This is a genomic window from Streptomyces sp. NPDC046876 (assembly GCF_040645035.1).
Taxonomy (GTDB): Bacteria; Actinomycetota; Actinomycetes; order Streptomycetales; family Streptomycetaceae; genus Streptomyces.
On the sequence record NZ_JBEYXK010000016.1, the window covers coordinates 1 to 55,086 of the forward strand.

Here is a 55,086-nt window from a genome sequence, read left to right on the forward strand (position 1 = left end):
GAAGGCCATCGCGCAGCGACGCGACCGCAGGGAGCGCCCTTGACGCGCCGGCCCGCACCGAAAGGACAATGGGCGGCCGGGACGCCCCCGGACACCCACCGACCCCGCCCCACCGTGACCCCGTCCCCCGGCCCCCGTCCAGCCCTTGAGCCCCGCCCCGGTGTCGTTCCTGCCAGGATGGCCCGATGCCCTCTTCCCTCCCGTCCCACTGGTTGCGCGGTGTTGCCGTGAATCCGGCTGCGCCGGCCGATGTGCTCCTGCGGCTGCTCGATCCCGCTGCGGGTGAGGCCCGTACGGTGCTGTGCCGGGACCGGGATCTTCCCGCCGAGGTGGTCGATGCCATCGTCGCGCACCCCGACTGGAAGGTCCGCCGGGTGTTCGCCCACAACCGGCGTGTCGATCCGGCGCGGCTCCGTCCCCTGGTCCACGATCCCTCGGCCATGGTGCGCGCCTGGCTCGCGGGCGGCCCCCGTCCGCACGCGCGCAAGGCCCGGCCGCTGCCGGACGACATGGTCGAGGCCCTGCTGACCGCCCAGGACGAGGACGGCCACGACGGGATGTTGACGGCAGCCGAGATCGGCTGGGAGGTCTTCTCCTCCCGGCAGATAGCCCCCTCGTTCAGCCGCCGATGGCCCCTGCACGAGAACCCCGCCCTACGGAAGCTCGGAACGGGTTCCTGGCGTGAGCTCGCCCCCGAGCAGCGCGCAGCGCTGCTCGCCGACCCCGACCCGGCAGTGCGCGAGGCGGCACACAGACAGAACCGGACGCTCGACCCCGCGGCCATGGAGGCCGAGCTGCCGGAGCGGGACTGCCACCACAGAGCGGTCCTGCTCACCAACTACGCCGTGTCCCGCACCGTGGTCGAGGCGTGCTTCGCCGACGGGCGGAACCTGTACGGGCTGGCCTGCAACCGCCACACGCCCGCCGATGCCGTCGCGCGACTCGCCCGTAACGCCGCCCCCGAGGTGCGGGAGCGGGTGGCGGCCCGGGCCGACCTCGATGCGGCCCTGCTGGCGGAGCTGGCCGAGGACCCGGACGAGCGGGTGCGGCTCCGCGCCCGGGTGCAACCGCTGCCGCGGACATGGGCGCAGTGCGGTGCCGTCGACGCAGTCGTGCCCCACGGCGACGACTGCGACTGCGACTGCCCGATCTTCGAGCCGTACGAAGGGGTGGACCCCGACTGGTACGCGGCCTGCGCGCGCTCCGAGGAGGTGGTCCTGCGCAAGGTGGCTGCCGGCCATCCCCACCTCCCCGTGGATCTCGTCCGCCTCCTGGCCGGGGACCCCGACCCCGCCGTCCGCCACCGGCTCGCCGTTCACCACCCCCTTGCGCCGCCCGAGTTGCTGCTGGACGCCTTCCTCGCCCGCCCCGGCCAGCGGCCGTACCTGCTGACGCTGCCCGCCCTCCCCCGTACCGGCCTCGCCCGCTTGCTGGACCACGTCGACGCCGACGTCCGGGCGCTGGCCGCCGCCGACCCCACCCTCCCCGAGCCCCCCGTACGGCTCCTCGCCGACCCGGAGGAGCAGGTGCGCCGGGCGGCCGCGGCCAACCCGGTGTTCCCCGCCGGGGCGCTCGACGCGCTGCTGGACGACCCGCGCACCGCCGAGGGCGCGGCGGCCAATCCGAATCTGCCGGCCGCCCGCCTCCACCGGCTGCTGGACCTCAGTGGGCTTCCCGGTCTGCCCGGCGGATCGCGGCGATCGTCGGGACCGGGGCGTTCGTGAGGAAGTCCAGGACGAGGGCGTTGACGAGGGCGGGCTTCTCCTTGGTGAGGAAGTGCGAGGTGCCCGGGACGACGGCGAGCTCGGCGTTCGGGAGGGCGTCGTACATCTCCACCACGTGCTGCATGGTGACCAGGTCGTCGTCGGAGAACATGACCAGCGAGCGGTGCGTGACGGCGGCCAGGTCCGCGGCCTTGAGGTTGGGCTCCTTGGCGGCCATCTCGCCGATCTTCGCGGCGACGACCTTGAAGTGGTCGATGCCGTCCGGGGAGACCTCGCCGTAGGCGGAGCCCAGGAACTGGAAGAGCTGCTCGACGTCCCATTCCATGTCGGGCATGGCCTCGCCCTCCTTGCTGAAGCCGCCACTGATCATGACGAGGCGCTTGACCAGCTCCGGGCGCTGCATAGCCACCAGCATGGCGACGACCGCGCCGTCGCTGTGCCCGACGAGGTCCGCCGGCTCGCCCACGACCGTCTCGAGGAAGGCGATGGTGTCGTCGGCCATCAGCCGGTACGTGATGGGGCCGGGTACGTCCGGGGTGTGGCCGTGGCCGCGACGCTCGGGGGTGTAGACGCGGAAGTGCTCGGCGAGGGGGGCCAGGTTCGGTTCGAAGAACCGGGCGTCGACCAGGCCGCCGTGCATGAGGACGAGCGGCTCGCCCGCGCCGTGCTCCTCGTACCAGGTCTTCACGTCGCCCAGCTGGATGTAGGTGCCCATCGTCTTCCCTCTCCCTCTCCCTGACCCCCGCCCTCCTGGGCGTGTCGTGAAGGTAGACCGGGGCGGGGGGCCCCCAATAATACGCCCCCCCCCCCGAGGGGGGGGCGGCCGGGGCCGCGGGCGGGGTGGTTCTTTCGGGCGGCGCGGGGCCCCGCCCCTCTCCGCCCCCGCCCCCCCCCCGCTTCGGGCAGGCCGACGGTCCCGGTGGCCGGATCACGACTGTTCATCCGGCTCCCGGTATGGCCAGGATGTGTCGGTCATTCGGCTTTCGCACGATGTCGGTCCGGGGGGACACATGGGAACGAGCACGATGCGTACCGGCCTTGCCGCGGCGGCGAGCGTGCTCGCCGCGCTCGCGGCGGCCGCTCCCGTGCAGGCGGCTCCGGGGGGATCCGCCGCGCGGTGCGAGCCGGCCGTCCGGGTGCTGGAGCGGCTGCCCGTGCTCTCGGAGGATCCGTACCCGAGCCCGTACGTGCGCCGCACCCAGGTCAATGCCATCGCCGAGGGGTCGGACGTGGCCGTCGGGATGTCGACGCTGAAGCCCGCGTACTGGATCGGGACCAAGGTGTTCCAGCCGCCGCTTCCGGCCGGCTCCGGTTCGGGCACGATCAAGGACGTCAACCGGCACGGCCTGATGGTCGGCCGGGTGAGCACTCCCGACGGCACGATCGGCTTCAGCTACCGGCACGGCGACCCCGCCATCACCGTCCTGCCCGGCGGGGGCCTGCCGAACAGCGTCAACGACCAGGGCGTCATCGTCGGCGACGTCTGGGTCCCGGAGCAGAACCGGACCGTCGCCATGGAGTGGTACGAGGGCCGGCTCCTGCGCGAACTGTCGGCGCCGCCCGGGTACAAGCTCTACGGCGCGTCCCACATCAACAACGCGGGCGAGGTCACCGGCCCCGCGGCGTCGCTCGCGGCCGCGAACGGGACTCCGGCGCTGTTCTGGCCGGCCGACCGCAGTGTCCCCGCCCGGCCGCTGGCGACCGTCGACGGCACCGAGGGGACGTACAGGGCCGGTGGGCTCGACGACCACGGGCGGATCGTCGGGTACAAGTGGGTGGGTGAGGGGCCGGACCACCACCAGGTGTCCGTCGTCTGGAAGGGCCCCGACACCCCTCCCGCGTACCCGCCCCTGACCCGCGGGGCCGTCAGCGGCACCCTCGACGGCATCAGCCCGCGCACCGGCGTCGCGGTCGGCATGGCCGCCTACCCGCCGGAGCCGGCGCCGGGCCCGTACGCGCTGGCGCAGTACTGGACCGGGCACGGCCCGATGCGCGTCCTGCCGGGGCTGACGCCGACCGGCTACAGCGTGGCGTTCACCGCGACCGACGACGACCGCGTCGGCGGGACCGCCCTGGACGCCGGGAACCGGCCCCAGCCGGTGATCTGGACCTGCGCCTCCCAGCAGGCGTTCGTACGGCGGTAGTGGCTCTGCCGAGTCCCCGCTCCGGCGTCGCCGCGATCACCGCGTGGCAGTGGAGTCCGGTCTCGGCCTCCAGCTCGGCGGGCAGGTCCGGAGCCGGCTCGGCCCGCAGAGGTGGTCGCCGTGGGAGTACGGCGAGTGGTGCGGGTCATGCCGGGACTGCACGAGGCGCTGCCGACAGAGTCTGGACAGGATCGACAACTCGCCGGTAACTTAGTATGAGCAAGCGCTTAGACATAAGCGGCGGACCGCCGCGACGAAGGGAGCCGGCCGTGCGCCGTACGGTGTTCAACGAGGACCACGAGGCCTTCCGGGAGACCATCCGCGCCTTCATAGAGGCCGAGGTCGTCCCCGTCTACGACGAGTGGTTCGCGGCCGGCCAGGCCCCGCGCGAGTTCTACCACAAGCTCGGTGAGCTGGGGATCTTCGGCATCAACGTGCCCGAGGAGTTCGGCGGCGCCGGCCTGGACACGCACAAGTTCGAGGCCGTCCTGTACGAGGAGACCTCCCGCGCGGGCGTCAACTTCGGCGGCTCCGGCGTGCACGTCCTGCTCGCCCTCCCCTACATCAAGATGCTCGCCACCGACGAGCAGAAGAAGCGCTACCTCCCGAACTTCGTCTCCGGCGAGGAGATGTGGGCCCTGGCGATGACCGAGCCGGGCACCGGCTCCGACGTCGCGGGCATGAAGACCACCGCCAAGCTCTCCGAGGACGGCACGCACTACGTCCTCAACGGCGCCAAGACCTTCATCACCGGCGGCGTCCACGCCGACCGCGTCATCGTCTGCGCCCGCACCTCCGCCCCGAGCGAGCAGGACCGCCGCTTCGGCATCTCCCTCTTCGCCGTGGACACCAAGTCCGAGGGCTACTCGATCGGCCGCAAGCTCGACAAGCTGGGCCTGCGCACCTCCGACACCGCCGAGCTGGCGTTCGTCGACGTGAAGGTCCCGGTCGAGGACCTGCTCGGCGAGGAGAACAAGGGCTTCTACTACCTCGGCGCCAACCTGCCCTCCGAGCGCTGGGGCATCGCCTTCGGCGCGTACGCGCAGGCCAAGGCCGCCGTCCGCTTCGCGCAGCAGTACGTGACCGAGCGCACCGTCTTCGGCAAGCCGGTCGCGCACTTCCAGAACACCAAGTTCGAGCTGGCCGCCTGCCAGGCCGAGGTGGACGCCGCCGAGGCCGTCGCCGACCGCGCGCTGGAGGCCCTGGACGCGGGCGAGCTGACCCCGGCCGAGGCCGCGTCCGCGAAGCTGTTCTGCACCGAGGTCGCGCACCGCGTCATCGACCGCTGCCTGCAGCTGCACGGCGGCTACGGCTACATGAACGAGTACCCGATCGCCCGCCTGTACGCCGACAACCGCGTCAACCGCATCTACGGCGGTACCAGCGAGGTCATGAAGTCGATCATCGCCAAGGCGATGGGTCTGTAAGTACCGTTGAACGAGGTACTCACCGATCTCCTCGATCTGCTCGACCTGGAGCAGATCGAGGAGAACATCTTCCGCGGCACCAGCCGTACCTCCCTGGTGCCGCGCGTGTTCGGCGGACAGGTCGCGGCCCAGGCGCTGGTCGCGGCCGGCCGGACCGTGCCCGGGGACCGCACGGCGCACTCGCTGCACTCGTACTTCCTGCGCACGGGTGACCCGGGCGCGCCCATCATCTACACCGTCGACCGCATCCGCGACGGGCGCTCCTTCACCACCCGCCGGGTGGTCGCCGTCCAGCACGGCCAGCCGATCTTCCACCTTTCGGCTTCGTTCCAGGTGGCCGAGGAGGGGCTCGACCACCAGGTCGCCATGCCCGCGGCCCCGGACCCGGAGACCCTGCCGACCGCCGCCGAGGCGCTGCCGGCCTACCGGGACCTCTTCCGCGACCCGGGGACGGTGGAGCGGCTGCTGGAGGCGCGTGGCGCGGTGGACCTGCGGTACGCGACCACGCCGCCGTGGGGCACGATCGGCGAGCCGGTCGAGCCGCGCTCGCAGGTGTGGTTCCGCACCGCCGGGAAGCTGGAGAGCGACGACGCGCTCCTGCACACCTGCCTGGCCACGTACGTCTCGGACATGACGCTGCTGGACTCGGTGCTGCTCGCGCACGGCCGGGGCGGCTGGGCGGTGGGCGACGTGGTCGGTGCCTCACTGGACCACGCGATGTGGTTCCACCGGCCCTTCCGGGCCGACGAGTGGCTCCTGTACGACCAGGACTCCCCCACCTCCCACGGTGGCCGGGGCCTCGGGCAGGCCCGCATCTGGACCCAGGACGGCCGCCTGGCCGTCACGGTGATCCAGGAGGGCGTGGTCCGCGTCCCGCGCGCCTGAACGGCGCAGCGCCCCGCTCTCGCGCCGGGCGCAGCGCTCCGCCCTCGCGCCGTCCTCAGACCTTCGGGCGGGACTTGAGCTTGGCCCAGACGGCTTCCAGGGCGGCGATGTCGCCGTCGTCCAGGAGGTCGTCGAAGACCTCGGCGAGGACCTCGCGGCGGGTGGCGTCGGCCTCGGCGAAGGCGCGGCGGCCCGCGTCCGTCAGGGCGATGCAGACCGAGCGGGCGTCGGTCGGGGAGGGTATCCGCTCCACGAGGCCGCGGGCCTGGAGCGAGTCGGCGACGCGCGAGACCTGGCTGCGGCTGAGCAGCGTCATCGCGCCGAGGTCGGAGGCGGCGACGGGCTCCTTCTGGGCGCTCAGCCACAGCATCACCTCGAACCACGACAGCGGGAGGTCGTGGCGGCGCGCGAGGGCCTGGTCGACTCGGGCGCTGAGCGTGGACCCCGCCCAGACGAGGCCGTAGAAGGCGTGGTCGCGGGGGGTGAGGTGGCCCAGGGTGAGGTTGCTCTTCGCCATGTGATCAGAGTACCGATTGCGTGCACGCACACACAACGATAATGTGTGTGTGCACGCACAGATGCGCTTTCCTCTTCCCGGAGTCCTCTCATGACCGGCAGCACCAGCACCCCCAAGACCGTCCTCATCACCGGCACCTCCACCGGCATCGGCCTGGCCGCGGCCGTGGCGGCCGCGCAGGCCGGGTGGCACACCGTCGCGACCATGCGGGACACCTCCCGCGCGGCTGACCTGCTCGCCGCCGCCCACGAGGCGGGGGTCGCCGACCGGGTCCAGGTCGAGCGGATGGACGTCACCGACGCCGAGTCGGTCGCCTCCTGCGTCGAGCAGGTCGTCGCCGAGCACGGCCGCCTGGACGCGGTGGTCAACAACGCGGGGGCCGGCTTCGCGGGCACCCTCGAGCAGCAGGACGGCATGACGGCCGTACGCGCCTCGATGGAGGTCAACTACTTCGGCGTGGTCGAGGTGACCCGGGCGGCCCTGCCGCACCTGCGGGCCTCCGGCGGCCGGCTGATCACTGTGACCAGCGTCGGCGGCGTCGTCGGCCAGCCCTTCAACGAGGCGTACTGCGCGGCCAAGTTCGCCGTCGAGGGCTTCATGGAGTCCCTGGCCCCGGTCGCCGCCACCGTCGGGGTGCAGGTGGCCCTGGTCGAACCGGGCGCGGTCGCCAGCGAGTTCGTCGCCAACCAGCAGGACGAGATCGCACGGCTGACGGCCGACGCCGGACCGTACGCGCCCGCGCTCAAGGCCTACATCGAGCGGACGGTCTCCTCGTACGGGACCGCCCAGACCTCCGCGGAGGCCGCCGCCCCGCTGGTCGAACTGCTGGACGTGGAGCGGATGCCGCTGCGGATCCAGACCTCGGACTGGGCCCGCACGTTCGTCGCGACGAAGCTCACCGACCTCGACGGCTCGGCGGTACAGACGCTGACCTCCGCCTGGCTGGCCTAGGCCTGGCCGGCAGGCCTCGGCCTCGGGGCCTACACCAGACCGGGCTGCCCGGACTCGCCGAAACGGTGGACCGAGCGCCGCAGGAGGTCGAGGAACTCGGGGAGACCGTGCGCGATCCGGTCGAACCCGCCTTCGTCGGAGGCACTCCGGGAACGCCAGACGGCACCGTCCGCGCCGACCGCGTACTGGATCCCGCCCCCGTCGGAGCCGATGAGCACGGCGGGGGCGGCTGCGCCCGCCTCGGGCAGATCGATGCGTTCGCCGAGCGCCCGGTCGCCGGAGTGCAGGAAGTAGGCGTTGCCGACATCGCTCATGCTCACGGCGCCGATCTCGCCGTAGTACGCGGCGAGGTCGGCGAAGGCCGGGGACTCCTCGGCCAGCCGCCCGGCAGCGGCCCGGTCGGCCGCCTCCGGCGGGTGGATCGCGTTCTCCCCCGGGCCGTAGCCGTACTTCTCCCGGAAGCCGCAGGTCAGGGCAGAGAGGGCCGCCGAGACCTCCTCGCGCCAGGCGGCGAGGGAGGCGGCCGTGAGCGGGGCGGCGGCGTACGGATCGGGCATGGCCCCATCCTCACATCCCGCCACGCCGCCGGGCCGGGCCCGGGCCGGCCCCCGTCAGGCCTGCCTCAGGCCTCCGTCAGGCCCGCCGCGGAGAGCAGGTAGGCGACCATCGGGTCGTAGAAGCGCGGGTCGCGGACGTGGTCGTCCAGGGGGACCGCCACCTGCAGGGTGCCCTCGGCCTCGGCGAGGAACAGGGCCGGGTCGTTGCAGTCCGCGTAGCCCACTGCGTCCAGGCCGCGCTGCGCCGCGCAGCCCGCCCAGCCGTGGTCGGCGACGACCAGGTCCGGCTGCGGGCGGCCGGCCGCGGCGAGGGCGTCCAGGATCGCCGCCATCGGGGCCGGGGAGTGCGTGTGCCACAGGGTGGCGCCCCGCTCCAGCACCGCGACGTCGGCGAACTGCCATACGGAGGCCTCGTCGGCCGTCAGCCCGGCCGGGATCACCACGATCTCGCAGCCCGCGGCGCGCAGGGCCGCGGCCGTGGCCCGGTGGACGTCGAGCAGGCCGCCCGGGTGGCCGGTGGCCAGCAGCACGCTCTGGCGGTCGAGGGCGGCCTTGTGCAGCCGGGCCGCCATGCGGTCCAGGGCGGCCACGGTGAGTTCCGGGTCGATGGTGTCCTGGCCCTGCCGGTGTTCCGCGTCGTCGACGACCCCGCAGCGCTCCGCCATCACGGCGAGCACGTCCTGCTCGTCGCTCCAGCGGTCGCCCAGCTCCAGGCCGAGCCAGTAGTGCCGGTCGCCGTTGGCGAGCTTGCGGTAGTGGGAGAGGTTGTTCTCGCGCGGGGTGGCGACCTGTCCCGCGATCCGGGTGCGCACCAGGTGGTCGATGAGCTCGGCGCGGCTGGGTACGGGCGTCTCTATCGGCTTCGGCATGCGGCCCATTCTGCCGTCGCGTTGCCGGAGGCGGCGGTTCCATCCCAGCCGCCGGACACGTGGCGTCACGGGGACAGCGCCCCGAACGCGCCGTGGGCGAGCCGCCGCAGCAGCGATTCCGTCGCCTCGCGTCCGAGGGCGCCCAGGTGCGGGGTGGAGTTCAGCAGTCCGAAGACGGCGTGGACGGCCACCCGGACCTCCGCCTCGCCGACCTCGGGGTGCAGTTCCCGCACGACTGCCACCCACAGCTCGACGTACTGCCGCTGCAGCTGCCGTACGAGCTTGCGGTCGGCCTCCCGCAGCCGGTCCAGCTCCCGGTCGTGCAGGGTGATCAGCGCGCGGTCGTCCAGGGCGAAGTCGATGTGTCCGTCGATCAGGGAGGCCAGGACGGCCGAGGCGTCGCCCGCGGCCTCCTCCACCCGGCGGCGCCCGCCGGTCAGCAGCCGCTCGCTGATCCCGACGAGCAGCTCGGCGAGCATGGCGTCCTTGCCCGCGAAGTGCCGGTACAGGCCGGGGCCGCTGATCCCCACCGCGGCGCCTATCTCGTCGACGCCGACGCCGTGGAAACCGCGCTCGGCGAAGAGGCGCGCGGCTTCACTGAGGATCTGCTCACGACGGGTCGGGGCGGCCGCTGAAGTGCTCATGGGAATCCATTCTAGACAGGGCCGTTAGCGGTCGTTAACCTAAGCGCCATAGACGTTAACGCTCATTAACCGCGTGGACCGAGCAAGGGAGCTCGACCGATGCAGCAGGCACCCGTGCTTCACAGCGCCGCGGACCCGGCGTCCGAAGCCTGGCGCACCAACGAGGCCGCCCACCGCGAGCTCGCCGAGGGCCTGCGCGCCCGCATGGAGGCGGCCCGCCTCGGCGGCGGCGAGAAGGCCCGCGCCCGGCACACGGCGCGCGGGAAGCTGCTGCCCCGGGACCGGGTCGACACCCTCCTCGACCCCGGATCGCCCTTCCTCGAGCTGGCCCCGCTGGCCGCCGAGGGCATGTACGGGGGCGCGGCCCCGGCGGCCGGGGTCATCGCCGGCATCGGCCGGGTCAGCGGCCGCGAGTGCGTGATCGTCGCGAACGACGCCACCGTCAAGGGCGGCACGTACTACCCGATGACCGTCAAGAAGCACCTGCGCGCCCAGGAAGTGGCGCTGGAGAACCGTCTCCCCTGCCTCTACCTGGTCGACTCCGGCGGCGCCTTCCTGCCGATGCAGGACGAGGTCTTCCCCGACCGCGAGCACTTCGGCCGCATCTTCTACAACCAGGCCCGCATGTCCGGCGCCGGCATCCCGCAGATCGCGGCCGTCCTCGGCTCCTGCACCGCCGGCGGCGCGTACGTGCCCGCCATGAGCGACGAGGCGGTCATCGTCCGCAACCAGGGCACGATCTTCCTCGGCGGCCCGCCGCTGGTGAAGGCCGCCACCGGCGAGGTCGTCACGGCCGAGGAGCTCGGCGGCGGCGAGGTGCACAGCCGCGTCTCCGGCGTGACCGACCACCTCGCGGAGGACGACGCGCACGCGCTGCGGATCGTACGGAACATCGTGGCCACCCTGCCCGAGCGCGGCCCCCTGCCCTGGGCAGTCGAGGCGGCCGAGGAGCCCAAGGTGGACCCGTACGGCCTGTACGGCGCCGTCCCGGTGGACTCCCGCACCCCCTACGACGCCCGCGAGATCATCGCCCGGATCGTCGACGGCTCCCGCTTCCAGGAGTTCAAGTCCGAGTTCGGCACCACGCTGGTCACCGGCTTCGCCCGGATCCACGGCCACCCGGTCGGCATCGTCGCCAACAACGGCATCCTGTTCGCCGAATCCGCCCAGAAGGGCGCCCACTTCATCGAGCTGTGCGACCAGCGCGGGATCCCGCTGCTGTTCCTGCAGAACATCTCCGGCTTCATGGTGGGCCGCGACTACGAGGCCGGCGGCATCGCCAAGCACGGCGCGAAGATGGTCACCGCCGTGGCCTGCACCCGCGTCCCGAAGCTGACGGTGGTCGTCGGCGGCTCGTACGGCGCGGGCAACTACTCGATGTGCGGCCGGGCGTACTCGCCGCGCTTCCTGTGGATGTGGCCCAACGCCAAGATCTCCGTGATGGGCGGCGAGCAGGCGGCGTCCGTCCTCGCCACCGTCAAGCGCGACCAGATCGAGGCCGCCGGCCAGGAATGGCCCCTGGAGGACGAGGAGGCCTTCAAGGCCCCGGTCCGCGCCCAGTACGAGGAACAGGGCAACGCCTACTACGCCACCGCGCGGCTGTGGGACGACGGGGTCATCGACCCCCTGGAGACCCGGCAGGTGCTGGGTCTGGCCCTGACCGCCTGCGCCAACGCCCCGCTGGGCGAGCCGGGCTTCGGCATCTTCCGTATGTGACCTGCGACCTGTGACGTGAGGACCCCCCAGATGTTCAGCACTGTCCTTGTGGCCAACCGGGGCGAGATCGCGGTCCGGGTCATCCGCACCCTGCGGGAGCTCGGAATCCGGTCCGTGGCCGTCTTCAGCGACGCCGACGCGGACGCCCGGCACGTACGGGAGGCCGACACGGCCGTCCGCATCGGCCCGGCTGCGGCCGCCGACAGCTACCTGTCCGTGGAGCGGCTGCTCGACGCGGCCCGCCGCACCGGCGCCGAGGCCGTCCACCCCGGCTACGGCTTCCTCGCCGAGAACGCCGCCTTCGCCGAGGCCTGCGCCGAGGCCGGGCTCGCCTTCATCGGCCCGCCCGCACGGGCGATCTCCCTGATGGGCGACAAGATCCGGGCCAAGGAGACCGTGAAGGCCGCGGGCGTGCCCGTGGTGCCCGGCTCCTCCGGCAGCGGGCTGTCCGACGCCGAGCTGGTCGAGGCCGCCGAGAAGATCGGCATGCCGGTGCTGCTGAAGCCCTCCGCGGGCGGCGGCGGCAAGGGCATGCGGCTGGTCCGCGACGCGGCCGTGCTGGCCGAGGAGATCGCGGCGGCCCGGCGCGAGGCGCGGTCCTCCTTCGGCGACGACACCCTGCTGGTGGAGCGCTGGGTGGACCGGCCGCGGCACATCGAGATCCAGGTGATGGCCGACGCCCACGGCAACGTGGTGCACCTGGGCGAGCGCGAGTGCTCCCTGCAGCGGCGCCACCAGAAGGTCATCGAGGAGGCGCCCTCGGTCCTGCTGACGCCCGAGATCCGGGCCGCGATGGGCGCGGCGGCGGTGGAGGCGGCGCGGGCCTGCGGGTACGTCGGCGCGGGCACCGTGGAGTTCATCGTCCCGGGCGGGGACCCGTCCTCGTACTACTTCATGGAGATGAACACCCGCCTGCAGGTGGAGCACCCGGTGACCGAGCTCGTCACGGGGCTCGACCTGGTGGAGCTGCAGCTGCGGGTCGCGGCGGGCGGCGAGCTCGGGCTCGCGCAGTCCGACGTGGTGCTGACCGGGCACGCGATCGAGGCCCGCATCTGCGCGGAGGACCCGGCGCGCGGGTTCCTGCCGTCGGGCGGCCGGGTCCTCGCCCTCTCCGAGCCGTCCTCGGGCAGCGTCCGTACGGACTCCGGGCTGGTGGCCGGGGTGGACGTGGGCTCGACGTACGACCCGATGCTGTCGAAGGTGATCGCGTACGGTCCGGACCGGGCCGCGGCCCTGCGGGTGCTGCGCGGGGCGCTGGCCGACACCGTGATCCTCGGTGTCCAGACGAACGCCGGGTTCCTGCGGAGGCTGCTGGCCCACCCGGACGTGGTCTCCGGGGAGCTGGACACGGGGCTGGTCGAGCGCGACCTGCCGTCCCTCCTGCCGGAGGGGGTCCCGGCGGAGGTGTACGCAGCGGCTGCGCTGCTGGAGGCGTCTCTCCCCCACCCCGCCCCTTCCCGAAACCGGGCTCTGCCCGGACCCGCACCCCAAACTCCGGCCGGGCCGGAGGGCGCCTGGACCGACCCCTTCTCCGCGGGTGACGGCTGGCGCCTCGGCGGCACCCCGGCCTGGACGGTCCACCACTTCCGCCTCCCTGGCCAGGAACCCGTCCAGGTCCGCACCCGCCGGCGAGGCGCGGAACAGGAACTCCTCTTCGACGCCGCACCCGACAGCGGCGGCGGGGCACATCAAGCCCCGCCGGCGATTGAGGCGCGGGGTCTGGGGCAGAGCCCCGGCGCACCGGCCCGCGGGCGGGTCGTCAGCCTCGGCGGCGACCGGCTCACCTTCGAGCTGGACGGCGTCACGCACCGGTTCGCCCACGCCGCCTCCCCGGAGGGAACCTGGCTGGGCCGCGACGGCGACAGCTGGCACGTGCAGCGGCACGACCCCGTCGCCGCAGCGCTCGGCGGCCGGGGCCACGCAGGGGCCGACACCCTCGCCGCCCCGATGCCCGGCACCGTCACCGTCGTCAAGGTCGCCGTCGGCGACAAGGTGGCCGCGGGCCAGAGCCTGCTCGTCGTCGAGGCGATGAAGATGGAGCACGTCATCTCCGCCCCGCACGCCGGCACCGTCACCGAGCTGGACGTCTCCCCGGGCACCACCGTCGCCATGGACCAGGTCCTGGCCGTGGTCGCCCCCGAGGCCGAAGAGGAGGAGGGCGCATGAACGGGCTGCCCATGGCCGTCCCGGAGGCGGGGCTGCCCGCGCGGGTGCGGATCCACGAGGTCGGCGCCCGCGACGGGCTGCAGAACGAGAAGTCGGCCGTGCCGACGGCGGTCAAGGCCGAGTTCATCCACCGGCTGGCCGCCGCCGGGCTGGGCACCGTCGAGGCGACCAGCTTCGTGCACCCCAAGTGGGTGCCCCAGCTCGCGGACGCCGAGGAGCTGTTCCCGCAGCTCGGCGACCTGGCCGCGGCCGGGGTGCAGCTGCCGGTGCTGGTGCCGAACGAGCGCGGGCTCGACCGGGCGCTGGCCCTCGGTGCCGACCGCATCGCCGTCTTCGGATCGGCCACCGAGACCTTCGCCTCCCGCAACCTCAACCGGACCGTCGCCGAGTCCCTCGCGATGTTCGAGCCGGTCGTGGCCCGGGCGAAGGAGGGCGGGGCGCACGTGCGCGGCTACCTGTCCATGTGCTTCGGCGACCCGTGGGAGGGGGCGGTCCCCGTCCACCAGGTCGTCCGCACCGCCAAGGCCCTGCTCGACCTCGGCTGCGACGAGCTCAGCCTCGGCGACACGATCGGCGTCGCCACGCCCGGCCACGTCCGGGCGCTGCTCGGCGAGCTGAACGAGGCCGGCGTGCCCACCGACCGGATCGGCGTGCACTTCCACGACACCTACGGGCAGGCCCTGGCGAACACCCTCGCCGCCCTCCAGCACGGCGTGACCACGGTCGACGCCTCCGCCGGCGGCCTCGGCGGCTGCCCGTACGCGAAGAGCGCCACCGGCAACCTCGCCACCGAAGACCTGGTGTGGATGCTCGACGGCCTCGGCATCGAGACCGGGGTCGATCTGGCCGCCCTCACCGCCACGAGCGTGTGGATGGCCGAGCAGCTGGGACGCCCCAGCCCCTCCCGTACCGTCCGCGCCCTCTCCCACAAGGAGTAATGAAGACATGTCCCTCGACCACCGGCTCACCCCCGAGCACGAGGAACTCCGCCGTACCGTCGAGGCGTTCGCGCACGACGTGGTCGCGCCGAAGATCGGCGACTTCTACGAGCGGCACGAGTTCCCGTACGAGATCGTCCGCGAGATGGGCCGTATGGGCCTGTTCGGGCTGCCGTTCCCCGAGGAGTACGGCGGCATGGGCGGCGACTACCTCGCCCTCGGCATCGCCCTGGAGGAGCTGGCCCGCGTCGACTCCTCGGTCGCGATCACCCTGGAGGCGGGCGTCTCCCTGGGCGCCATGCCCCTGTACCTGTTCGGCAGCGAGGAGCAGAAGCAGCAGTGGCTGCCGAAGCTCTGCTCGGGCGAGGTGCTGGGCGCCTTCGGCCTGACCGAGCCCGGCGCCGGCTCGGACGCGGGCGGCACCCGCACGACCGCCGTCAAGGACGGCGACTCGTGGGTCATCAACGGCTCGAAGTGCTTCATCACCAACTCCGGCACGGACATCACCGGCCTGGTCACCGTCACCGCCGTCACCGGCCGCAAGGCGGACGGCCGCCCGGAGATCTCCTCGATCATCGTGCCGTCCGGCACCCCCGGTTTCACGGTGGCCGCCCCCTACTCGAAGGTCGGCTGGAACGCCTCCGACACCCGCGAGCTGTCCTTCGACGACGTCCGCGTGCCGCTGGCCAACCTGGTCGGCGAGGAGGGCCGCGGCTACGCGCAGTTCCTGCGGATCCTGGACGAGGGCCGTATCGCCATCTCGGCGCTGGCGACCGGTCTGGCGCAGGGCTGCGTCGACGAGTCGGTGAAGTACGCCAAGGAGCGGCAGGCCTTCGGCCGTCCCATCGGCGAGAACCAGGCGATCCAGTTCAAGCTGGCCGACATGGAGATGCGCGCCCACATGGCCCGCGTCGCCTGGCGTGACGCCGCCTCCCGCCTGGTACACGGCGAGCCGTTCAAGAAGGAGGCGGCGATCGCGAAGCTGTACTCCTCCACGGTCGCGGTGGACAACGCGCGCGACGCCACGCAGATCCACGGCGGCTACGGGTTCATGAACGAGTACCCGGTCGCCCGCATGTGGCGCGACTCCAAGATCCTCGAGATCGGTGAGGGCACGAGCGAGGTGCAGCGCATGCTGATCGCCCGCGAGCTGGGTTTCGCCGGCTGAGGTGAGGGAACCGCCGATGTCCGGCGCGGGCCACGGACCCGCGCCGGACATCGGCATGTCCGCGTTCGGGAGCAGTCCCGTCGGCAGTCCCGTCGGCAGCCGCAGCGGTCGATCCGGGCCTTGCACCACCGACCTAGATCCGCTTAGGTTAGGCTTACCTTCTCACCCGGCGGCTTTGTCGTGGCCCCGGCATGCACGAAAGCGGACACCGACATGCCCAAGTCCCGTACCCTCCCCCTCTCCCGGCGCGGCCTCATCGCCGCCGGCGGCGCACTCGGCCTCGTCGCGGCGCTCACCGCGTGCGGCGGCTCGGCCAAGGACGGGGCGGGCGACAAGGACGGCGGCGCCGCGGCCTCGGGCGCCTGGACCTTCAAGGACGACCTGGGCAAGGAGATCAGCCTCAAGGCCAAGCCGAAGAACGTCGTCGCCTACACCGGCACCGCCGCCGCGCTCTACGACTACGGCGTCCAGGTCAAGGGCGTCTTCGGCCCGACCAAGACCGCCGACGGCAAGCCCGACGTGACGGCCGGTTCGATGGACATCTCCAAGGTCGAGATCCTCGGCAACGTCTACGACGAGTTCAACATCGAGAAGTACGCCTCCCTGGCGCCCGAGCTGCTCGTCACCAACACCTGGGACGGCACGTACTGGTACGTCCCCGAGGCCTCCAAGGACAAGATCCTGAAGCTGGCCCCGGCCGCCGCGGTCGGCGTCGGCGGCGACGTCTCCATGGACAAGGCCCTGGCGCGCACGGCCGATCTGGCCAAGGCCCTGGGCGCCGACCTGAACACCAAGAAGGCCACCGACGCCAAGGCCCGCTTCGAGGCCGCCGCCGCCAAGGTCCGCGAGGCCACCAAGGCCAACCCGGGCATCAAGGTCCTGGTCGGCTCCGGCTCGGACGCGAGCTTCTACGTCTCCACGCCCAAGACCTCGGCCGACCTGAAGTACTTCGAGTCCCTCGGCGTCGAGTTCGTCGCCCCGGAGAAGGACAAGCTCGACCAGGGCGGCTTCTTCGAGACCCTCAGCTGGGAGCAGGCCGGCAAGTACAAGGCCGACCTGGTCCTCCTCGACAACCGCACCGGCACGCTCCAGCCCGACGCCCTGAAGGCCAAGCCGACCTGGAACGAGCTCCCCGCGGTCAAGGCCGGCCAGGTCGCCCCGCGCGTGACCGAGCCGATCTACTCGTACGACAAGTGCGCCCAGGTCCTGGAGGACCTCGCCAAGGCGATCCAGAACGCCAAGAAGCTCGGCTGACCCGCGCCGACCGGCACCTGAACGCCGGGCCGGGCCGGCGGCCACCGCCCCGCCCCGGCCCGGCGTTCGCATGTCCCGACCGCCGCCCGGCCGCCCGCGCCCGGCGCCCACTCGCACCCCAGGGGGACCCTCCGCATGACCGCCACCGCGCCCGACGCCGAGTCCGCCGATGCCGCTGAGGCCACCGAGGCCGCGGCCCACTTCCGCTTCTTCGCGCCGGAGGTGGTCCGCACCCGCCGGCTCGGCCACTCGTTCCTGCGGGTCACCTTCGGCGGTGCGGGCCTCGCGGGCTTCCGCTCGGGGGGCTGGGACCAGAGCCTGTCGCTCTTCCTGCCGCCCGCCCACCGGGAGCACACGGCCCTGCCGTCCACGGACGAGGCCACCTGGTTCGGGGCGTGGCGGGGCATGCCGGACGACGAGCGGCCGGTGATGCGCTCGTACACCGTGCGCGAGCAGCGCACGGCACCCGACGGTGCGGTCGAGGTGGACATCGACTTCGTCCTGCACGGGGATTCCTCGCCGGCCTCCGCCTGGGCGGGGAGGGCGGTGACGGGCCGCCGGATCCTGGCCATCGGGCCGACCGTCGCGGAGAACAAGTCCGTACGCTTCCAGCCGCCGGCCGGCAGCACCGACGCGCTGGTGATGTACGCCGACGAGACCGCGCTGCCCGCGGCCGCGGCGATCCTGGAGCGGCTCGCCGCCGGCACGCCGGTGAAGGCCTTCTTCGAGGTCCCGCACGAGCGCGACCGGCTCGAACTCGCCACCTCCGCCGCTGCCGACATCACCTGGATCGTGCGCACGGACGGGCCGGGCCGGGCCGAGCGCGTGGTGGAGGCGGTGCGGGCCGCCGAACTGCCGACGGGGCAGGCCCCGTACGCCTGGCTGGCCGGCGAGGCGGGCACGGTCCGCGCCGTCCGGCGCCACCTGGTGCAGGAACGTTCCCTCGACCGGCGCGCGGTGCGTTTCACCGGCTACTGGCGCCTGGGCGCGAGCGAGGAGCAGCTGCTCGCCGAGGCGTACGCGGGACAGGCGCCCAGCGAGGAGCCGTCGGCGGAGCTGTAAGACGGCTCTGCAGGCTCCGGCTCTGCAGGACGCCAGCTCTGCAGGACTCCGGCTCTGCAGAACTCCAGTGCGGCACAAGCGTTTTCGCACCCGCCCCACGAGCAACTTCAAGAATCCTGCGATGGGCCCCGGCTTTCCCGGCCGGGGCCCATCGCCATTTGGATCACAAGTAAGGTTAGGCTAACCTAAGCCACATCTTCCCCGCCCCCCTCTCCCCGCCCGGAGGAACGTTGATGCGCTCGCATCTGCTGAATGAGACGACCGCGGAGCACTACCGGCGTTCCGTCACGGAGGGCGTGGAGCGCGTCGCCGCCAAACTGGCTTCCACCGAGCGCCCGCACACCGGGATATCCCTCGACGAACTCGCCCCGGTCATCGAGGGCATCGACCTGGACCGGCCGCTGGAGGACCCGGCCGCCGTCCTCGACGAGCTGGAGGAGGTCTACCTGCGCGACGCGGTGTACTTCCACCACCCGCGCTACCTGGGCCACCTCAACTGCCCGGTCGTCATCCCCGCCGTACTCGGCGAGGCCGTCCTCTCGGCCGTCAACTCCTCCCTGGACACGTGGGACCAGTCCATCGGCGGCACGCTCATCGAGCGCCGCCTGATCGACTGGACCGCGCAGCGCATCGGCCTCGGCCCGGCCGCGGACGGCGTCTTCACCTCCGGCGGCAGCCAGTCCAACTTCCACGCCCTGCTCCTGGCGCGCGACGAGGCCTGCCGGAAGGTCATGCAGGGCAGCGGGCGCGCCCTGACCAAGGCCGAGGTCCTGCCGCGCCTGCGCATCTTCGCCTCCGAGGCCGGCCACTTCAGCGTCAAGAAGTCGGCCGCCATGCTCGGGCTGGGCTACGAGGCCGTCATCGCGGTCCCCGTCGACCGCAACCGCCGCATGGACACCTCCGTCCTCGCCCTGGAGCTGGAGGAGTGCGCCGCGGAGGGCCTCGTGCCGATGGCCGTCGTCGCCACCGCCGGCACCACCGACTTCGGGTCCATCGACCCGCTCCCGGAGATCTCCCGCCTGGCCGCCGAGCACGGCACGTGGATGCACGTGGACGCCGCCTACGGCTGCGGACTGCTGGTCTCCCCCACCCGCCGGCACCTCCTCGACGGCATCGAGGCGGCCGACTCGGTCACGGTCGACTACCACAAGTCCTTCTTCCAGCCCGTGAGCTCCAGCGCAGTGCTGGTCCGCGACCGCGACACCCTCCGGCACGCCACGTACCACGCGGACTACCTCAATCCGCGCCGGATGGCCGAGGAGCGGATCCCCAACCAGGTCGACAAGTCCATCCAGACCACGCGCCGCTTCGACGCCCTCAAGCTCTGGATGACGCTGCGCACCATGGGCGCCGACGGGATCGGCTCGCTCTTCGACGAGGTCGTCGACCTCGCCGCCGCAGGCTGGGAGCTCATCGACGCCGACCCCCGCTTCGAGGTCGTCGTCCGCCCGCAGATCTCCACCCTGGTCTTCCGCTACGTGCCCCGCCCGGATGCCGGCGAAGTGCGCGCCGACCTGGTCGACGAGGCCAACCTGCACGCCCGCAAGGCGCTGTTCGCCTCCGGCGAGGCCGTCGTCGCAGGCACCAAGGTCGACGGGGACCAGTACCTGAAGTTCACCCTCCTCAACCCGCAGACCACCACGGCCGACATCGCGGCCGTGCTCGACCTCCTCGCGTCCCACGCCGAGCAGTACCTGGGAGAATCCCTTGCAGTCGTCTCGTGAGCCTCGTGACCCCCGCCGGACCCGTGATTTCATCGGTATCGGCCTCGGTCCCTTCAACCTGGGACTCGCCTGCCTGACCGCACCGATCGACGAGCTCGACGGCCTCTTCATCGAGTCGAAGCCGCACTTCGAGTGGCACGCCGGGATGTTCCTGGACGGCGCCCACCTGCAGACGCCGTTCATGTCGGACCTGGTCACCCTGGCCGACCCCACCTCGCCCTTCTCCTTCCTGAACTACCTGAAGGACCAGGACCGGCTGTACTCCTTCTACATCCGGGAGAACTTCTACCCGCTGCGGACCGAGTACAACGACTACTGCCGCTGGGCCGCCGACCGGCTCGACAACGTCCTGTACTCCACCTCCGTCACCGAGGTCGTGTACGACGCGGGCGCGGAGCTGTACGAGGTCCGCACGGACGGCGGAGAAACGTTCCGCTGCCGCCGCCTGGTGCTGGGCACCGGCACCTCGCCGCACATTCCGGACGCCTGCGCTCCCCTGGCCGGGGACTTCATCCACAACTCCGCCTACATGGCGCACAAGGCGGAGCTCCAGAAGAAGCAGTCGATCACCCTGGTCGGCTCCGGCCAGAGCGCCGCGGAGATCTACTACGACCTCCTCACGGAGATCGACACGTACGGCTACCGGCTCAACTGGGTGACCCGCTCGCCGCGCTTCTTCCCGCTCGAGTACACCAAGCTCACCCTGGAGATGACCTCCCCGGAGTACGTGGACTACTTCCACGCCCTCCCGGAGGACACCCGGTACCGCCTGGAGACGCAGCAGAAGAACCTGTACAAGGGCATCGACGGCGACCTGATCAACGCGATCTTCGACCTGCTCTACCAGAAGCGGGTCTCCATGCCCGGCCCCGTCCCCACCACTCTGCTCACCAACACCGCCCTGCACAGCGCCGCGTACGACACCACCACCGGCACGTACACGCTGGGGCTGCGCCAGGAGGAGCAGGAGCGCGACTTCGCCCTCGCCTCCGAGGGCCTGGTGCTGGCCACCGGCTACAAGTACGCGACCCCGGAATTCCTGAACCCGATCAGGGACCGGCTGAACTTCGACGGCCGCGGCCGCCTGGACGCCGGCCGCAACTACGCGGTCGACGTGACCGGCCGCGGGGTCTACCTCCAGAACGGCACGACCCACAACCACTCCCTCACCTCGCCCGACCTGGGCATGGCGGCGTACCGCAACGCGTACATCGTCGGGGAGCTGCTCGGCCGGGAGTACTACAAGGTCGAGAAGTCCATCGCGTTCCAGCAGTTCTCCGCCCCGGAAGGCACCCTGTAATGAGCACCACCGACACCCTCTACGCGCGCGAGGACGCCGTCCTCGGCGGCTTCGCGGTCCGCCCGATGGACCCGCTCGCCGATGCGGAGCTGCTGCACGCCTGGGTGACCCACCCCAAGGCGGCGTTCTGGATGATGCAGGACGCCTCTCTGCCCGACGTCGAGCGCGAGTACATGCGCATCGCGGCTGCCGAGCACCACGACGCGTTCATCGGCCTGCACGAGGGCCGGCCGGCCTTCCTGATGGAGCGCTACGACCCGAGCCGGCTGGAGCTCGTCGGCCTGTACGACGCCGAGCCCGGCGACGTCGGCATGCACTTCCTCGTCGCGCCCGGCGACACGCCGCTGCACGGCTTCACCCGCGCCGTCATCACCACGGTGATGGCCGCCCTGTTCGCCGACCCGGCGACCCGGCGCGTCGTGGTCGAGCCCGACGTGGCCAACACGGCGGTCCACGCCCTGAACGAGGCCGTCGGCTTCACTGTGCACGGCCCAGTGCAGAAGCCGGAGAAGCAGGCCCTGCTCAGCTTCTGCACCCGCGAGCAGTTCGAGGCGGCCACCGGCCTGGCCACGGGAGCGTCGATATGAGCCTCGCCGACGCGATCTCCCACCTCTCCCCCGAGCTGTGGGCCCGCGCGAACCGCGCGCTGGTCCGCAAGGCGCTGGCGGAGTTCTCCCACGAGCGCCTGCTCACCCCGGCACCGGTCGGCGACGGGTCCCCGCACGGCTCCTCGTACGCGGTGACCAGCGACGACGGCACGGTGGAGTACCGCTTCACGGCCGTCCGCCACGCCCTGGACCACTGGGTCGTCGACGAGGCCTCGATCAGCCGCGTCCTCGTCCGCGACGGCGCCGAGCTGCCGCTGGACGCCCTCGACTTCCACATCGAGATGCGCGAGGCCCTCGGCCTGAGCGCCGAGGTGCTGCCGGTCTACCTGGAGGAGATCTCCTCCACCCTGGCCGGCTCGGGCTTCAAGTACACGAAGCCCCAGGTCCCTTCCGCGGTCCTCGCGAAGTCCTCCTTCCAGGACATCGAGACGGGCATGACCGAGGGCCACCCCTGCTTCGTCGCCAACAACGGCCGCCTGGGCTTCGGCGTCCACGAGTACCTGTCGTACGCGCCGGAGGCGGCGAGCCCGGTGCACCTGGTGTGGGTGGCGGCCCGCAAGGACGTGTCCACCTTCACGGCGGGCGCCGGCCTGGAGCACGACGCCTTCATGCGCGCCGAGCTGGGGGCGCAGACCATCGCCGCCTTCGAGGCGAAGATGGCCTCGCTCGGCCTGGACCTCGCGGACTACCACCTGCTGCCGGTCCACCCCTGGCAGTGGTGGAACAAGACCACGGTCACCTTCGCGGCCGAAATCGCCAACCGCCGGCTGGTGCTGCTCGGCGAGGGCGCGGACGCGTACCTGGCGCAGCAGTCGATCCGCACCTTCTTCAACACCACCGCCCCGGAGAAGCACTACGTCAAGACTGCGATCTCGGTCCTGAACATGGGCTTCATGCGGGGCCTGTCCGCGGCGTACATGGAGGCCACCCCGGCGATCAACGACTGGCTGCACCGCCTGATCGAGAACGACGAGGTCCTGCAGTCGGTGGACTTCTCGATCATCCGGGAGCGGGCGGCGATCGGCTACCACCACCGCCAGTACGAGCGCGCCACGGACCGCTACTCGCCGTACCGCAAGATGCTGGCCGCACTGTGGCGCGAGTCGCCGGTGCCGTCGCTCAAGGGCGAGGAGCGCCTGGCCACGATGGCCTCGCTGCTCCACGTGGACGGCGAGGGCCGCTCCTTCGTCGGCGCGCTGATCGAGGAGTCGGGCCTGACGCCGGCGGAGTGGCTGCGGCACTACCTCCGGGCGTACCTGGTTCCCCTCCTGCACTGCTTCTACCAGTACGACCTCGCGTACATGCCGCACGGCGAGAACACGATCCTCGTCATCGAGGGCGGCGTGGTGAAGCGGGCGATCTTCAAGGACATCGCCGAGGAGATCGTGGTGATGGACCCGGACGCGGTCCTCCCGCCGGCGGTCGAGCGGATCCGGGCGGACATCCCGGAGGACATGAAGCTGCTGTCGATCTTCACGGACGTCTTCGACTGCTTCTTCCGCTTCCTCGGCTCGATCCTCGCCACCGAGGGCATCTGCGAGGAGGACACCTTCTGGCAGGCCGTGGCCGACTGCGCCCACGACTACCAGGACTCGATCCCGGCCCTCGCGGACCGCTTCGCCCGCTACGACCTCTTCGCGGACGAGTTCCAGCTGTCCTGCCTGAACCGGCTCCAGCTGCGCAACAACAAGCAGATGGTCGACCTCGCCGACCCGTCGGCAGCCCTCCAGCTGATCGGCACCCTCAAGAACCCCGTCGCGCCCTTCGCGCGGCGGTAGGCGGAGAGGGGCGGGCCGGCCGCGCGATACGGTCCCTCGCGCACCCGGCCCACCCCCACGCCGTCAGGCCTCCGCTTGCAGCGCGCGCTGGAAGTCGGTGACGATCCGCCGGTACCCGGTGTGCCGTGTCTCCCGTGCATGTCTCAGGGCCCACACGGCGGGCCCCTCACCGTCATCGGCCGGGCCGGAGCCGTGGTGGCAGGAGGTGCACTCCACTTCGTGGATCGCCCCGCTGCCGCTCCGGTCCACGGTGAGCAGCCAGTCCGAGGGGCTCACCACCCTCACGGCGCAGCCCCCTTCACACCCAGCTCGGCCCACACGCGTTTTCCGGGCCCGACCCGCTCCCCGACCGCCCACCGGTCGGCGAGCGCCGCCACCAGGTACAGGCCGCGGCCGCCATCGCCCTCCTCGTCGGGCACCCGCACGACGGGCCGCTCATGGCACGCATCGTGCACCTCGACCCGCACCCCGTTCGCGAGCCGCACAAACCGGGTCTCGATCTCCCGGTCGCGGGGCGCGACGGCATGCCGGACGGCGTTGGTGACGAGCTCGGAGGCGACGAGCAGTGCGTCCCCCTCCAGCTCGGTGAGCCCCCAGTCGGCCAGCGCCTTCCGCAGTGCGGCCCGCGCCGCCGGCACACACCGCGCCTCCCGCCGCCACCGCCGCACCACTTCTTCTTCCGGCTCACTCACCGGGCCACCGCCCGTCCGTGAATGACCCGGGGTCCCAAGTCCACCCCGTACGTGGCGAGCACGAGCACCTGCCGACGCCACCACTGCCGTAGCGGTGGCACCAGCCCCATAAAATGCAGCACGTTGACGCTCCTCGTAAGCGTTGACCACGCCCCCGGGCTGTTCGCGCAGTCGCGGGGGCCCTTGCATGCCGAGATCACGCACAGCGATGGCTCGCGTACGTCTTGCCATCCACCTTGGCGTCCGGCTTGGCAAGTGGCAAGCAGATCGCCCTCATTGGCAAAATTGCCAGTCGCGGATCAATCGTGTGGGTGACGTCGTGCGAGCATGTAGCCCTGCTGGTGTGAACAGAGGAGACTGGTCCCAGCATGGGAGAGGGGCAGCCGTGACAGCACCAACCGTGCGGCGTCGGCGACTTGGCTCCGAGCTGCGCCGACTGCGCGAGGGCGCCAAGCTCACCCTTGAGGAAGTCGAGGCGCGTTCAGGGTTGAGCGCCTCCAAGGTGTCCCGCATCGAGAGCGCCACACGGGGCGCCAAACCCGCCGATGTTGAGCAGCTGATGTCGACCTACGATCTCGACGACCCGGACGTCCGGTCGTTCCTGCTCACTCTGGCCAAGGACGGCAGCAAACGCGGTTGGTGGCAGAGCTACAACCTCAGTCCCCTGTACGCCGACCTGATCAGCCTGGAACACGACGCTTCGACGTTCAACACGTTCGAACCCATGCTGATCCCCGGGCTCTTGCAGACCGCCGGCTACGCGCGGGCCGTCATCACCGCGCTGAGCATGACCGCGACACCAGCAGAGGTGGCGCCTCTGGTCGAGGTACGGATGGCTCGGCAGTCCGTACTCACGCGCCCTCGACCCCTGAAGCTCCGGGCGATCATCCACGAAGCCGCGCTCACGACGCGCGCCCCCGGCCTTGGTGTCATGCGGGACCAGCTCCAGAGGCTCCTGGACGTCGCGGAGTACCCGCACGTGACAATTCAAGTGCTCCCCACCGATGCTGAGTTGCATCCTGGAGCTGCCGGAGGCTTCACCGTCCTCGGGTTCGGTCAGCCCGGGCTCGACGTGGTGCATGTGGAGCAGCTCGACCGGAGTCTCTACATCGAGGAACCGCAGGAAGTGTCCCGGTACGCCGAGGCCTTCGAAAGGGTGACTGCGTCGGCCTTGCCGTTCGATCAGTCCCTGTCTCTCATCGCCGCCAAGAAGGACGTCCAACCGTGAGCACGCAGACACCCACGTCATCGAGCGCGTCGCTCCGCTGGCGCAAGAGCAGCCACAGCGGGGCCAACAGCAACTGCGTCGAGGTGGCGGAGACCGCCGACGGCGGGCGGGCCGTGCGGGACAGCAAAAACACCGCGCGGGCCGGCTTCGCCTGCTCCGCGTCCGCCTGGGCCGCGTTCCTCCACGGCGTCGCGGACCACGGGCGCGACTAAGAACACCCGGCCAGAACGGGACTACTCCTCGCCCAGCAGGACGGCTTCGTCACCGGGCAGGACGGGGATGCCGGAAAGCCAGTCGGCGAGCTCCTGCCGGCGGAGGCTGCCCCAGTCGCGGATCTCCGTCCACTGGGTGAGCTCTCCGTAGGTGACGCACGTGGCCGGCGGGCCGGTCAGCCTCCCTTGTGGGTGAGGGAAGCAACGTCGGTGTCGAGGACGATGGGCTGCATCGCGGCGGCTCAGGCGACGTCGCGTCGGCGCTCGGCGTGGATGAAGGCGAGGAACTCGTCGAGTTCCTCCTCGGACTCGAACGTGTCCGCCTTCAGGTCGTCGGGCGATGCAATCGGCTGCGTGTTCTTCGCGGCCAGCAGCTCCTCGACCGAGAGCCTCGGCCGCGTCGGCGGTTGGACGGGATGCCTGGATTCCGCTGCGCCCATGGTGACACCTCCGCGCCCACGCCGGTCTCTGCGTACTACGGGCCATCGTAGGGCCGCCCATGTGCCGGGAAGCCGGCTACGTCCAGGGGACGTCCGGGGCGCGGTAGTAGCCGATGCCCTGGGCCTCCAGGCGGGGGGCCTGGGCGGCCAGGCGCGGGGCGTACGCGGCCCAGTCGTGCGGGGCCGTGCTCCAGCCGAGTTCGGCCAGGCCCAGGATCCTGGGGAAGGCCATGTACTCCAGGTCGGGGCGGGTGGCGATGGTCTCCGTCCAGAGGGGGGCTTCGACGCCCAGGACCGCCGTCGACGGGACGTCCGGGAGGTAGGTCCCCGGGTCCCAGTCGTAGGCGCGGCGGACCGGGACGTAGCCCGCCCAGGCCAGGCCCGGCTTCGTCGCCGTGTCGTACTTCATGTCCAGGTAGAGGCGGTCCGCCGGGGAGAGGATCAGGGGGTGGCCCGCCTTCGCCGCCGCCGCTACCGCCGCCTTCTCGGCGGCCGGCGTCTTGTCGTGGCCCCAGTACTGGAGCACCGCCCCCGGCGCCGGGCGGGCCGCGGCCAGCTGGTGCCAGGCGACCACCGTCTTGCCGTACTTTCCGACGACCGCCTGCGCCCGGTCCATGAACGCCGCGTAGTCCGCCGCGGGGGTGGAGTGGGCCTCGTCGCCGCCGATGTGCAGGTAGCGGCCCGGGGTGAGCTCGGCCAGTTCCCCGAGGACGTCGTCGATGAACTCGTACGTCCGCTCCTTGCCGACGCACAGCGAGCTGAAGCCGACCTTGATCCCGGTGTAGCGCTCGGGCGCCTTGCCGTCGCAGTTCAGCTCCGCGTAGGAGGCCAGGGCGGCGTTGACGTGCCCGGGCATGTCGATCTCCGGGACCACGTCCACGTAGCGGGCGGCCGCGTACGCCACCAGGTCGCGGTACTCGCCCTTGCTCCAGTGGCCGCCGGGGCCGCCGCCGACCTCGCTGCCGCCGCCGTACTCGGCCAGCCGCGGCCAGGAGTCGACGGCGATGCGCCAGCCCTGGTCGTCGCTCAGGTGCAGGTGCAGGGTGTTCACCTTGTACTGGGCGAGCTGGTCCACGTACCTCTTGACCTGCTCCGGCGTGAAGAAGTGCCGGGCGACGTCCAGCATCGCGCCCCGGTACGCGAACCGGGGCGCGTCGGTGATCTGCCCGCCGGGGACGGTGCCCGCGCCGGCCGGCGGCAGCAGCTGGCGCAGCGTCTGCCCGGCGTGGAAGAGGCCCGCCGGGGTGCGGGCGGTCAGGGTGACGCCGCGCGGTGCGGACTCCAGCCGGTAGCCCTCCTCGCCGACGCCCTCGGCCCGGGCGTCGATGTGCAGCACGATCCCGTCGCCTCCCGCGCCGCCCACCACCGGCAGCGGCAGCCCGGTCGGGCCGCGCAGCTGCTCGGCGAGGAGCTCGCCGACGCGCCGGACCTCCTCGTCGCCGACCGGGCCGGTGCGGATGACGGTGCCGGGCTCGAGCGGGTAGCCGGGGCCCGAGGCGCGCACGGAGGCCGGCGCCGGCAGGAGCTGCTCGTAGGGGGCCGGGGCTTCGGCGCGCCGGTCGCCGGGGCCGGCGTCGTCCCCGCGGGCGGCGGCGCAGGAGAGGCAGCCGCCGAGGAGGCCGAGGACGAGGAGGGTGCCGAGCGTGCGTCGCAGGACTCTCATGGCCCAGGTATAGGCCAACTCCCCTTCCAGGGGCGGTGCGAGAATCGCTGGATGGCGGAAATCATCCAGAAGGACGGTACGTGGACCTTCGACGGGGAAGCGGTACGGATCGTGCCCGGCCGCGACAAAGGAGTCGGCCTGCTGCGCCAGACCCTCGGCGAGGTGGTGGTCCCGCTGCGCGCCCTCGCCGGGATCTCCTACGAACCGGGCCGCAAGGCGGGCCGGTTGCGCCTGCGGCTGCGTGACGGGGCGTGCCCGCTGCTCCAGGTGACCGGGGGACGCCTGCCGGACTCCTCCGACCCGTACCGGCTGACGGTGGAGTCGGACCGGACCGGGGTGGCGGAGTACTTCGTGGACGAGGTGCGCCAGGCCCTGCTGCTGGACCAGGTGGACCCCGGGCCGGTGGATTCGTACCTGCTGCCGGGGCCGTCGGTGCCGATCACGGTGGGTGCGGGCGACGGGACGGTGGCCTTCGACGGGGACCGGGTGGGCCTGGACTGGAACTGGACGACGGAGGAGGCCAAGAGCTCCGGCGGGCCGCGCACCTTCCGCCTCGGCGAGCTGCAGGCGGTGGAGTGGTCCCCATCGAAGGGCCTGGACAACGGCTGGATCCGGTTCACCCTGGCGGGTGCCCCGCCGGCTCCCGCCCCGAAGTACGACCCGTACACGGTGGAGCTCTTCGGGTTCAAGAAGGACCCGCTGATGGCGCTGGTCGCGGCGGCCGTGGCGGTACGGATGCCGCACCCGTCGGCCCCGGCCGAGCCCGCCCCGGAGCCCGTCGTCCCGGCGCCGGCGGCGGAGCTCGCGGCCGGGCCGGAGGGGAAGGCGACGGCCGAGGACCACGACGCGCTGCTGCGGCGGCTGCGCGAGCTCGGGGACCTGCACCAGGCGGGCATCCTGACGGCCGAGGAGTTCACCGCGGCCAAACAGTCCGTTTTGCGGCGTTTCTAGCCATTTACTTACCGGATTTACGCATTCCGCTGGTCTGGACCAGAAGGATCCTGCCCGCTTTCGGGCAGGATCTTTGCGTTCCGGCTCTTCGCCGGTCAGTATCTACGGGTGCTCGACCGTCGCCCGTCGTATGACGACCTCGTCGACCACCTGGTGCGCAGCACCGCGCTGCAGCGCGGGGAGGCCGCCCGGGTGGTGCTCGACGTGCTCGCGTACTTCAACGAGACGACCGAGGAGTTCGTCCGCCGGCGCCACCGCGAACTGCAGTCCGGCGGCGCGGTCAACGCGGAGATCTTCGAGCGCATCGCGGCCGAACTGCCGCACCGCGCCGTGGCACCACCGGAGCTGTCCTTGCGGCAGCTGCGCCGCATCGTCTACGGCTGAGCGGCCGCCCGGTCGACCGACCGGGCCCGCACGGCCCGGACAGGCACCGGCACAGGCACCGGCACCGGCACCACCGGCAAGGCGCCACGCCGCGACATGCGGCACGAGCGGCGGCAAGAGAACCCGAACCTCAGGAGGGGCAAGACTTTATGTGCGGAATCGTGGGATACATCGGCAAGCGCGACGTGGCTCCGCTGCTGCTGGAAGGCCTGCAGCGACTGGAGTACCGCGGATACGACTCCGCGGGCATCGTCGTCAACAGCCCGAAGTCCACGGCGCTGAAGGTCGTCAAGGCCAAGGGCCGCGTCCGTGACCTCGAGACGCGCGTGCCCAAGCGCTTCGCCGGCACCACCGGTATCGCCCACACCCGCTGGGCCACGCACGGCGCGCCGAGCGACATCAACTCCCACCCGCACCTCGACGCCGAGAACAAGGTCGCCGTCGTCCACAACGGCATCGTCGACAACGCCGCCGAGCTCCGCGCCAAGCTGGAGGCCGACGGTGTGGTCTTCGTCTCGGAGACCGACACCGAGGTCATCGTCCACCTGATCGCCCGCTCCCAGGCCGAGACCCTGGAGGAGAAGGTCCGCGAGGCCGTCAAGGCGATCGAGGGCACCTACGGCATCGCCGTCATGCACGCCGACTTCGCCGACCGCATCGTCGTCGCCCGCAACGGCTCCCCGGTCGTCCTCGGCATCGGCGAGAAGGAGATGTTCGTCGCCTCCGACGTCGCCGCGCTGGTCGCCCACACCCGCCAGGTCGTCACCCTCGACGACGGCGAGATGGCCACCCTGAAGGCCGACGACTTCCGCACCTACACCACCAGCGGCGCCACCACCACCGCCACCCCGGAGACCGTGGAGTGGGAGGCCGCCTCGTACGACATGGGCGGCCACGACACCTACATGCACAAGGAGATCTCCGAGCAGCCCGACGCGGTCGACCGCGTGCTGCGCGGCCGCATCGACGACCGCTTCTCCACCGTGCACCTGGGCGGCCTGAACCTGGACCCGCGCGAGGCCCGCGCCATCCGCCGGGTGAAGATCCTGGGCTGCGGCACCTCGTACCACGCCGGCCTGATCGGCGCCTCCCTCATCGAGGGCATGGCCCGCATCCCCGCGGACGCCGAGCCGGCCTCCGAGTTCCGCTACCGCAACCCGGTCGTGGACCCCGACACCCTGTACATCGCGGTCTCCCAGTCCGGTGAGACCTACGACGTGCTGGCCGCCGTGCAGGAGCTCAAGCGCAAGGGCGCCCGCGTCCTCGGCGTGGTCAACGTGGTGGGCTCCGCCATCGCCCGCGAGGCCGACGGCGGCGTGTACGTGCACGCCGGCCCGGAGGTCTGCGTCGTCTCCACCAAGTGCTTCACCAACACGGTCGTGGCCTTCGCGCTGCTCGCCGTGCACCTCGGCCGCATCCGCGACCTGTCGGTGACCGACGGCAAGCGGATCATCGAGGGCCTGCGCCGCCTGCCCGCCCAGATCGAGGAGATCCTCAAGGGCGAGGAGGACATCAAGCAGCTGGCGGCCGAGTACGCCGACGCCAAGTCGATGATGTTCATCGGCCGTGTGCGCGGCTACCCGGTGGCCCTGGAGGCCTCCCTGAAGCTCAAGGAGATCTCCTACATCCACGCCGAGGCCTACCCGGCCTCCGAGCTCAAGCACGGTCCGCTCGCGCTGATCGAGCCGGCGATGCCGACGATCGCAATCGTCCCGGACGACGACCTGCTGGAGAAGAACCGCGCCGCGCTGGAGGAGATCAAGGCCCGCAGCGGCCGGATCCTTGCGGTCGCCCACCGCGAGCAGGAGAAGGCCGACCACACGATCATCGTTCCGAAGAACGAGGACGAGCTGGACCCGATCCTGATGGGCATCCCGCTCCAGCTGCTGGCGTACCACACGGCCCTGGCCCTGGGCCGGGACATCGACAAGCCGCGCAACCTGGCGAAGTCCGTCACGGTCGAGTAGTCACCGCATGGGAACGGCCCCCGGATCACCGGGGGCCGTTCTGCGTTTCTGCTTCCGTTTCTGCTTCCGTTTCCGTTTTCCGCTTCCGTTTTCCGCTTCCGTTGCGCTTCCGCTGCGCGTTCCGCTTCCGTTCGGCCCGCGGCGGCCCGTACTCAGCCCGCGGCGACCGCTCCGCGGCCCGAGGCCTTGCCCAGGGCGGTCGGCCAGTGGGCCAGCGCCGCCGTGGCGCCGTACCAGGCCAGCAGGCCGGAGACCGCAGCGACCCAGCCGGCGATCTTGCCCAGGGCGCTGGTGTCGGCCAGGGTGCCGATCGCCAGCAGCAGGAGGGAGAGGGTGAGCAGGGCGTAGGTGCCCTGGCCGAAGAGTCCGCTCGGCGCCGCCATCGTGAGGGTCAGCGCGAGGAGGGCGAAGAGGATCAGGAACAGGGCGGCGGCGTGCGCCGAAACCTTTCCGTCGGCCCCGGTGGCCCAGGTGAACCAGAAGGCGCCGAGGCCCGCGAACGCCGTGCCGTTGAAGCCGTTGCCGCCGCGGTACTCGAGGAGCCCGAGGAGGAAGAGGCCGAGGCCGCCGACGTAGGTCGCGAGCGACACGGAGTCGGCCGCGGACACTCCGCTGATGATGCCGGTGTGGCCGATACCGAATGCGAGAAGGGTGAGACCCAGGGCTATGTTCCCGAGGGTCGAGGTCGAGGCCGTGCTTCCCGCAGAGACACCATTGTCCACGGCGGGCTCCCTTCGATCTGCAGTTGTTTGCTGCGTCCCAGCAGCACTTATCTACCCTTTACATGGGGTTCACAACCGCACAATCGACGTACAGCTGGTTACGGAATGACAACGACCGGTCGCTGTGCGCGCTTGGCCAGCCGCCCGGCCACCGACCCGAAGATCCGGCCGACGATCCCGTGCGTGGAGCCGACCACGATGGCGTCCGCCGAGTACTCCCGGCCGACCTCCTCCAGCTCGTGGCAGATGTCCCCGCCCCTCTCGACCAGGATCCACGGCACCTCGGACAGGTAGTCCGCACAGGCCAGTTCCAGCCCCAGCACCTCGGTGCGGTGGTCGGGCACGTCCACGAAGACAGGCGGCTCGCAGCCGGCCCACACCGTCGTCGGCAGCCGGTTGGCCACGTGCACGATGATCAGGCCGGATCCGGAGCGGCGGGCCATGCCGATCGCGTACGCCAGGGCGCGCTCGCTGGAGACGGAGCCGTCGAACCCCACCACGACCCCGTGCCGGAAGGCAGGGTCGCAGGGATGACGTGTCTGTTCCGCCGCGCGCAGGTCACTCGACACGGGGTCGGCGACGGGCTTGCGCTTGCGGTCCGCGGGTTCGGGGAATTCGTGACCGGCCATGGATGTCTCAGCGAAGAGGTCCTCGGGGGAAGGGACAAGGCGACGGTGCGGCATTGGGCGAAAACGACGACTCAGGGTGACGGAGCTCTGTCCGGGAAGCATCTTCCCAAGCCCTTACCCACCAGGGTACGGCGACACTCCTGTCCTGCCCAGGGCTTGCCGCACTTGGAGAGCGTCCCAGGGAGCATGCCGGAGCGAGGGCGCGTTGGCAATGGCCGCTGTCCCCTACAGCCAGTGACGAAGCACCTGTTGCGCCACCCGTCCGCGACGTGACCGGGGCCCGCCGCGCACCGTTGGACAGGCGTCCGACCGTCCAGGAAGAGCCCGCAGGGAGCACGCCGTGCCCGGCCATCCGGTTCACCCCGTCCAGCCCGCTCAGCCGACGCCGTCCGCCCCGTACGACGACCCGTACGCCGACTCGGGGCCCCGTTTCGCCCCCGCCTCCGCCCACCTTTCCGTTCACCCGTCCGTGCAGTCCGCCAGGCGGTCCCATGACGACCCCGCGGGTGACGTGGTGCGCTGGGCCGCCTTCAGCTGCCTGCTCGTCCCGGTGGTGCTCGTCGTGTACGGGACCTCCTTCGGCGGGGCCGCCGTCGCCACGCTGGGCCTGGTCGCCGTCACGGCGGTGTGCCGGGCGATGCTGCGCCGCTCCGAACGGGCCGCGCGCAGCGCCGTGGCCGCCCCCGGCCGGGACCGGCTGCCGCCGCCGGGCCGGAGCCCCCGGCACTCGCGCACCCCGGGCGGGGCCCACAGCGGCGGGCGGCGGGGCTGCCCGAGCTCCGGCGGACTCTCCCCCGGGGACTGACTGATTCGCACACCCACACCCGCATGATTTCAGCCAACTTCCCGGAAGGGTGCCGGTCTTGCCGGAACGGTCCGCCCCTGCCCCCACCACCAGCGACGACGGTGCGAGGGGGGCTCGGAGACCCTATGGGTACTGGCCACGGCCGGAGCTCGAGCTTCCCACTCCGGTAGCGGAGTGGAACGCTTCCTGATCGAATGCTTTTCGCCAAGTTGCCAAGTCGACATAGCGCTGCGTGCTGAACTTGTCACGGCGACAGCACGGGACGCAGTAGATTCGATCATGTTTTACGGCGGGGGATCCACGTGCAAGGCCGAGGGGAAACGTGCAGGTGCGACCAGACCAAGGAGTCGCGACACCCAAGGGGGGCTTAGCCATGAGCCAGGATTCCACCGCCGTCGTCATGGACGCCGGCAGGAAGCTCGCGGGGCGTCGCCGCAGGGAGATCGTTGCGGTGCTGCTGTTCAGCGGCGGACCGATCTTCGAGAGCTCCATTCCACTTTCCGTGTTCGGCATCGACCGGCAGGACGCGGGAGTTCCACGCTATCGACTGCTCGTCTGCGCCGGGGAGGACGGTCCGCTGCGGACCACCGGCGGGCTCGAGCTCACGGCGCCGTACGGGCTGGAGGCGATCGCCCGCGCGGGCACGGTCGTCGTGCCCGCGTGGCGCTCGATCACATCGCCGCCGCCTCCGGAGGCGCTCGACGCGCTGCGTCTGGCGCATGAGGAGGGGGCCCGGATCGTCGGACTGTGCACGGGGGCCTTCGTGCTCGCCGCCGCCGGTCTGCTGGACGGCCGGCCCGCGACGACGCACTGGATGTACGCGCCGACGCTGGCCAAGCGGTACCCGTCCGTCCACGTCGACCCGCGCGAGCTGTTCGTCGACGACGGCGACGTGCTGACCTCCGCGGGCACCGCGGCCGGAATCGACCTGTGCCTGCACATCGTGCGCACCGACCACGGCAGCGAGGCCGCCGGGGCACTGGCCCGCCGGCTCGTCGTCCCGCCGCGGCGCACGGGCGGCCAGGAGCGCTACCTCGACCGGTCGCTGCCGGAGGAGATCGGCGCGGACCCGCTGGCCGAGGTCGTCGCCTGGGCCCTGGAGCACCTCCACGAGCAGTTCGACGTGGAGACGCTCGCCGCCCGCGCGTACATGAGCCGGCGTACCTTCGACCGGCGCTTCCGCTCGCTGACCGGCAGCGCGCCGCTGCAGTGGCTGATCACCCAGCGGGTGCTCCAGGCGCAGCGGCTGCTGGAGACCTCCGACTACTCCGTCGACGAGGTCGCCGGGCGCTGCGGCTTCCGCTCGCCGGTCGCGCTGCGCGGCCACTTCCGCCGGCAGCTGGGGTCCTCCCCGGCCGCCTACCGCTCCGCCTACCGGGCCCGGCGCCCGCAGGGCGACGCGGCGCAGGTGGCGGAGATCACGGCGGGTCCGGTGCCGCACCAGCGCACTCCGCAGCCCCAGCGGGCGGCGGCGGCCCTGGCTGCCTCCGGCCCGACGGTGACGGAGCTGTACGCCCCGAGCCGGGTGCTGCGCGAGCACGCCTGAGCCCGAAGGGCACTGTCCGAAAGGGAGGGTCCTCCGCACCGGTCGTCACCGGTGCGGGGGGCCTTCGTCGTGAACGGGCCCGGCCGGATCGGCGCAGGGACCGCATAAGGTGGACGCATGAACGATCGCATGGTGTGGATCGACTGCGAGATGACCGGTCTCTCGCTGACGGACGACGCACTTATCGAGGTGGCCGCGCTGGTCACCGACTCGGAGCTGAACGTGCTCGGCGAGGGCGTGGACATCGTGATCCGCCCGCCGGACGCGGCCCTGGAGACCATGCCCGAAGTGGTGCGCGCGATGCACACCGCCTCCGGCCTGCTCGACGAGCTGGCCGGAGGGACCACCCTCGCGGACGCCGAGGCACAGGTCCTGGCGTACGTGCGTGAGCACGTCAAGGAGCCCCGCAAGGCCCCGCTGTGCGGGAACTCGGTCGGCACCGACCGCGGCTTCCTGCTGCGCGACATGCCCGCACTGGAGAGCCACCTGCACTACCGGATCGTGGACGTCTCCTCCGTCAAGGAGCTGGCGCGCCGCTGGTACCCGCGGGCGTACTTCAACAGCCCTCCGAAGAACGGCAACCACCGGGCGCTCGCGGACATCAAGGAGTCCATCGCCGAGCTGCGCTACTACCGCGAGGCGGTCTTCGTCCCGCAGCCCGGGCCGGACTCGGACACCGCGAAGGCGATCGCCGCGAAGCACGTCCTGCCCGCCGAATAGCACCCGCCGGGCCCTTCCGGAGAGGGGTCGGGGAAAAGGGGGGCGCGAGCACCCTCCCGGACCCTGTACCCTTTTCTTCGGCCGGTCGGTTTCCGACCGGACATGGTGGGTGTAGCTCAGCTGGTAGAGCACCTGGTTGTGGTCCAGGTGGCCGCGGGTTCGAGTCCCGTCACTCACCCTGAAAGAGGGCCCCGGTCCGCGCAAGCGGCCCGGGGCCCTCTGTGTTTTCCGCCGGTCTCCCGAGTCCCTGCCTCAGGCGAGGTCGCTGCGGAACCAGTTCCAGGATCCGGTGCTCTCCCACTTCTTCGCCGGGGCACCGAAGCCGGAGCCGGTGCCGGTGAAGGTCCACAGGCCGGTGCGGCTGCTGCCGTCGGCCTGCCTGCCATAGTTGTACAGGACACCGACATCGGCCTTGCCGTCGCCGTTGAAGTCCCCGGCGGTGACCTTGGAGGCGTCGGCGTTCCAGCTGTCGCTGCCGGAGTCCCACTTCTTGACCGGGCCGGCGAAGCCGGAGCCAGTGCTGGTCAGCGTCCACAGGGCGGAGACGTTGCGGGAGTCCTCGGCCTGGCCGTTGTCGTACAGGACGCCGACGTCCGCCTTGCCGTCGCCGTCGAAGTCGCCCGCGACGGGCTTGGAGCGGTTCCAGTCCCAGCTTCCCGTGGTGCGGTCGTCGTTGTCCCACTTCTTCACCGGCCCGCTGAAGCCGCTGCCGGTGCTGCTGAGGGTCCACAGCGCGGTGATGTTCTTGCCGTCCGCCTGCCGGCCGTTGTTGTACAGCACACCGACGTCGGCCTTGCCGTCACCCGTGAAGTCCCCCGCGACGATCTTGGAGCGGTCCCAGTTCCAGGAACCGGTGGTCCGGTCGTCGTTGTCCCACTGCTTCACCGGGGCGCCGAAGGTGCTGCCGGTGCTGGTGAAGGTCCACAAGGCGGTGATGTTCTTGCCGTCGGCCTGCTGGCCGTTGTTGTAGAGCACGCCGACGTCCGTCTTGCCGTCGCCGTTGAAGTCGCCCGAGGTGACCTTGGAGCGGTTCCAGTTCCAGGAGCCGGCGCTCTCCCACGCCTTCACCGGGTTGTTGAAGCCCTTGCCGTTGCTCGTGAAGGTCCACAGGGTGGTGTGGTTGGTGCCGTCCGCGTCCTGGCCGTTGTTGTACAGGACCCCGATGTCGGACTTCCCGTCCCCGTTGAAGTCCCCCGTCGTCACCTTCGAGCGGTCCCAGTTCCACGAGCCGGAACCGGAGGCGATGTTGTCCCACACCTTCACCGGCTCGCCGAACCCGCTGCCGGTGCTGGTGAAGGTCCACAGCGCCGTGTGGTTGACACCGCCGTCCTCCTGGCCATAGTCGTACAGGACCCCGATGTCGGCCTTGCCGTCGCCGTTGAAGTCGCCCGAGGCCTGGGTGGCGGTCGCCCGGTTGGCGGTGAAGAACGAGACTGCCGAGGAGGCCGGGCCTGTCTGGCCCGCATCGTTCGCAGCCTTGACGGTGAGGCTGTGCGGGCCGTCGGACAGGGCGGTCGTGTCGAAAGTCAGCGCGTACGACGGTCCGGCCCCGTCCGCGGTGCCGACCGCGGCGCCGTCGACGTAGAAGGTGGCACCGGTCGGCGTGCCGACCGCGTCGGTCACCGAGGCCGTCAGCGTCACCGCGCCCGTGAGTACGCTGCCGGCGCCCGGGCCCGTGACCTGGGAGACCGGCGGCACCGGCGAGGGGTACGGGTCGGCGTGGTCCGCGCCGAGGCCGGCCTGCGGCCCGCAGACCGGCCAGGCCCCCTGGCCCTGGCCCTTGAGGACCTTCTCGCCGATCAGGATCTGCTGCTGCTTCGTGGCGAGGTCCGCCCGGGCGGCGTAGGCGGTGCCGCCGTACGCCTGCCAGGTGGACTGCGAGAACTGCAGCCCGCCGTAGTAGCCGTTGCCGGTGTTGATGGCCCAGTTGCCGGTGGCCTCGCACTGGGCGACCTTGTCCCAGGTGCTGACGGAGGCGGCGACGGCCGGGCCGCCGGCGAGCAGGGCGGCGGTCGTACCGGCCAGGGAGACGAAGGAGACGGCGGCGGCGCGGGTGCGGGCGCGGCGGGCGGTGGTGGGACGGCGGCGGGACATGGCGGTGCGTGCTCCTGAGGCGGTGGGGAAGGGGTGCGGGTGGGTGCGGGCCCGAGCCCGGGGCGGCGGGGAGGTGCTGCTCTCCGCCGCCCCGGTCACGGGACCCGCTGCTGCTGCCGTCAGGCGAGCTTGCTGGCGTCCCAGTTCCAGCTGATGCGGCCGGCGCTGTCCCAGGTGAGGTTCGGGCTGTTGAAGCCGGTGCCGTTGGAGGTGAACTTCCACAGGCCGGTGCGGTTGGTGCCGTCGTCCTGCTTGCCGTAGCCGTAGAGCACGCCCACGTCGGTCTTGCCGTCGCCGTCGAAGTCACCGGAGGTGAGCTTGCTGGTGGTGGAGTTCCAGCTGTCGCTGCCGGAGTCCCACTTCTTGGCGGGCCCGTTGAAGCCGGAACCGGTGCTCGTGAGGGTCCACAGGGCGGAGACGTTGCGGGAGTCCTCCGTCTGGCCGTTGTTGTACAGGACGCCGACGTCCGCCTTGCCGTCGCCGTTGTAGTCGCCGACCGTGACCTTGGAGCGGTCCCAGTTCCAGGAGCCGGTGGTGCGGTCGTCGTTGTCCCACTGCTTCACCGGGGCGCCGAAGGTGCTGCCGGTGCTGGTGAAGGTCCACAGGGCGGTGATGTTCTTGCCGTCCTCCTGCTGACCGTTGTCGTACAGGACGCCGACGTCGGCCTTGTGGTCGCCGTTGAAGTCGCCGGCCACGACTTTGGAGCGGTCCCAGTTCCAGGAGCCGGTGGTCCGGTCGTCGTTGTCCCACTTCTTCTGGGGGGCGTTGAAGCCGGAGCCGGTGCTGGTGAAGGTCCACAAGGCGGTGATGTTCTTGCCGTCGGCCTGCTGGCCGTTGTTGTAGAGCACGCCGACGTCCGTCTTGCCGTCGCCGTTGAAGTCGCCCGAGGTGACCTTGGAGCGGTTCCAGTTCCAGGAGCCGGTGCTCTCCCAGGCCTTGACCGGGTTGTTGAAGCCCTTGCCGTTGCTCGTGAAGGTCCACAGGGTGGTGTGGCTGGTGCCGTCCGCGTCCTGGCCGTTGTTGTACAGGACCCCGATGTCGGACTTCCCGTCCCCGTTGAAGTCCCCCGTCGTCACCTTCGAGCGGTCCCAGTTCCACGAGCCGGAACCGGAGGCGATGTTGTCCCACACCTTCACCGGCTCGCCGAACCCGCTGCCGGTGCTGGTGTACGTCCACAGGCCGGTGTGGTTGGTGCCGTCCGCCTCCTGGCCGTAGTCGTACAGGACCCCGATGTCGGCCTTGCCGTCGCCGTTGAAGTCCGCCTGGAAGGTGGAGGTGGCCTCGCCGTTGGAGGTGATGATCTGGCCGCGGGAGGTGCCGGTGTTGCCGTTGGTGTCGGTGGCCTCCACGGAGACGATGTGCTTGCCGTCCGGGACGCTGCTGGTGTCGAAGGCGTAGCCGTACGGGGCCTTCGTCAGCTTGGGGCCGACGGGCTTGCCGTCCACGTAGTACTGGACCGAGGCGACGGGGTAGGTGCCGGCGGAGGCCGAGGCGGAAAGGTCCGCCACACCCGACATGGTGTTCGACAGCCCGCTCAGGGAGACCTTGGGCGGGGTGGCCGCTTGGAGCTTCGGCGAGATGTACGCGCTGATGGTCTGGCCCCAGGGCGCCTGGCCCACGCGGGACGAGGTGGTGGTGCTGGTGCTGACGATGCCCTCGGGGTTGGTGCGGTGGCCCTGGTTGCCGCCGGTGATCGTGACCTCGTCGCCGTTCACCGCGGTGACCATGGCCACGTGCTGGGCGTAGCCGTTGCTGTAGCCGAAGACGACGGCGTCTCCGACGTGCGGGGTGCCGGACTTGGTGCCGTACTTCACGCCGTACTCGTAGAAGCTGGCCGCACCGTCGGTGAGGGTGCTCATGCCCTGGACGTTGTAGTGGGACCACACCCAGCCCACGAAGTCGGCGCACCAGGCGTGCGACTGGCCGCCGTGGCCGTCGCAGCTGTTGTTCTGGTTGAGGTTGTCGTCGTAGCCGCCGTTGGCGCAGGGGCCGTTGCCGTTCTGGCTGCGGGCGAGCGAGGCCATCTGGTCGAACTCGGAGGCGGCCTGGGCGGGGGCCACCGCCCCGCCGGAGATCGCGGCGGCGGCGACGAGGGCGGCCAGGCCGGTCTTGAGGCGGCGGGAGGCGAAGGCGGTGCTGGGCATGGCGAAGTGCTCCTGGACGTGTGGCGGCGTGCTGCACCGCCGCATCGCAGGGCGACGCAGGGGCAGCAGCGCGAGTCAGTGGTCGGCGCGGTCGGGCGCCGGAAGTTGGTGGGGCGGCCGGGGTCGGCACGGCCGCGGGGGTGTCCGCAGCGCTCAGGGCGTGGCGACGGTGAACCCGTGCCGGGCGAGCGGCGTGTCCGCCCGGTCCAGCAGGGTGCGCATCTGCGCGAGGGCCGAACCGTCGCAGTGGGCGCGGACGAAGAGGAAGAGGTCGAGGCCGTGGGCGGCCGGGCGGGGCTTGATGTGCTCGAGGCCGTCGGCGTGCGTCGCGTGGGCCCAGAGGAGGTCGTGGACGACCTGGGCGGCGGCCTCGGGGGCCGGCCCCGCAGGGGTGCGCGTCAGCGCAGCCTGGATCACTCGCACCCGGGGTCAGTCCCAGCCGATGACGCGCTTGTCGGCGGGGGCGGTGTCCCAGCCGATGACCTTGCCGACGACCTGGCCGCCGGAGGGGGCGGGAGAGGTGGGGGCGGCGAGGGCGGTGGAGGCGGCGCCGAGGGAGAACAGAGCGGTCAGGCCGGCGGCAGCGATGAGGCGGGTGGTGCGAGACATGGAATCCCCCTGGGTGCGGTCAGTGCATGTGCGGTTCGCGGTCGTTGAGGGCGCGCTGCACCGGGGCGGCCTTTCGGCCCTGGCCTGGGGTGGGGCTCGAGTGCCCCGCCGTCCCGGTGATCACTATGTTGCTGGGCCGTCCACCCGGCCGGAAGGGTTTCGGGGTGGCACCGAGCTGCCGTGGCACCTTGGTGACCGTCCGGCTGCCTCCGGACCGCAACCACCTAAGATGATCTTGAGACGGTTGACCACCGTCGGCACCGATCAGCGGGGGGCTGATACATGCTGGAAGCACTGGGTCTGGGCGGGGACGTGGAGTCCGTCTACCGCGGGATGCTGGAGGACCCCTCCGGCGGCGTAGACGCACTGGGCGCCCGCCTGGGCCTGACCGAGAGCCAGGTGCGCAGCGCCCTGGACCGGCTCGTCGACCTGGACCTGCTCACCTCCTCCCGGGAGATGACCGGCGGGCTGCGCGCCGTCAGCCCCGAGGTGGGCCTGGAGCTGATCCTTCGCCGGCAGGAGGAGGACCTGGCGCGCCGGCAGCAGGAGCTCGCCGCGGGGAAGGCGGCGGCGGCCCGGGCCATCGCCGAGTTCGCGGGCCTGCGGCCCAATACGCAGACCGACGGGACGGAGCGGCTGGTCGGCATGGACGCCATACAGTCGCGCCTGGAACTGCTCACCCGCGACCTGCGCGAGGAATGCCTGTCGATCATCCCGGGCGGCGCCCAGTCGCAGGCGAGCCTGGACGCCTCGCGGCCGCTGGACGAGCAGGCCATCGAGCGGGGCGTGCAGTTGCGGGCGGTCTACCAGGACAGCGTCCGCAACGACGCCGCCACCCTCGCCTACGCGCAGTGGACCACCGAACGCGGCGGCCAGGTCCGCACGAGCCCCGTCCTGCCGCCCCGGCTGCTGGTCTTCGACCGCACGACCGCCGTGGTCCCCATCGACCCCGCCAACTCCCGCCTCGGCGCCCTGTGCACGACGGCGCCGGGCATCGTCGCCTCGCTGATCACCCTCTTCGAGCAGACCTGGGAGACCGCGGTACCGCTGGGCGCGGACCGCGAGCAGCCCACCCAGGACGGCATCACCCCGGGCGAGCGCGAACTGCTGAAGCTGCTGGCCTCCGGCCTGACCGACGAGGTCGCGGCCAAGCGCCTCGGTGTCTCCCTGCGCACCGTCCGCCGCCAGATGGCGGGCCTCATGGAACGCCTCCACGCCGCCAGCCGCTTCGAAGCCGGCCTCAAGGCGGCCCAGCGCGGCTGGCTCTGAGCGGGTCCGGGCTGCGGCAGCCGGGGCGGTCCTGCTCGGTGCGCTCAGGCCTGCTCGGTGCGCTCAAGCCTGCTCGATGCAGTCAGGCCTGGTCGGTGTGGAAGGCGGCTGCGTGGTCCTCGGCCCAGGTGGCGAAGGTGCGCGCGGCGTGGCCGGTGAGCTGCTCGACGGCGTCGGTGGGCTCGGTGGGGATCCCGTCGGTTGCGGCCCAGTACTCCAGCAGCGCGTCCGCGTAGGGGCCGGGTATGCGGCCGTCGACCTCGGCCCTCCACTGCATGGGGGTGACGGCCTCGAAGGGGACGGGGCGGCCCAGGACGCGCGCCAATATGGACAGTTGGGCGGCGAAGCTGAGGGACTCCGGTCCGGTGAGGGTGTAGCTGCGGCCGGCCAGGGCGGGTTCGGTGAGGACGGCGAAGGCGGCCTCCGCGAGGTCGGCCTCGTGGACCGGGTCGGTGTGGGCCTGCGGGTACGGCAGGTGGACCGGCCGCCCGGCCTTCAGCGACCAGGCCCAGCCGAGGGCATTGCTCGCGAAGGCGCCGGGGCGCAGCACGGTGGTGTGCAGCGGGGAGGCCAGCAGGGCTTCCTCCACGGTGAGGTGGGCGGCGGCCAGCGGGCTGTCGGCGGCGTCGGGGGCGAGCACCGAGGAGGAGGACAGGAGCACGACGTGCTCGACTCCGGCGGTTGCCGCCTCCTTGACGAAGGCGCCGATGCCGGCGGCCTCGGCGTAGAGGAAGACGGAGCGGGCTCCGGCCAGGGCGTCGGGGAAGGTCGCAGGATCGGAGAGGTCGCAGCGGACGGTGCCGGGGACCTCCGGCTCTCGGGATCCGAGGCGGTGCGGGATGCCGCTCGCGCTCAGGAGGGAGGCGAGGCCGCGGGCGACGGCGCCGCGGGCACCGGTGACGAGGATCGACATGGCAGGTCCCTTCTCTGCTGCGCTGCTCTCTGATGCGCCGTGCAGCACGGTAAGATGACTACGCGATACAGATGATGCGCGACGCATTCTCTGCGCCACGCACTCAAATCTCAGGCATGGAGAGGTCGATGTCAACCGATTCCCCCCGTTCGGGTGAGGACTGGAGCCGCGCCGAGCTCCTCGCGCACGTCGTCACCGAGAGCCAGCGGCACTACGCCGGCTATTCGATCTTCAATCAGGCGATGGCCGACCACGTCGGCCTGCACCCCACCGACATGCAGTGCGTGGCCCTCCTCGACATGGAGCCCGGCCCGGTCAGCACCGGCGAGGTCGCCCGCCTCACCGGCCTGACCTCCGGTTCCGCCACCCGCCTCGTCGACCGCCTCGTCAAGGCCGGCATCGTCGAGCGGCACGCCGACCCCCACGACCGCCGCCGCTCCCTCGTCGCCCTGGCCCCCGAGGCCCGCACGCGGATCGGCGAGGCCTGGGAGACCCCGGGCCGGGCCTTCGGCGCCGTCCTGGACCGCTACTCGGACGCCGAACTCGCCGTCATCGCAGACTTCCTGCACCGCGCCGCCGAGGTCGGCCGGGCCCAGGCCCAGCGGCTCGCCTCCGGCGGCTGAGGGCTTCCGAGGCGGGCGTTCCGCGCCTACCGTCCCGTGCGAAGGGCAACGGTGCGCGCCGGAGACACGGGTGGGTCGGCGTGCGGATGGAGGTTGTCCGTGTCCGCACCCGCCCCCGGCGGCTTCCGCGGAGTGCTCGCACTCGGCGGGACCGCCCTGCTCGTCCACGCGTTCCTCGCGCGGCTGCCCGCCGCGCTGTGCCCCATCGGGACCCTGCTGCTGATCAACGAGCGCGACGGCATCGGCGACGCCGGCGCCGTCGCGGCCGCCCTCTGGCTCGGCCAGGCCGTCGGCGGCCCGGTCATCGGCCGCCTCGCCGACCGCCGCGGCCACCGCCCCGTGCTGCTCGCCGCCTGCGCCGCGAACGCCGCGGTCCTCGCCGCCCTCGTCGCGGCCGTCCTCGCCGGCCTGCCCCTGCCGGCCCGCCTCACGCTCGCCGTCGCCGCCGGACTCACCGTCCCGCAGGTCGGCCCGCTGGCCCGGGCCCGCTGGGCGCGGCTGGCCGCCGGGGACAAGGCGCTCCTCGACGCGGCCCTGTCCTTCGACACCACCCTCGACGAGGCCTCGTTCATGATCGGCCCGGCCCTCGCCGGCATCCTCGCGGTGACCGTGCACCCGGCCTCCGCGCTGCTGCTCGCCGCCGCCCTGATCCTGCTCTTCGGCTCGCTGTTCGCGCTCCACCCCACCGCCCCGCCCGGCGCGACCACCACCCCTCCCGGCGCCACCGACCCTGCCCCGTCCTCCGGCGCGCAGGCGCCCGTACGGCTGTGGTCGCCGGCCCTGGCCCTGCTCTTCGCGATGGCCGTCCTGCAGGGGGCCGCCTGGAGCAGTGCCAACACCGGCGTCAACGCCCTCGCCGAGACCCGCGGCGCGCCCGGCGCAGCCGGGCTGGTGTGGGCCGCCATGGCGGTGACCAGCTCGGCCGCCGGCTTCGTCACGGTCGCCCGCCCCGGCTCCGCGGACCCGGCCGTGCGCCTGCGCCTGACCATCACCGCCCAGGCCCTGCTCACGCTGCCGCTGCTCGCCGTGTCGGGGCTGGTCGGTGCGGCGTTCGCGGTCGCCGGGATCGGGCTGGCCGTGGCCCCGCACCTGATCGCGCTGTTCGCCCTGGTCGAGCGGGCAGCCCCGGCCGAGCGGCTCGGCGAGGCCATGACCGTCCTGGGCAGCGGCCTGATCGTCGGCCAGGGGCTCGCCGCAGCGGCCTCCGGCCCGCTGGCGCAGGCGTACGGCCACCGGGCCGCGTTCGCCGTGGCCTGCGCGGCGGCGGCCGCCTCCGCACTGCTCGCGTGGGCGGCCGCCGTACGCGTACGGGGTCAGGACCCGAGGCCGGCGATGCCGGGCGCCGCGCCCAGGCCGAAAGAGAGGACCTAGCGCAGCGCCTTCAGCCCCTTCTCCAGCCCCTCCTTGTCCATGACCGGAGCGATCTCGATCTCCGCGTTGAACTGCTGGAACAGGTCCTCCAGCAGTGGCGGCATCTGCGAGCTGTCCTGCATGTCGAAGACCATCCAGCAGGTCCGCACGCCCGCACTCGGGCCGAAGTAGGCGGCCTCCGGCTTGATCTGGTCCATGAGCTTCTGCAGGGCCGTGGGGAGGGCTCCGCTCTTGATGCCCTCGTTGGCGGCCATCGTGTCCAGGTGGGCCCGGAGCATGACTCTCATGCCTGACTCCTTCCGTCAGGCCCACCCTGGGGACGGACGCCGGGCCCGGCAACATCTCGGCGTCCGTCCGGGCTCAGGCTCCCTGGATGTGGAAGTTGAAGTCGGTGTGCCCCAGGGATCCCATCAGCCGCAGCCAGACCGGCAGCAGCATCTCGGTGCCGCGGGCGGTCTCGATACCGCCGAGGTCCAGCACGCTCGCCTCGGGCCAGCCGAAGGAGTACAGCAGCTCGCGCACGGACTTCTTGGCGGCGGCTTCCTCCCCGGACAGGAACACGCTGTGCTCCCCCGCCACCCGCGCCGGGTCGACCATGACCTTGCACTGCATCGTGTTCAGCGTCTTGACGACCCGCAGCCCGGGGAAGGTCCGCTGGATCAGCTCGCCCAGGCTGTCGTCGTTGACCGGGTCGAGGACGGGCGGGAAGCCGCGGGAGAAGTCCAGCGGGTTCGCGATGTCGATCAGGACCTTGCCGTCCAGATGGGCGGCGTCGGCCTCCGTCAGGGCCTCGATGCTGGCCCGCCCGGCCGTGGCGTTGACGAGGGTCTCGCCGTGCCGGGCGGCCTCCGCGAAGCCGGCCAGCCCGATCCCGGGGTTGGCCGCCTGCCATTCGGCGTAATCGGTGCGGGCGGCGGTGGCCTCGGGGTCACGGGTGCCGACGACCACCTCGTGGCCGAGGGAGGCGAGGCGGTCGGCCACCGTACGGCCGACCATCCCGGTGCCGAGGACTGCGTAGCGCATGACCAGTTCCGTTCCGTCGCAGGACAAGGGAGGGATCGATGGACCCAACGGTCAACGATCCACGCCCCCGTACGGTATGCCGCCCGCCCCCGCTAACGGCCCGAAATCCCGACGTCGTAGAAGAATTGGTAACGTCGCGGGTCGTCGGGCAGGACCAAGTGGAAGCCCTCCTCCAGGAAGACGGCCACCACGTTCACGGCGATGACCAAGCCGAGGAACCACAGCACGGCCAGGCCCGCCGTCCGGTACGGCCCCGGCCCGATCGCCGGGACCGCCCGGCCCGCCGTGTTGTGCGCGAAGGCCAGCACGATGCCGATCGCGAGGACCGACGCCTGGAAGAGGATCCACGCCCACACGTACAGGTGGAGGCCGAGCACCTCGCTGCCGTAGCCCTTGGCGCCCGGCAGGAGGTGCAGCATCGTCTGCCGCCACGACGCGAAGGACCCGGCGACCACCGCGACCAGGGCCAGCCCCCAGCCGGTCATGTACGCACGGCCGGGCACCGCCCCGTCCGAGAGGGCCGTACGGATGATGTACGCGGCCCCCGTCGCGGCCAGCAGCATGAACATCCGCTGCACGATGCAGAGCGGGCACGGGTACTCCCACAGCCCGAACTGGTAGAAGAGGCCGCCGCAGACGACGGCCGTCCAGCCGGCGGCGAAGAAGCAGGCGAACCAGTACTGGAGCCGGCCCAGCAGCCCGCCCTCCAGCTGGGTCTCCGAGATGAGGGTGCTGTGCATGGTGGCCATGGTCACCAGCTCAGGGTCAGGGCGAGGCTGCTGGTGATGTGGTGCGCCATCAGCAGGACCACCGCGAGCAGCAGGACCCACCAGGCGCCGAGGACGACGGTCCGCGACGACTCCCGGCACAGGGCGATCAGCGTGGCGAGCATGCCGCCGAAGATGAGGGTGTCCATGCCGCGGACCGTACCGACGCACGCCGCCGCACCCCGCGAGGCGCGCCCCCGGCCGCGCCGCGGTTACGTCGGTTGACCGTCAGCCGGCCCTTCCCCGTGCCCGGTTCGCCTCCGGGAGCGCTCAGCCGGCTCCGGGCGGGCGTGCGTCCTCGGAAACCGCCCGTTCCCCGCGGTTTCCTCCGGGCGCTCGCCCGCCCTCGCCGGCGCGCTCCCTCCGGCCCATCCGCACGCCGCGCCGCTTGCGCCGGCCGCGGCGCTCCCGGCCGCCGCCCGACCCGCCCCGGGCCCGGCCGTCCAGGGCGATCCACAGCCTGACCTCGGTCCCGCCGAGCACCGAGCGCCCGATCCGCAGGTCGCCGCCCGTCCCCTCCGCGACCCGGCGCACGATGTCCAGCCCGAGGCCGGTCGAGCCGTCGCGGGCGCCGTCGTTGCCGCGGCGCAGGGCGGCGTCGGGGTCGTCGATGCCGGGGCCGCCGTCCGAGACGAGGACGATGACGGCGTCTCCCGCGTCGTGGACGTCCACCGCGAACGGCGTGCCCTCCGGGGTGTGCCGGAAGACGTTGCCGAGCAGGGCGTCGAGCGCGGCCGCGAGCTCCGGCCGGGCGACCGGGATCCGTACGGTGCGGTCCACGCCCGCGAGCCGCACCTCGCGGCCCTCGTCCTCGGCCAGCGCCGACCAGAACGCCATCCGGTCGCGGATCACCTCCGAGGCGTCGCAGCCGGCCCCCGCGCCCGCGCCGCCGGCTGCGGGGGCGCGCTGCTCACGGGCCGTGCGGATGATCGTGTCGACCTCCCGCTCCAGCTGTTCGACCGCTGCCCGGGTCTGCTCGGCCGCCGGGCCGTCCCCGAGCGAGGCCGTGTTGAGCCGCAGCACCGTCAGCGGCGTCCGCAGCCGGTGGGACAGGTCGGCGGCCAGCTCCCGCTCGTTGGCGAGGAGTTCGACGACCTGGTCCGCCATGGAGTTGAACGCGACGGCCGCCGAGCGGAGTTCCTTCGGCCCGCCCTCGGGTACGCGCGCCCCGAGCCGCCCCTCGCCCAGCTGGTGCGCGGCCTCGGCGAGCCGCTCGGCCGGCTGCACGAGGCGGGCGCCGAGCCGGTCCGCGACGGCGACGGAGCCGACGACGAGCGCCAGCCCGACGCCCGCCAGGACCACCCAGGCGGTCCCGACACCGTTGCTGACCTCGCTCTCCGGGACGAAGATCTCCACGACGGCGATGTCGCCCGAGCCGAGCGCGGTCGGCTGGAGCAGCGCCGAACCGCCGCGCGCGAGCGGCACGATCATCGCCCGCCCCTGCCTGCGGGTCTCCTCCACGGCGTCCGGCCCGGCCCAGCCCGCGCCGATCTCCACGGCCGTCGCGCCGCCGATCGGGGGCACGTGGACGGACATCCGCTGGGCGGCGCCCATCTGCGTGGACTCCACCGCCTTGCGCAGCTGCCCCGGGTCGGTGGTGATGGACAGGGTCGGCCCGATGGTGGCGGCCTGCCGCTCGGCGTTGGAGAAGGCCCGGTCGCGGGCCATCTCCTTGACGACGAGCCCGAGCGGGACGGCGAAGGCCACCACGACCATGGCCGTGACGGCCAGGCACACCTTCACGAGGGCCCATCTCACGCGGGCGGCTCCAGCTTCACCCCGACCCCCCGCAGCGTGTGCAGGTAGCGCGGGTTGGCGGCGGTCTCGCCGAGCTTGCGGCGCAGCCAGGACAGGTGCACGTCGATGGTCTGGTCGTCCCCGTACGACTGCTGCCAGACCTCGGCGAGCAGCTCGCGCCGGGCCACGACCACCCCGGGCCGCCCGGCGAGGAAGGCCAGCAGGTCGAACTCGCGCCGGGTCAGGTCCAGGGCGGCCCCGTCCAGCTCGGCCTGCCGCCGCAGCGGGTCGATGGCCAGGCCGCCCACCCGCAGGACCCCCGAGGGCGCCTCGGACCCGGCGGCGGCCCGCGCGCGCCGCAGGACGGCGGCCATCCGGGCGGAGAGGTGCTCGACGGAGAAGGGTTTCGTCAGGTAGTCGTCGGCGCCCGCGTTCAGCAGGCGGACGATCTCCGCCTCGTCGTCCCGCGCCGTGGCGATGATCACCGGTACGTCGGTGATGCCGCGCAGCATCTTCAGCGCCTCCGACCCGTCGAGGTCGGGCAGCCCGAGGTCGAGGATGACCACGTCGAAGCGGTGGTGGGCGACCTCGCGCAGCGCCTCCAGGGCCGTGCCGACGCTGCGCACGGTGTGCGAGGCGTCGGTCAGGTGCCGGATCAGAGCGGAACGTACGAACTGGTCGTCCTCGACCACGAGCACACTTGCCATGGCCCGCACCGTAGTCCATTCGGGCGACCCGGCGGGGTGTCGGGCTGCCTCCGGTGCCCGTGGTGCAGTATGTGCGCTGATGCACCGAGGACTTGTACATGCTTTCGCCTGGACGCTGGCGACCGGCGCGGCCGTGACGCTGTCGTGGTGGGGCGTGCACACGGTCATGTCCGGAACGGCCTATGATCCGCCGCTGGCGGTCCCGCTGGCCACGAAGCCGCTGTCCTCCTCGACGCAGCGCCCGCCCGAACCGGAATCCCCGTCCCCCTCGGCCTCGCCCTCCGCGTCCGCGTCCTCCGCGACGCCGCCGTCCCCGGGGCCGAGCCCCGCCAAGTCCTCGCCGAAGCCGCCCGCGACCGACCCGCACCCGTCCGGGCAGCAGGCGTACGGGGGCGGGAGCGGCGGCACCGTGAAGGCCTACACGGTCACCGGCGGCCGGGTGGTCTTCGACCTCGGCGCCTCCTCCGCCGAGCTGGTCTCGGCAACGCCGGACTCCGGCTGGCAGATGCAGGTGTGGAAGCAGCCGTACTGGATCCGGGTCACGTTCACCAAGGCGGGCAAGGAGATGTCCGTCTTCTGCACCTGGAACGGCCACCCGCCGCTGGTGGAGACGTACGAGAACTGAGGGCCCGGCCCGTCCGATCCCCGCTCAGTGGAACACCGACGGCGGCGGCTGCGGCGAGGCCACCGCCGAGGCGTCCGCCACGGGGGCCGCGCCGCCCGCGAAGTCGGTCAGGGCCCGGCCGTGCTCGACCCGGCCCGGGTGGGGGTCGCTCGCGACGCGGCGGGTGAACTCGGCGACGGGCAGCTCCCGGTCGGCGGCCACCAGCACCGCGTTGCCGAAGCGTTTCCCCCGCCACACCACCGGGTCGGCGGCCAGCGCCAGGTGCGCGAAGCGCGCCGCGGCCGTCGCGATCTGCCCGCGCAGGTGCGCCAGCGGCGGCCCGTCCGCGAGGTTGGCCACGTACCACCCGCCGGGCGCCAGGGCCCGGCGTACGTCGTCCAGGAACTCGGTGCTCGTCAGGTGCGCCGGGGTGCGCGCGCCGCTGAACACGTCGGCGATCACCAGGTCCGCCCAGCCGTCCGGGACCTTGGCCAGCCCGGCCCGCGCGTCCAGCGTCCGCACCCGGATCCGGGCCTGCGGGTCCAGCGGCAGGTGCTCGCGTACGAAGGCCACCAGGGCGGCGTCGACCTCCACCACCTGCTGGGTGGAGCGGGGGCGGGCGGCGGCCGTGTAGCGGGCGAGGGTGAAGGCACCGCCGCCCAGGTGCACCACGTTCAGGGGCTGCCGCGCCGGGGCGGCGAGGTCGATGAGGTGGCCGATCCGCCGCTGGTAGGCGAAGTCCAGGTGCCCGGGGTCGTCGAGGTCCACGTGCGACTGGGGCGCCCCGTCGATCAGCAGCGTCCAGCCGCCCGCGCGCTCCCGGTCGGGCGCCAGCTCCGCCCGGCCGCCGTCCACCTGCCCGGAGACCGCCTCGGATGCCGCGCGCCCGCGCTGTCTGCCGCCCTTGCCCTTGCCTGCTGCCACCGGACCATTGTCCCCGGCCGCGGCGGGCCCGGAGACAGCCGCCGGCGGGAGGGGCCGGGCGCCGGGCCCCGCCTGATGTCAGGCCCCGCCTGGTGTCAGGGCGCGCCGGGTGTCAGCGGCAGTTGTCGGCGGCCTCGATCAGGCGGGCCGCCTCGCCGAGCGCGGCGCGCAGCACCTCGGGGTCGGTGACCGGGCCGACGGCCTCCGGCGGCAGCAGCCAGCCGCCGGCCTCCGAGGCGGGGGAGACGTCCCCGAACCGCATCCCGCGCCCGTTGGTCTGCGTACAGGCGCTGCCGGGCAGGTCCCAGGCGTCGGCGGTGCCGGGCGGGACGAGGAAGCCGAGGGTGTCGCCGGACCCGTCGTGCAGGACCGGGCCGACCCCGCCGGCCCGGCTCGCGGCGCGGCGGATGATGTCCACGGCCTCCAGCCCCTGCCGGGTGGGCACGGTGACCAGGTCCGGGGCGTCGGCCCCGATGACGGGCCCGGCGGCGACGGCCGGGACCGCCGGGATGCCCGGGACCGCCGGGGCGCCCGGGACTGCAGGGACGGGGGCGTGGGCTGCTGCGCCCTGTGCGGTCGCGGTGTTCATTCCAGTGCTCTCCATACCGGCCTCCACCACCAGAACCCCTCCTCGCTCGCCGTACGCGTGGGGCGGGAGTCACCTCCCACTCCTCATGGGTTCAACGCGGGCCGGCGTCAACCGGTACGGCGGCAAGACGCCGCAAAGGATGGCAGTTCATGGCGGATCCCGGGTGAGATATCCGTTTTGTAGCCAAACACCACATCAAGGGGCCTGCGCTGGCGGTACTTTCATGCGCGCCGGGCCCAGCTCCACGTCACAGCACCGGCGGTGCGTTCCTTGCCAGAGAGGCCACGTCCATGGCGGCGTTCCCGCACTCACCCAACCTGACGTTCCGACGGCTGCGCGGACAGCACTCCGCGGCCGAGTTCGCGGCCATGGTGCGCCGGTCCGCCCGGGAGATCGGAGAAACGGTTTCCTGCGACGCCCGCTACATCGGCCGGGTCGAGTCGGGCGAGATCCGCTGCCCCAACTACGCCTACGAGCGGGTCTTCCTGCACATGTTCCCCGGCCGGTCCCTGGCCGACCTGGGATTCCACCCGCGCGAGGCCGTCCGCGGCCGCCTGGCGCAGCAGCGCACCCCCCACACCCACAAGGAGAGCGACGTGCAGCGTCGCGCGTTCATGGCGGGCGGCTCCGCGACCGTGGCGGCCGCGACGTTCGGCCTCACCCTGCTCGGCGACACCCGCCGTACGCCGCCCTCGCGCGCCGGAGAGGCCGAGGCCGCCGCGGTCGAGGACGCCGTACGGCAGATCCGGCTGCTGGACGACCGGCACGGCGCCGACGCGCTCTACCGCCGGGCCGCGGAGCCGCTGCGCGCCGCGTACGCACTGCTGGACGCGGGCGCGACCCGGCAGTCCACCGAGGACCGGCTGCACGCGGGCGCCGGCGAACTGGCCCTCTCGGTGGGCTGGCTGGCCCACGACTCGGGCCGCTTCGACGACGCCCGCTCGCACTACGCCGAGGCGCTGGCGACGGCCCGGGTCTCGGGGGACGCGGGCCTGGAGGCGCACGCCTTCAGCAACATCGCCTTCCTGGCCCGGGACACCGGCCGGCCGCGCGAGTCGGTACGGGCGGCCCAGGCGGGGCGCCGCGCCGCCCGGTCCCTCGGCTCGCCGCGGCTGCTGTCGCTGCTGGCCCTGCGCGAGGCGGGCGGCTGGGCGGGGCTGGCCGACCGCAGGTCCTGCGAGGACGCGCTGAACCGGGCGCACACCGAGTTCGCCCGCGGCACGGCGGAGGCGGACCCGGAGTGGATGTCCTTCTTCGGCGAGGCCGAGCTGGAGTCGCTGGAGTCGCACTGCTGGGGCACGCTCGGGGAGCACGCCCGCGCGGCCCGGCACGCCCGCCGCGCCGCGGACCTCCAGGACCCGCACTTCGCCCGGAACGTGGCGCTCTACACCGCCGAGCTGGCCGGGGACCTGGCCCGGGCGGGGGCCCCCGACGAGGCCGCCTGGGCGGGCGGCCGGGTCCTGGACCTGCTCGCCGACGTGCAGTCGACGCGGATCCGCTCGCTGCTCTCCGGGACGGCCACGGCCCTGGTCCCGCACCAGCGCAGCCCGCGGGTGGCGGCGTTCCTGCAGCGCCACGCCATGGCCTGACCGCCGCTGGGGCCCGCCCCGCCCGGCGCCAGCGGCGGCGGCCCCGCCCCCGGCCGGTCCGGGCTCGGCCCGTCCGGCCCGGTGGGGCCGCGGACCCGGGCCGCGATCCCCCGGACGGGCCCTACGCCTCGAGGTGCCCGGTGTCGTTCCAGCGCTCCAGCGCGGGCGCCCCGTACGCCCAGCCCAGCACCGACAGCGAGGTCGGCTCCAGGCGGATGCGCGCGCCGAAGGAGGCCTCGAAGCCGAGCCAGCGGGCGGCCAGGGTGCGCAGGATGTGCCCGTGGGCGAAGACCAGGACGTCGCGCTCCGCCGAGCGGGCCCAGGCGACCACCTCGTCGGCGCGGGCCGCGACGTCGGCGACGGACTCGCCGCCGGGCACCCCGTCGCGCCAGATCAGCCAGCCCGGGCGGACGGCCTGGATCTCGGCCGGGGTCATGCCCTCGTAGTCGCCGTAGTCCCACTCCATCAGCGTGTCCCACGGCTCCGCGCGGGCGCCGAAGCCCGCGAGGTCGCAGCTTTCGCTCGCGCGGACCAGCGGGCTGGTGCGGACCTCCACGCCGGGCAGGGCGCCCCACGGCTCCTGGGCCAGCCGCTCGCCGAGCAGCTTCGCGCCCCGCCGGCCCTCCTCCAGCAGGGGCACGTCCGTGCGTCCGGTGTGCTTGCCGAGCCGGGACCATGCGGTCTGGCCGTGCCGGGCCAGGAGGATGCGGGGGGCCATCGGTGATTTCTCCCGGTCGAGAGGGGTTCGCGCCCCTTCGGGCACTTCTATCGTCCGACCATCATCCATCACATGAACACCAGGCAACCCAGGAGTCCGAACACACGTCTTAGCCCGTATGACTCATCGGCAGATGCCCACCCGCTGGTGGGCCGAACTGCTGCTCCTGGGGCTCCTCTACGGCGCGTACACCGGCGGCAGACTCCTCGCCCGGGGCGATGTGCACCTCGCCGTCGATCACGGCCTCGCCATCCTGAGGGCCGAGGAACTCCTCGGGATCGACTTCGAGCGGCCCCTGAACCGGCTCTTCACCCGGCACGGGCCGCTCGGCGTACCCGCCGACTTCGTCTACGCCTCCCTGCACTACCTCGTCACCCCGGCCGTGCTCGTCTGGCTGTACCTGCGCCGCCCCGCCCACTACCGCGCGGCCCGCACCTGGCTGATCGCCTCCACCCTGCTCGGGCTCGTCGGCTTCTCCCTGATGCCCACCTGCCCGCCGCGGCTCCTCGACGCCGCGTACGGGTTCACCGACACGATGGCCCAGTACAGCGCGTACGGCTGGTGGGGCGCCGAGGCCAGCGCCCCGCGCGGGATGGGCGGCCTGACCAACCAGTACGCGGCCATGCCGAGCCTGCACGTCGGCTGGGCCCTGTGGTGCGGGATCCTGCTGTGGCAGCACGGCCGCCGGCCGCTGGTCAGAGCCCTCGGCATCGCCTACCCGGCCTTCACCGCCCTGGTGGTCATGGGCACCGCCAACCACTACTTCCTCGACGCGGCCGCCGGGGCCGCCGTGATGGGCGCCGGGTACCTCATCGCCGGCGCGCTCTCGCGCCGCACGGCGCACCGCCTGCCGAGCACGAGCCAGAGCCAGAGCCAGAGCCCGTCCCGAACAGCGGGTTTCGGCAGTACGCCCCCGGTTGTCAGTGGCGGATGGGACACTTCCGCCCGTGAGCTCCTACCCTCCCAGCGGCCCGCCCCGGACGACGACACTGCGGCAGCGGCTCGCTGACCTGCGCGGCCCCGCCGTGCCGCCCCGTCCGCTCGACGCCCGCGCGCTGGCGGCGCTCGCCGCCAACCCCGGCTGCGGCAGACGCGCCCTCCTCGACGGCGCCGGCGTGGACAAGACCGCCCTCGCCGCGGCCCTCGGCTCACCCGCCCCCTTCGGCCAGTCCCAGTTCGCGATCGTCCGCGGCAACTCCTTCGAGGCCAAGGTCAAGGGCGACGGCGGGGCGGCCCTGCTGCGGCTCGTCCACCTGCACCTCGGCGGTGCCGCCGAGCCGCCCGGCCCCGGCGCCCGCGTCCCCGACCTCACCGCGGCCGGGCCCGAGGGCCGGGCCGCCCGCACCGCGCTCGCCCTGCGCGAGGCCACCGCCGCCGGCGCCTGGACCCTGCTGGACCACCCCATGCTGGCCCTGGAGGTCGCCGGCACCCCCGCCTATCTGGAGCCGGACGCCGTCGTGGTGCATCCCGACGGCCGCTGGACCGTGGTGGAGATCAAGTCGTTCCCGCTGATCGACGGAGCCGCCGACCCCGCCAAGGTCGGCGCCGCCGCCCGGCAGGCCGCCGTCTACGTCCTGGCCCTGGAGAAGACCGCCGAGAAGCTGCCCGCCGCCACCGTCGGGCACACCGCGCTGCTCGTCTGCCCGAAGGACTTCTCCAACCTGCCCGCCGCCGCCCCCGTGGACCTGCGCCGCGAGCGCTCGGTGACCCTGCGCCAGCTGGACCGGCTCACCCGCGTCGAGGAGCTGGCCGCCGCCCTGCCCGAGGGGCTCAGCTTCGACCCGCAGCGGCCCGCCGAGGAGCTGACCGAGGCGGTCGCCGCCGTCTCCGCCGCCTACGCCCCCGAATGCCTGTCCGCCTGCGAACTGGCCTTCCACTGCCGCGAGCGGGCCCGCGCCGCCGACGAGGCCGCCGCCCTGGGCCGCTCCGTACGGGGCGAGCTCGGCGCGTTCACCACGGTCGGCGAGGCCCTCGCGGCCGCCGCGGGCCACGGCTCCCCCGACGATCCGGCCGC

Annotated in this window: 55 protein-coding genes and 1 tRNA gene (1 of these 56 only partly in view); 31 read left to right on the forward strand and 25 right to left on the reverse strand. The window is 72.5% G+C overall.

Annotated features, from left to right (window positions below):
- The first annotated feature begins 185 nt into the window (after window positions 1–185).
- A complete protein-coding gene (locus ABZ924_RS12150) occupies window positions 186–1,724 on the forward strand; it encodes a hypothetical protein (protein WP_361907286.1) in 1,539 nt (512 codons plus the stop codon).
- Here ABZ924_RS12150 and ABZ924_RS12155 read toward each other — a convergent pair.
- Window positions 1,663–2,439, reverse strand: a complete 777-nt coding sequence (locus ABZ924_RS12155) for an alpha/beta hydrolase (RefSeq protein WP_361907288.1) — start codon at window positions 2,437–2,439, stop codon at window positions 1,663–1,665. The two genes, ABZ924_RS12150 and ABZ924_RS12155, sit on opposite strands and share 62 nt — an antisense overlap.
- Window positions 2,440–2,734: 295 nt before the next feature.
- Here ABZ924_RS12155 and ABZ924_RS12160 point away from each other — a divergent pair, with 295 nt between their 5' ends.
- The 3 genes from ABZ924_RS12160 (at window position 2,735) to ABZ924_RS12170 (ending at window position 6,180) form a co-directional block, all read left to right on the forward strand.
- Window positions 2,735–3,868, forward strand: a complete 1,134-nt coding sequence (locus ABZ924_RS12160) for a hypothetical protein (protein WP_361907290.1) — start codon at window positions 2,735–2,737, stop codon at window positions 3,866–3,868.
- Window positions 3,869–4,137: 269 nt separating this feature from the next.
- On the forward strand, window positions 4,138–5,295 hold the full coding sequence (locus ABZ924_RS12165; RefSeq protein WP_361907292.1) for an acyl-CoA dehydrogenase family protein: 1,158 nt from the start codon (window positions 4,138–4,140) through the stop codon (window positions 5,293–5,295).
- Window positions 5,296–5,301: 6 nt separating this feature from the next.
- The gene (locus tag ABZ924_RS12170; protein WP_361907293.1) at window positions 5,302–6,180 is read left to right on the forward strand and encodes an acyl-CoA thioesterase II; all 879 of its coding nucleotides are present in this window, start codon (window positions 5,302–5,304) and stop codon (window positions 6,178–6,180) included.
- Window positions 6,181–6,235: 55 nt separating this feature from the next.
- Here ABZ924_RS12170 and ABZ924_RS12175 read toward each other — a convergent pair whose 3' ends face one another.
- Window positions 6,236–6,697: a MarR family transcriptional regulator gene (locus ABZ924_RS12175; protein ID WP_361907295.1), complete on the reverse strand. Its 462-nt coding sequence runs from the start codon at window positions 6,695–6,697 to the stop codon at window positions 6,236–6,238.
- 90 nt (window positions 6,698–6,787) lie between these two features.
- Between ABZ924_RS12175 and ABZ924_RS12180 the strand changes: the two genes are divergently transcribed.
- Window positions 6,788–7,648 (forward strand): SDR family oxidoreductase, encoded by an 861-nt coding sequence (locus tag ABZ924_RS12180; protein ID WP_361907297.1) that lies wholly within the window; start codon window positions 6,788–6,790, stop codon window positions 7,646–7,648.
- A 29-nt stretch (window positions 7,649–7,677) separates the two neighbouring features.
- Here the strand turns inward: ABZ924_RS12180 and ABZ924_RS12185 are convergent, their stop codons facing one another.
- From ABZ924_RS12185 to ABZ924_RS12195, 3 genes are all read right to left on the reverse strand, one after another.
- The gene (locus ABZ924_RS12185; RefSeq protein ID WP_361907299.1) at window positions 7,678–8,205 is read right to left on the reverse strand and encodes an SMI1/KNR4 family protein; all 528 of its coding nucleotides are present in this window, start codon (window positions 8,203–8,205) and stop codon (window positions 7,678–7,680) included.
- Between the two features lie 65 nt (window positions 8,206–8,270).
- Window positions 8,271–9,083: a phosphatase gene (locus tag ABZ924_RS12190; RefSeq protein ID WP_361907301.1), complete on the reverse strand. Its 813-nt coding sequence runs from the start codon at window positions 9,081–9,083 to the stop codon at window positions 8,271–8,273.
- Window positions 9,084–9,139: 56 nt separating this feature from the next.
- Entirely contained in the window at window positions 9,140–9,718 is a 579-nt protein-coding gene (locus ABZ924_RS12195) for a TetR/AcrR family transcriptional regulator (RefSeq protein WP_361907303.1), read from the reverse strand.
- Between the two features lie 99 nt (window positions 9,719–9,817).
- Here ABZ924_RS12195 and ABZ924_RS12200 point away from each other — a divergent pair, with 99 nt between their 5' ends.
- The 10 genes from ABZ924_RS12200 to ABZ924_RS12245 all read left to right on the forward strand — a co-directional run bounded on the left by ABZ924_RS12200 (window position 9,818) and on the right by ABZ924_RS12245 (window position 23,432).
- Window positions 9,818–11,434, forward strand: a complete 1,617-nt coding sequence (locus ABZ924_RS12200; RefSeq protein ID WP_361907305.1) for a carboxyl transferase domain-containing protein — start codon at window positions 9,818–9,820, stop codon at window positions 11,432–11,434.
- A 30-nt stretch (window positions 11,435–11,464) separates the two neighbouring features.
- On the forward strand, window positions 11,465–13,600 hold the full coding sequence (locus ABZ924_RS12205; RefSeq protein ID WP_361907307.1) for a biotin carboxylase N-terminal domain-containing protein: 2,136 nt from the start codon (window positions 11,465–11,467) through the stop codon (window positions 13,598–13,600).
- Window positions 13,597–14,538, forward strand: a complete 942-nt coding sequence (locus tag ABZ924_RS12210) for a hydroxymethylglutaryl-CoA lyase (RefSeq protein WP_361907309.1) — start codon at window positions 13,597–13,599, stop codon at window positions 14,536–14,538. The genes ABZ924_RS12205 and ABZ924_RS12210 overlap by 4 nt, the downstream gene beginning before the upstream one ends.
- Window positions 14,539–14,545: 7 nt before the next feature.
- Entirely contained in the window at window positions 14,546–15,706 is a 1,161-nt protein-coding gene (locus tag ABZ924_RS12215; protein ID WP_361907311.1) for an acyl-CoA dehydrogenase family protein, read from the forward strand.
- A gap of 213 nt (window positions 15,707–15,919) precedes the next feature.
- Window positions 15,920–16,960, forward strand: coding sequence for an ABC transporter substrate-binding protein (locus ABZ924_RS12220; protein ID WP_361907313.1), 1,041 nt, complete (start codon window positions 15,920–15,922; stop codon window positions 16,958–16,960).
- A gap of 135 nt (window positions 16,961–17,095) precedes the next feature.
- Window positions 17,096–18,022, forward strand: coding sequence for a siderophore-interacting protein (locus ABZ924_RS12225; protein ID WP_361907315.1), 927 nt, complete (start codon window positions 17,096–17,098; stop codon window positions 18,020–18,022).
- Between the two features lie 233 nt (window positions 18,023–18,255).
- Complete coding sequence (locus ABZ924_RS12230) at window positions 18,256–19,746, forward strand: aspartate aminotransferase family protein (RefSeq protein WP_361907317.1); 1,491 nt, start codon at window positions 18,256–18,258, stop codon at window positions 19,744–19,746.
- Complete coding sequence (locus tag ABZ924_RS12235) at window positions 19,730–21,046, forward strand: SidA/IucD/PvdA family monooxygenase (protein ID WP_361907319.1); 1,317 nt, start codon at window positions 19,730–19,732, stop codon at window positions 21,044–21,046. The genes ABZ924_RS12230 and ABZ924_RS12235 overlap by 17 nt, the downstream gene beginning before the upstream one ends.
- Window positions 21,046–21,633 (forward strand): GNAT family N-acetyltransferase, encoded by a 588-nt coding sequence (locus ABZ924_RS12240; protein WP_361907321.1) that lies wholly within the window; start codon window positions 21,046–21,048, stop codon window positions 21,631–21,633. Before ABZ924_RS12235 ends, ABZ924_RS12240 begins: the two co-directional genes overlap by 1 nt.
- Entirely contained in the window at window positions 21,630–23,432 is a 1,803-nt protein-coding gene (locus ABZ924_RS12245; protein ID WP_361907323.1) for an IucA/IucC family siderophore biosynthesis protein, read from the forward strand. Before ABZ924_RS12240 ends, ABZ924_RS12245 begins: the two co-directional genes overlap by 4 nt.
- A 63-nt stretch (window positions 23,433–23,495) precedes the next feature.
- On the opposite strand, the gene ABZ924_RS12250 is transcribed toward ABZ924_RS12245, so the two are convergent.
- Window positions 23,496–23,717, reverse strand: coding sequence for a hypothetical protein (locus ABZ924_RS12250; protein WP_361907325.1), 222 nt, complete (start codon window positions 23,715–23,717; stop codon window positions 23,496–23,498).
- On the reverse strand, window positions 23,714–24,124 hold the full coding sequence (locus ABZ924_RS12255) for an ATP-binding protein (RefSeq protein WP_361907327.1): 411 nt from the start codon (window positions 24,122–24,124) through the stop codon (window positions 23,714–23,716). Before ABZ924_RS12255 ends, ABZ924_RS12250 begins: the two co-directional genes overlap by 4 nt.
- A 385-nt stretch (window positions 24,125–24,509) precedes the next feature.
- Between ABZ924_RS12255 and ABZ924_RS12260 the strand changes: the two genes are divergently transcribed.
- Complete coding sequence (locus ABZ924_RS12260; RefSeq protein ID WP_361907329.1) at window positions 24,510–25,352, forward strand: helix-turn-helix transcriptional regulator; 843 nt, start codon at window positions 24,510–24,512, stop codon at window positions 25,350–25,352.
- On the forward strand, window positions 25,349–25,564 hold the full coding sequence (locus ABZ924_RS12265) for a DUF397 domain-containing protein (protein WP_361907331.1): 216 nt from the start codon (window positions 25,349–25,351) through the stop codon (window positions 25,562–25,564). The genes ABZ924_RS12260 and ABZ924_RS12265 overlap by 4 nt, the downstream gene beginning before the upstream one ends.
- Before the next feature lie 242 nt (window positions 25,565–25,806).
- Here the strand turns inward: ABZ924_RS12265 and ABZ924_RS12270 are convergent, their stop codons facing one another.
- Window positions 25,807–26,004 (reverse strand): hypothetical protein, encoded by a 198-nt coding sequence (locus tag ABZ924_RS12270; protein WP_361907333.1) that lies wholly within the window; start codon window positions 26,002–26,004, stop codon window positions 25,807–25,809.
- A 76-nt stretch (window positions 26,005–26,080) separates the two neighbouring features.
- Window positions 26,081–27,667: a beta-N-acetylhexosaminidase gene (locus tag ABZ924_RS12275; RefSeq protein WP_361907334.1), complete on the reverse strand. Its 1,587-nt coding sequence runs from the start codon at window positions 27,665–27,667 to the stop codon at window positions 26,081–26,083.
- A gap of 51 nt (window positions 27,668–27,718) precedes the next feature.
- On the opposite strand from ABZ924_RS12275, the gene ABZ924_RS12280 reads away from it, so the two are divergent.
- From ABZ924_RS12280 to glmS, 3 genes are all read left to right on the forward strand, one after another.
- Window positions 27,719–28,618: a DUF4429 domain-containing protein gene (locus tag ABZ924_RS12280; protein ID WP_361907336.1), complete on the forward strand. Its 900-nt coding sequence runs from the start codon at window positions 27,719–27,721 to the stop codon at window positions 28,616–28,618.
- A gap of 108 nt (window positions 28,619–28,726) precedes the next feature.
- Window positions 28,727–29,002 carry a hypothetical protein gene (locus ABZ924_RS12285; RefSeq protein WP_361907338.1) on the forward strand — a complete coding sequence of 92 codons (276 nt, stop codon included), beginning with the start codon at window positions 28,727–28,729 and terminating at the stop codon, window positions 29,000–29,002.
- 149 nt (window positions 29,003–29,151) lie between these two features.
- On the forward strand, window positions 29,152–30,969 hold the full coding sequence (glmS, locus tag ABZ924_RS12290; protein ID WP_361907339.1) for a glutamine--fructose-6-phosphate transaminase (isomerizing): 1,818 nt from the start codon (window positions 29,152–29,154) through the stop codon (window positions 30,967–30,969).
- Window positions 30,970–31,121: 152 nt separating this feature from the next.
- Here glmS and ABZ924_RS12295 read toward each other — a convergent pair whose 3' ends face one another.
- The gene (locus tag ABZ924_RS12295; protein ID WP_361907341.1) at window positions 31,122–31,691 is read right to left on the reverse strand and encodes a GPR1/FUN34/YaaH family transporter; all 570 of its coding nucleotides are present in this window, start codon (window positions 31,689–31,691) and stop codon (window positions 31,122–31,124) included.
- A gap of 98 nt (window positions 31,692–31,789) precedes the next feature.
- Window positions 31,790–32,320: a universal stress protein gene (locus tag ABZ924_RS12300; RefSeq protein ID WP_361907342.1), complete on the reverse strand. Its 531-nt coding sequence runs from the start codon at window positions 32,318–32,320 to the stop codon at window positions 31,790–31,792.
- Between the two features lie 469 nt (window positions 32,321–32,789).
- Between ABZ924_RS12300 and ABZ924_RS12305 the strand changes: the two genes are divergently transcribed.
- The 4 genes from ABZ924_RS12305 (at window position 32,790) to ABZ924_RS12320 (ending at window position 35,569) form a co-directional block, all read left to right on the forward strand.
- Window positions 32,790–33,125: a hypothetical protein gene (locus tag ABZ924_RS12305; protein WP_361907490.1), complete on the forward strand. Its 336-nt coding sequence runs from the start codon at window positions 32,790–32,792 to the stop codon at window positions 33,123–33,125.
- Between the two features lie 373 nt (window positions 33,126–33,498).
- Window positions 33,499–34,671: a helix-turn-helix domain-containing protein gene (locus tag ABZ924_RS12310; RefSeq protein ID WP_361907344.1), complete on the forward strand. Its 1,173-nt coding sequence runs from the start codon at window positions 33,499–33,501 to the stop codon at window positions 34,669–34,671.
- Window positions 34,672–34,788: 117 nt separating this feature from the next.
- Window positions 34,789–35,391 (forward strand): oligoribonuclease, encoded by a 603-nt coding sequence (orn, locus tag ABZ924_RS12315; RefSeq protein ID WP_361907346.1) that lies wholly within the window; start codon window positions 34,789–34,791, stop codon window positions 35,389–35,391.
- A gap of 105 nt (window positions 35,392–35,496) precedes the next feature.
- A tRNA-His gene (locus ABZ924_RS12320) sits at window positions 35,497–35,569 on the forward strand.
- 74 nt (window positions 35,570–35,643) lie between these two features.
- On the opposite strand, the gene ABZ924_RS12325 is transcribed toward ABZ924_RS12320, so the two are convergent.
- The 4 genes from ABZ924_RS12325 to ABZ924_RS12340 all read right to left on the reverse strand — a co-directional run bounded on the left by ABZ924_RS12325 (window position 35,644) and on the right by ABZ924_RS12340 (window position 40,238).
- Complete coding sequence (locus ABZ924_RS12325; RefSeq protein WP_361907348.1) at window positions 35,644–37,485, reverse strand: transglycosylase family protein; 1,842 nt, start codon at window positions 37,483–37,485, stop codon at window positions 35,644–35,646.
- Window positions 37,486–37,604: 119 nt separating this feature from the next.
- Window positions 37,605–39,629 carry an FG-GAP-like repeat-containing protein gene (locus ABZ924_RS12330; protein ID WP_361907350.1) on the reverse strand — a complete coding sequence of 675 codons (2,025 nt, stop codon included), beginning with the start codon at window positions 39,627–39,629 and terminating at the stop codon, window positions 37,605–37,607.
- Between the two features lie 153 nt (window positions 39,630–39,782).
- Entirely contained in the window at window positions 39,783–40,052 is a 270-nt protein-coding gene (locus ABZ924_RS12335) for a hypothetical protein (protein ID WP_361907352.1), read from the reverse strand.
- Window positions 40,053–40,058: 6 nt separating this feature from the next.
- Window positions 40,059–40,238, reverse strand: coding sequence for a hypothetical protein (locus tag ABZ924_RS12340; RefSeq protein WP_361907354.1), 180 nt, complete (start codon window positions 40,236–40,238; stop codon window positions 40,059–40,061).
- Window positions 40,239–40,520: 282 nt separating this feature from the next.
- Between ABZ924_RS12340 and ABZ924_RS12345 the strand changes: the two genes are divergently transcribed.
- Entirely contained in the window at window positions 40,521–41,507 is a 987-nt protein-coding gene (locus tag ABZ924_RS12345) for a helix-turn-helix transcriptional regulator (protein ID WP_361907356.1), read from the forward strand.
- Window positions 41,508–41,589: 82 nt separating this feature from the next.
- On the opposite strand, the gene ABZ924_RS12350 is transcribed toward ABZ924_RS12345, so the two are convergent.
- Complete coding sequence (locus tag ABZ924_RS12350) at window positions 41,590–42,420, reverse strand: NAD(P)H-binding protein (RefSeq protein ID WP_361907357.1); 831 nt, start codon at window positions 42,418–42,420, stop codon at window positions 41,590–41,592.
- A gap of 128 nt (window positions 42,421–42,548) precedes the next feature.
- Here ABZ924_RS12350 and ABZ924_RS12355 point away from each other — a divergent pair, with 128 nt between their 5' ends.
- Window positions 42,549–43,043: a MarR family transcriptional regulator gene (locus tag ABZ924_RS12355; protein ID WP_361907359.1), complete on the forward strand. Its 495-nt coding sequence runs from the start codon at window positions 42,549–42,551 to the stop codon at window positions 43,041–43,043.
- A gap of 99 nt (window positions 43,044–43,142) precedes the next feature.
- Entirely contained in the window at window positions 43,143–44,414 is a 1,272-nt protein-coding gene (locus tag ABZ924_RS12360; protein WP_361907361.1) for an MFS transporter, read from the forward strand.
- Here the strand turns inward: ABZ924_RS12360 and ABZ924_RS12365 are convergent.
- The 6 genes from ABZ924_RS12365 to ABZ924_RS12390 all read right to left on the reverse strand — a co-directional run bounded on the left by ABZ924_RS12365 (window position 44,411) and on the right by ABZ924_RS12390 (window position 48,648).
- Window positions 44,411–44,701 (reverse strand): hypothetical protein, encoded by a 291-nt coding sequence (locus tag ABZ924_RS12365; protein ID WP_361907363.1) that lies wholly within the window; start codon window positions 44,699–44,701, stop codon window positions 44,411–44,413. The two genes, ABZ924_RS12360 and ABZ924_RS12365, sit on opposite strands and share 4 nt — an antisense overlap.
- Before the next feature lie 73 nt (window positions 44,702–44,774).
- Window positions 44,775–45,437, reverse strand: a complete 663-nt coding sequence (locus tag ABZ924_RS12370) for an NAD(P)-binding domain-containing protein (protein ID WP_361907365.1) — start codon at window positions 45,435–45,437, stop codon at window positions 44,775–44,777.
- Between the two features lie 92 nt (window positions 45,438–45,529).
- Window positions 45,530–46,186 (reverse strand): disulfide bond formation protein B, encoded by a 657-nt coding sequence (locus ABZ924_RS12375; protein ID WP_361907492.1) that lies wholly within the window; start codon window positions 46,184–46,186, stop codon window positions 45,530–45,532.
- 2 nt (window positions 46,187–46,188) lie between these two features.
- On the reverse strand, window positions 46,189–46,353 hold the full coding sequence (locus tag ABZ924_RS12380) for a DUF5993 family protein (protein ID WP_361907367.1): 165 nt from the start codon (window positions 46,351–46,353) through the stop codon (window positions 46,189–46,191).
- 121 nt (window positions 46,354–46,474) lie between these two features.
- The gene (locus ABZ924_RS12385; RefSeq protein WP_361907369.1) at window positions 46,475–47,962 is read right to left on the reverse strand and encodes a HAMP domain-containing sensor histidine kinase; all 1,488 of its coding nucleotides are present in this window, start codon (window positions 47,960–47,962) and stop codon (window positions 46,475–46,477) included.
- Window positions 47,959–48,648 (reverse strand): response regulator transcription factor, encoded by a 690-nt coding sequence (locus ABZ924_RS12390; protein WP_361907371.1) that lies wholly within the window; start codon window positions 48,646–48,648, stop codon window positions 47,959–47,961. Before ABZ924_RS12390 ends, ABZ924_RS12385 begins: the two co-directional genes overlap by 4 nt.
- Before the next feature lie 79 nt (window positions 48,649–48,727).
- Here ABZ924_RS12390 and ABZ924_RS12395 point away from each other — a divergent pair, with 79 nt between their 5' ends.
- Window positions 48,728–49,273: a hypothetical protein gene (locus ABZ924_RS12395; protein WP_361907373.1), complete on the forward strand. Its 546-nt coding sequence runs from the start codon at window positions 48,728–48,730 to the stop codon at window positions 49,271–49,273.
- A 24-nt stretch (window positions 49,274–49,297) separates the two neighbouring features.
- Here ABZ924_RS12395 and ABZ924_RS12400 read toward each other — a convergent pair whose 3' ends face one another.
- A complete protein-coding gene (locus ABZ924_RS12400; RefSeq protein WP_361907374.1) occupies window positions 49,298–50,176 on the reverse strand; it encodes a fused MFS/spermidine synthase in 879 nt (292 codons plus the stop codon).
- A 112-nt stretch (window positions 50,177–50,288) separates the two neighbouring features.
- The gene (locus tag ABZ924_RS12405; RefSeq protein ID WP_361907376.1) at window positions 50,289–50,780 is read right to left on the reverse strand and encodes a hypothetical protein; all 492 of its coding nucleotides are present in this window, start codon (window positions 50,778–50,780) and stop codon (window positions 50,289–50,291) included.
- A 275-nt stretch (window positions 50,781–51,055) separates the two neighbouring features.
- On the opposite strand from ABZ924_RS12405, the gene ABZ924_RS12410 reads away from it, so the two are divergent.
- Complete coding sequence (locus tag ABZ924_RS12410; protein ID WP_361907378.1) at window positions 51,056–52,354, forward strand: tetratricopeptide repeat protein; 1,299 nt, start codon at window positions 51,056–51,058, stop codon at window positions 52,352–52,354.
- Between the two features lie 121 nt (window positions 52,355–52,475).
- Here the strand turns inward: ABZ924_RS12410 and ABZ924_RS12415 are convergent, their stop codons facing one another.
- Window positions 52,476–53,072 carry a histidine phosphatase family protein gene (locus tag ABZ924_RS12415; protein ID WP_361907380.1) on the reverse strand — a complete coding sequence of 199 codons (597 nt, stop codon included), beginning with the start codon at window positions 53,070–53,072 and terminating at the stop codon, window positions 52,476–52,478.
- Between the two features lie 118 nt (window positions 53,073–53,190).
- Between ABZ924_RS12415 and ABZ924_RS12420 the strand changes: the two genes are divergently transcribed.
- Both ABZ924_RS12420 and ABZ924_RS12425 read left to right on the forward strand, forming a co-directional pair.
- Window positions 53,191–54,081: a phosphatase PAP2 family protein gene (locus tag ABZ924_RS12420; RefSeq protein WP_361907382.1), complete on the forward strand. Its 891-nt coding sequence runs from the start codon at window positions 53,191–53,193 to the stop codon at window positions 54,079–54,081.
- Window positions 54,020–55,086: the 5' portion of a hypothetical protein gene (locus ABZ924_RS12425; RefSeq protein WP_361907384.1), read on the forward strand. It continues 67 nt past the right edge of the window; 1,067 of the gene's 1,134 nt are visible here — the first part of the coding sequence; its start codon is at window positions 54,020–54,022; its stop codon lies off the right edge, out of view. The genes ABZ924_RS12420 and ABZ924_RS12425 overlap by 62 nt, the downstream gene beginning before the upstream one ends.

Bases quoted from the DNA above. Each gene is read 5' to 3' on its own strand.
- ABZ924_RS12370 (WP_361907365.1), bottom strand. From the start codon at position 45,437: ATGCGCTACGCAGTCCTCGGCACCGGGATGGTCGGCCGTACGGTGGCC.
- ABZ924_RS12310 (WP_361907344.1), top strand. From the start codon at position 33,499: ATGAGCCAGGATTCCACCGCCGTCGTCATGGACGCCGGCAGGAAGCTC.
- ABZ924_RS12405 (WP_361907376.1), bottom strand. From the start codon at position 50,780: ATGGAGAGCACTGGAATGAACACCGCGACCGCACAGGGCGCAGCAGCC.
- ABZ924_RS12410 (WP_361907378.1), top strand. From the start codon at position 51,056: ATGGCGGCGTTCCCGCACTCACCCAACCTGACGTTCCGACGGCTGCGC.
- ABZ924_RS12215 (WP_361907311.1), top strand. From the start codon at position 14,546: ATGTCCCTCGACCACCGGCTCACCCCCGAGCACGAGGAACTCCGCCGT.
- ABZ924_RS12330 (WP_361907350.1), bottom strand. From the start codon at position 39,629: ATGCCCAGCACCGCCTTCGCCTCCCGCCGCCTCAAGACCGGCCTGGCC.
- ABZ924_RS12355 (WP_361907359.1), top strand. From the start codon at position 42,549: ATGTCAACCGATTCCCCCCGTTCGGGTGAGGACTGGAGCCGCGCCGAG.
- ABZ924_RS12175 (WP_361907295.1), bottom strand. From the start codon at position 6,697: ATGGCGAAGAGCAACCTCACCCTGGGCCACCTCACCCCCCGCGACCAC.
- ABZ924_RS12300 (WP_361907342.1), bottom strand. From the start codon at position 32,320: ATGGCCGGTCACGAATTCCCCGAACCCGCGGACCGCAAGCGCAAGCCC.
- orn (WP_361907346.1), top strand. From the start codon at position 34,789: ATGAACGATCGCATGGTGTGGATCGACTGCGAGATGACCGGTCTCTCG.
- ABZ924_RS12340 (WP_361907354.1), bottom strand. From the start codon at position 40,238: ATGTCTCGCACCACCCGCCTCATCGCTGCCGCCGGCCTGACCGCTCTG.
- ABZ924_RS12345 (WP_361907356.1), top strand. From the start codon at position 40,521: ATGCTGGAAGCACTGGGTCTGGGCGGGGACGTGGAGTCCGTCTACCGC.
- ABZ924_RS12190 (WP_361907301.1), bottom strand. From the start codon at position 9,083: ATGGGCCGCATGCCGAAGCCGATAGAGACGCCCGTACCCAGCCGCGCC.
- ABZ924_RS12415 (WP_361907380.1), bottom strand. From the start codon at position 53,072: ATGGCCCCCCGCATCCTCCTGGCCCGGCACGGCCAGACCGCATGGTCC.
- ABZ924_RS12150 (WP_361907286.1), top strand. From the start codon at position 186: ATGCCCTCTTCCCTCCCGTCCCACTGGTTGCGCGGTGTTGCCGTGAAT.
- ABZ924_RS12180 (WP_361907297.1), top strand. From the start codon at position 6,788: ATGACCGGCAGCACCAGCACCCCCAAGACCGTCCTCATCACCGGCACC.
- ABZ924_RS12185 (WP_361907299.1), bottom strand. From the start codon at position 8,205: ATGCCCGATCCGTACGCCGCCGCCCCGCTCACGGCCGCCTCCCTCGCC.
- ABZ924_RS12230 (WP_361907317.1), top strand. From the start codon at position 18,256: ATGCGCTCGCATCTGCTGAATGAGACGACCGCGGAGCACTACCGGCGT.
- glmS (WP_361907339.1), top strand. From the start codon at position 29,152: ATGTGCGGAATCGTGGGATACATCGGCAAGCGCGACGTGGCTCCGCTG.
- ABZ924_RS12160 (WP_361907290.1), top strand. From the start codon at position 2,735: ATGGGAACGAGCACGATGCGTACCGGCCTTGCCGCGGCGGCGAGCGTG.
- ABZ924_RS12195 (WP_361907303.1), bottom strand. From the start codon at position 9,718: ATGAGCACTTCAGCGGCCGCCCCGACCCGTCGTGAGCAGATCCTCAGT.
- ABZ924_RS12225 (WP_361907315.1), top strand. From the start codon at position 17,096: ATGACCGCCACCGCGCCCGACGCCGAGTCCGCCGATGCCGCTGAGGCC.
- ABZ924_RS12210 (WP_361907309.1), top strand. From the start codon at position 13,597: ATGAACGGGCTGCCCATGGCCGTCCCGGAGGCGGGGCTGCCCGCGCGG.
- ABZ924_RS12200 (WP_361907305.1), top strand. From the start codon at position 9,818: ATGCAGCAGGCACCCGTGCTTCACAGCGCCGCGGACCCGGCGTCCGAA.
- ABZ924_RS12155 (WP_361907288.1), bottom strand. From the start codon at position 2,439: ATGGGCACCTACATCCAGCTGGGCGACGTGAAGACCTGGTACGAGGAG.
- ABZ924_RS12280 (WP_361907336.1), top strand. From the start codon at position 27,719: ATGGCGGAAATCATCCAGAAGGACGGTACGTGGACCTTCGACGGGGAA.
- ABZ924_RS12395 (WP_361907373.1), top strand. From the start codon at position 48,728: ATGCACCGAGGACTTGTACATGCTTTCGCCTGGACGCTGGCGACCGGC.
- ABZ924_RS12270 (WP_361907333.1), bottom strand. From the start codon at position 26,004: ATGGGCGCAGCGGAATCCAGGCATCCCGTCCAACCGCCGACGCGGCCG.
- ABZ924_RS12325 (WP_361907348.1), bottom strand. From the start codon at position 37,485: ATGTCCCGCCGCCGTCCCACCACCGCCCGCCGCGCCCGCACCCGCGCC.
- ABZ924_RS12375 (WP_361907492.1), bottom strand. From the start codon at position 46,186: ATGGCCACCATGCACAGCACCCTCATCTCGGAGACCCAGCTGGAGGGC.
- ABZ924_RS12365 (WP_361907363.1), bottom strand. From the start codon at position 44,701: ATGAGAGTCATGCTCCGGGCCCACCTGGACACGATGGCCGCCAACGAG.
- ABZ924_RS12420 (WP_361907382.1), top strand. From the start codon at position 53,191: ATGACTCATCGGCAGATGCCCACCCGCTGGTGGGCCGAACTGCTGCTC.
- ABZ924_RS12390 (WP_361907371.1), bottom strand. From the start codon at position 48,648: ATGGCAAGTGTGCTCGTGGTCGAGGACGACCAGTTCGTACGTTCCGCT.
- ABZ924_RS12350 (WP_361907357.1), bottom strand. From the start codon at position 42,420: ATGTCGATCCTCGTCACCGGTGCCCGCGGCGCCGTCGCCCGCGGCCTC.
- ABZ924_RS12240 (WP_361907321.1), top strand. From the start codon at position 21,046: ATGAGCACCACCGACACCCTCTACGCGCGCGAGGACGCCGTCCTCGGC.
- ABZ924_RS12220 (WP_361907313.1), top strand. From the start codon at position 15,920: ATGCCCAAGTCCCGTACCCTCCCCCTCTCCCGGCGCGGCCTCATCGCC.
- ABZ924_RS12275 (WP_361907334.1), bottom strand. From the start codon at position 27,667: ATGAGAGTCCTGCGACGCACGCTCGGCACCCTCCTCGTCCTCGGCCTC.
- ABZ924_RS12205 (WP_361907307.1), top strand. From the start codon at position 11,465: ATGTTCAGCACTGTCCTTGTGGCCAACCGGGGCGAGATCGCGGTCCGG.
- ABZ924_RS12380 (WP_361907367.1), bottom strand. From the start codon at position 46,353: ATGGACACCCTCATCTTCGGCGGCATGCTCGCCACGCTGATCGCCCTG.
- ABZ924_RS12245 (WP_361907323.1), top strand. From the start codon at position 21,630: ATGAGCCTCGCCGACGCGATCTCCCACCTCTCCCCCGAGCTGTGGGCC.